This is a genomic window from Kitasatospora sp. NPDC008115 (assembly GCF_042957205.1).
Classification (GTDB): domain Bacteria; phylum Actinomycetota; class Actinomycetes; order Streptomycetales; family Streptomycetaceae; genus Kitasatospora.
This window is the reverse complement of the sequence record NZ_JBIBHU010000012.1, coordinates 38,560-95,479: the sequence shown is the minus strand read 5'-3', so window position 1 is coordinate 95,479 and position 56,920 is coordinate 38,560. Positions and strand designations below refer to the sequence as shown.

At 74.7% G+C, this 56,920-nt stretch carries 49 protein-coding genes; 20 read left to right on the top strand and 29 right to left on the bottom strand.

Annotated features, from left to right (window positions below; genetic code table 11):
* Positions 1-274 precede the first annotated feature (274 nt).
* Positions 275-1,738, top strand: coding sequence for an ABC1 kinase family protein (locus tag ACFZBX_RS17205; RefSeq protein ID WP_391534566.1), 1,464 nt, complete (start codon positions 275-277; stop codon positions 1,736-1,738).
* 115 nt (positions 1,739-1,853) lie between these two features.
* Here the strand turns inward: ACFZBX_RS17205 and ACFZBX_RS17200 are convergent, their stop codons facing one another.
* The 4 genes from ACFZBX_RS17200 to ACFZBX_RS17185 all read right to left on the bottom strand — a co-directional run bounded on the left by ACFZBX_RS17200 (position 1,854) and on the right by ACFZBX_RS17185 (position 5,789).
* Positions 1,854-2,252: a hypothetical protein gene (locus tag ACFZBX_RS17200; protein ID WP_391534565.1), complete on the bottom strand. Its 399-nt coding sequence runs from the start codon at positions 2,250-2,252 to the stop codon at positions 1,854-1,856.
* On the bottom strand, positions 2,249-2,614 hold the full coding sequence (locus ACFZBX_RS17195; protein WP_391534564.1) for a WhiB family transcriptional regulator: 366 nt from the start codon (positions 2,612-2,614) through the stop codon (positions 2,249-2,251). The genes ACFZBX_RS17200 and ACFZBX_RS17195 overlap by 4 nt, the downstream gene beginning before the upstream one ends.
* A gap of 169 nt (positions 2,615-2,783) precedes the next feature.
* A complete protein-coding gene (locus ACFZBX_RS17190) occupies positions 2,784-3,260 on the bottom strand; it encodes a hypothetical protein (protein ID WP_391534563.1) in 477 nt (158 codons plus the stop codon).
* A gap of 267 nt (positions 3,261-3,527) precedes the next feature.
* Positions 3,528-5,789, bottom strand: a complete 2,262-nt coding sequence (locus ACFZBX_RS17185) for an ATP-dependent DNA helicase UvrD2 (protein WP_391534562.1) — start codon at positions 5,787-5,789, stop codon at positions 3,528-3,530.
* A gap of 306 nt (positions 5,790-6,095) precedes the next feature.
* On the opposite strand from ACFZBX_RS17185, the gene ACFZBX_RS17180 reads away from it, so the two are divergent.
* Positions 6,096-6,353, top strand: coding sequence for a mycoredoxin (locus ACFZBX_RS17180; protein ID WP_380759055.1), 258 nt, complete (start codon positions 6,096-6,098; stop codon positions 6,351-6,353).
* Positions 6,354-6,404: 51 nt separating this feature from the next.
* On the opposite strand, the gene ACFZBX_RS17175 is transcribed toward ACFZBX_RS17180, so the two are convergent.
* The 6 genes from ACFZBX_RS17175 to ACFZBX_RS17150 all read right to left on the bottom strand — a co-directional run bounded on the left by ACFZBX_RS17175 (position 6,405) and on the right by ACFZBX_RS17150 (position 14,501).
* Positions 6,405-7,274, bottom strand: a complete 870-nt coding sequence (locus ACFZBX_RS17175; RefSeq protein WP_391534561.1) for a GntR family transcriptional regulator — start codon at positions 7,272-7,274, stop codon at positions 6,405-6,407.
* A gap of 218 nt (positions 7,275-7,492) precedes the next feature.
* Complete coding sequence (gene nudC / locus ACFZBX_RS17170) at positions 7,493-8,443, bottom strand: NAD(+) diphosphatase (protein WP_391534560.1); 951 nt, start codon at positions 8,441-8,443, stop codon at positions 7,493-7,495.
* Positions 8,444-8,567: 124 nt separating this feature from the next.
* Entirely contained in the window at positions 8,568-9,980 is a 1,413-nt protein-coding gene (locus ACFZBX_RS17165) for a dipeptidase (RefSeq protein ID WP_391534559.1), read from the bottom strand.
* Between the two features lie 136 nt (positions 9,981-10,116).
* A complete protein-coding gene (locus tag ACFZBX_RS17160) occupies positions 10,117-13,002 on the bottom strand; it encodes an FtsX-like permease family protein (protein ID WP_391534558.1) in 2,886 nt (961 codons plus the stop codon).
* The gene (locus ACFZBX_RS17155) at positions 12,999-13,772 is read right to left on the bottom strand and encodes an ABC transporter ATP-binding protein (protein WP_391534557.1); all 774 of its coding nucleotides are present in this window, start codon (positions 13,770-13,772) and stop codon (positions 12,999-13,001) included. Before ACFZBX_RS17155 ends, ACFZBX_RS17160 begins: the two co-directional genes overlap by 4 nt.
* Positions 13,773-13,865: 93 nt before the next feature.
* Entirely contained in the window at positions 13,866-14,501 is a 636-nt protein-coding gene (locus tag ACFZBX_RS17150; protein ID WP_391534556.1) for a PadR family transcriptional regulator, read from the bottom strand.
* Between the two features lie 133 nt (positions 14,502-14,634).
* Here ACFZBX_RS17150 and ACFZBX_RS17145 point away from each other — a divergent pair, with 133 nt between their 5' ends.
* Positions 14,635-15,606, top strand: coding sequence for an endonuclease/exonuclease/phosphatase family protein (locus tag ACFZBX_RS17145; protein ID WP_391534555.1), 972 nt, complete (start codon positions 14,635-14,637; stop codon positions 15,604-15,606).
* Positions 15,607-15,612: 6 nt separating this feature from the next.
* Here ACFZBX_RS17145 and ACFZBX_RS17140 read toward each other — a convergent pair whose 3' ends face one another.
* The 4 genes from ACFZBX_RS17140 to ACFZBX_RS17125 form a co-directional block, all read right to left on the bottom strand.
* Positions 15,613-16,878: a PP2C family protein-serine/threonine phosphatase gene (locus ACFZBX_RS17140; RefSeq protein WP_391534554.1), complete on the bottom strand. Its 1,266-nt coding sequence runs from the start codon at positions 16,876-16,878 to the stop codon at positions 15,613-15,615.
* A gap of 190 nt (positions 16,879-17,068) precedes the next feature.
* A complete protein-coding gene (locus tag ACFZBX_RS17135) occupies positions 17,069-20,338 on the bottom strand; it encodes an ATP-dependent DNA helicase (RefSeq protein ID WP_391534553.1) in 3,270 nt (1,089 codons plus the stop codon).
* Positions 20,339-20,474: 136 nt separating this feature from the next.
* Entirely contained in the window at positions 20,475-23,810 is a 3,336-nt protein-coding gene (locus ACFZBX_RS17130; RefSeq protein ID WP_391534552.1) for an ATP-dependent helicase, read from the bottom strand.
* 136 nt (positions 23,811-23,946) lie between these two features.
* Positions 23,947-24,357, bottom strand: coding sequence for an MGMT family protein (locus ACFZBX_RS17125; protein ID WP_391534551.1), 411 nt, complete (start codon positions 24,355-24,357; stop codon positions 23,947-23,949).
* Positions 24,358-24,491: 134 nt separating this feature from the next.
* Between ACFZBX_RS17125 and ACFZBX_RS17120 the strand changes: the two genes are divergently transcribed.
* The gene (locus ACFZBX_RS17120) at positions 24,492-27,248 is read left to right on the top strand and encodes a flippase-like domain-containing protein (protein ID WP_391534550.1); all 2,757 of its coding nucleotides are present in this window, start codon (positions 24,492-24,494) and stop codon (positions 27,246-27,248) included.
* Between the two features lie 63 nt (positions 27,249-27,311).
* Here the strand turns inward: ACFZBX_RS17120 and moeZ are convergent, their stop codons facing one another.
* The 3 genes from moeZ to ACFZBX_RS17105 all read right to left on the bottom strand — a co-directional run bounded on the left by moeZ (position 27,312) and on the right by ACFZBX_RS17105 (position 31,268).
* Entirely contained in the window at positions 27,312-28,490 is a 1,179-nt protein-coding gene (gene moeZ, locus ACFZBX_RS17115) for an adenylyltransferase/sulfurtransferase MoeZ (RefSeq protein ID WP_350546734.1), read from the bottom strand.
* A gap of 273 nt (positions 28,491-28,763) precedes the next feature.
* A complete protein-coding gene (locus ACFZBX_RS17110) occupies positions 28,764-29,765 on the bottom strand; it encodes an NAD-dependent epimerase/dehydratase family protein (protein WP_391534549.1) in 1,002 nt (333 codons plus the stop codon).
* A 573-nt stretch (positions 29,766-30,338) separates the two neighbouring features.
* On the bottom strand, positions 30,339-31,268 hold the full coding sequence (locus tag ACFZBX_RS17105; protein WP_391534548.1) for an alpha/beta fold hydrolase: 930 nt from the start codon (positions 31,266-31,268) through the stop codon (positions 30,339-30,341).
* 233 nt (positions 31,269-31,501) lie between these two features.
* Here ACFZBX_RS17105 and ACFZBX_RS17100 point away from each other — a divergent pair, with 233 nt between their 5' ends.
* The 3 genes from ACFZBX_RS17100 to ACFZBX_RS17090 all read left to right on the top strand — a co-directional run bounded on the left by ACFZBX_RS17100 (position 31,502) and on the right by ACFZBX_RS17090 (position 33,037).
* Positions 31,502-32,164 carry a TetR/AcrR family transcriptional regulator gene (locus ACFZBX_RS17100; RefSeq protein WP_391534547.1) on the top strand — a complete coding sequence of 221 codons (663 nt, stop codon included), beginning with the start codon at positions 31,502-31,504 and terminating at the stop codon, positions 32,162-32,164.
* Between the two features lie 131 nt (positions 32,165-32,295).
* Complete coding sequence (locus ACFZBX_RS17095) at positions 32,296-32,523, top strand: DUF3107 domain-containing protein (RefSeq protein ID WP_391534546.1); 228 nt, start codon at positions 32,296-32,298, stop codon at positions 32,521-32,523.
* Positions 32,524-32,704: 181 nt separating this feature from the next.
* Entirely contained in the window at positions 32,705-33,037 is a 333-nt protein-coding gene (locus tag ACFZBX_RS17090) for a hypothetical protein (RefSeq protein WP_391534545.1), read from the top strand.
* 70 nt (positions 33,038-33,107) lie between these two features.
* On the opposite strand, the gene ACFZBX_RS17085 is transcribed toward ACFZBX_RS17090, so the two are convergent.
* The gene (locus ACFZBX_RS17085; protein ID WP_380764477.1) at positions 33,108-33,839 is read right to left on the bottom strand and encodes a ferritin-like fold-containing protein; all 732 of its coding nucleotides are present in this window, start codon (positions 33,837-33,839) and stop codon (positions 33,108-33,110) included.
* A 658-nt stretch (positions 33,840-34,497) separates the two neighbouring features.
* Between ACFZBX_RS17085 and ACFZBX_RS17080 the strand changes: the two genes are divergently transcribed.
* From ACFZBX_RS17080 to ACFZBX_RS17060, 5 genes are all read left to right on the top strand, one after another.
* Positions 34,498-36,267: a DEAD/DEAH box helicase gene (locus tag ACFZBX_RS17080; protein ID WP_391534544.1), complete on the top strand. Its 1,770-nt coding sequence runs from the start codon at positions 34,498-34,500 to the stop codon at positions 36,265-36,267.
* 112 nt (positions 36,268-36,379) lie between these two features.
* Complete coding sequence (locus ACFZBX_RS17075) at positions 36,380-37,276, top strand: alpha/beta fold hydrolase (protein ID WP_391534543.1); 897 nt, start codon at positions 36,380-36,382, stop codon at positions 37,274-37,276.
* A 371-nt stretch (positions 37,277-37,647) separates the two neighbouring features.
* Positions 37,648-37,794, top strand: a complete 147-nt coding sequence (locus tag ACFZBX_RS17070) for a hypothetical protein (protein WP_350563393.1) — start codon at positions 37,648-37,650, stop codon at positions 37,792-37,794.
* 330 nt (positions 37,795-38,124) lie between these two features.
* On the top strand, positions 38,125-38,763 hold the full coding sequence (locus ACFZBX_RS17065) for a DUF6758 family protein (protein WP_391534542.1): 639 nt from the start codon (positions 38,125-38,127) through the stop codon (positions 38,761-38,763).
* 109 nt (positions 38,764-38,872) lie between these two features.
* Positions 38,873-39,733 carry a PHP domain-containing protein gene (locus ACFZBX_RS17060; RefSeq protein ID WP_391534541.1) on the top strand — a complete coding sequence of 287 codons (861 nt, stop codon included), beginning with the start codon at positions 38,873-38,875 and terminating at the stop codon, positions 39,731-39,733.
* A gap of 55 nt (positions 39,734-39,788) precedes the next feature.
* Here ACFZBX_RS17060 and ACFZBX_RS17055 read toward each other — a convergent pair whose 3' ends face one another.
* Positions 39,789-40,430 (bottom strand): suppressor of fused domain protein, encoded by a 642-nt coding sequence (locus ACFZBX_RS17055; RefSeq protein WP_391534540.1) that lies wholly within the window; start codon positions 40,428-40,430, stop codon positions 39,789-39,791.
* A 494-nt stretch (positions 40,431-40,924) separates the two neighbouring features.
* On the opposite strand from ACFZBX_RS17055, the gene corA reads away from it, so the two are divergent.
* Positions 40,925-42,049, top strand: a complete 1,125-nt coding sequence (corA, locus tag ACFZBX_RS17050) for a magnesium/cobalt transporter CorA (RefSeq protein WP_391534539.1) — start codon at positions 40,925-40,927, stop codon at positions 42,047-42,049.
* 7 nt (positions 42,050-42,056) lie between these two features.
* Here corA and ACFZBX_RS17045 read toward each other — a convergent pair whose 3' ends face one another.
* Entirely contained in the window at positions 42,057-42,992 is a 936-nt protein-coding gene (locus ACFZBX_RS17045) for a DMT family transporter (protein ID WP_391534538.1), read from the bottom strand.
* A 135-nt stretch (positions 42,993-43,127) separates the two neighbouring features.
* Between ACFZBX_RS17045 and ACFZBX_RS17040 the strand changes: the two genes are divergently transcribed.
* From ACFZBX_RS17040 to ACFZBX_RS17025, 4 genes are all read left to right on the top strand, one after another.
* Positions 43,128-43,688 carry a hypothetical protein gene (locus ACFZBX_RS17040; protein WP_391534537.1) on the top strand — a complete coding sequence of 187 codons (561 nt, stop codon included), beginning with the start codon at positions 43,128-43,130 and terminating at the stop codon, positions 43,686-43,688.
* Between the two features lie 157 nt (positions 43,689-43,845).
* Positions 43,846-45,132 (top strand): magnesium transporter MgtE N-terminal domain-containing protein, encoded by a 1,287-nt coding sequence (locus tag ACFZBX_RS17035; protein WP_391534536.1) that lies wholly within the window; start codon positions 43,846-43,848, stop codon positions 45,130-45,132.
* A gap of 49 nt (positions 45,133-45,181) precedes the next feature.
* Positions 45,182-45,760: a DUF1003 domain-containing protein gene (locus ACFZBX_RS17030; RefSeq protein ID WP_391534677.1), complete on the top strand. Its 579-nt coding sequence runs from the start codon at positions 45,182-45,184 to the stop codon at positions 45,758-45,760.
* A 56-nt stretch (positions 45,761-45,816) separates the two neighbouring features.
* Positions 45,817-46,977, top strand: coding sequence for an Mrp/NBP35 family ATP-binding protein (locus ACFZBX_RS17025; protein ID WP_391534535.1), 1,161 nt, complete (start codon positions 45,817-45,819; stop codon positions 46,975-46,977).
* A 73-nt stretch (positions 46,978-47,050) separates the two neighbouring features.
* Here the strand turns inward: ACFZBX_RS17025 and ACFZBX_RS17020 are convergent, their stop codons facing one another.
* The 4 genes from ACFZBX_RS17020 to sigE form a co-directional block, all read right to left on the bottom strand.
* Complete coding sequence (locus ACFZBX_RS17020; protein ID WP_391534534.1) at positions 47,051-47,725, bottom strand: hypothetical protein; 675 nt, start codon at positions 47,723-47,725, stop codon at positions 47,051-47,053.
* A 223-nt stretch (positions 47,726-47,948) separates the two neighbouring features.
* Positions 47,949-48,392 carry a sec-independent translocase gene (locus tag ACFZBX_RS17015; RefSeq protein ID WP_391534533.1) on the bottom strand — a complete coding sequence of 148 codons (444 nt, stop codon included), beginning with the start codon at positions 48,390-48,392 and terminating at the stop codon, positions 47,949-47,951.
* Between the two features lie 138 nt (positions 48,393-48,530).
* Positions 48,531-49,529 carry a zf-HC2 domain-containing protein gene (locus ACFZBX_RS17010; RefSeq protein ID WP_391534532.1) on the bottom strand — a complete coding sequence of 333 codons (999 nt, stop codon included), beginning with the start codon at positions 49,527-49,529 and terminating at the stop codon, positions 48,531-48,533.
* Positions 49,526-50,263 (bottom strand): RNA polymerase sigma factor SigE, encoded by a 738-nt coding sequence (gene sigE / locus ACFZBX_RS17005; protein ID WP_380763110.1) that lies wholly within the window; start codon positions 50,261-50,263, stop codon positions 49,526-49,528. The genes ACFZBX_RS17010 and sigE overlap by 4 nt, the downstream gene beginning before the upstream one ends.
* A 331-nt stretch (positions 50,264-50,594) precedes the next feature.
* On the opposite strand from sigE, the gene ACFZBX_RS17000 reads away from it, so the two are divergent.
* Positions 50,595-51,227: an O-methyltransferase gene (locus ACFZBX_RS17000; RefSeq protein WP_391534676.1), complete on the top strand. Its 633-nt coding sequence runs from the start codon at positions 50,595-50,597 to the stop codon at positions 51,225-51,227.
* 138 nt (positions 51,228-51,365) lie between these two features.
* On the opposite strand, the gene ACFZBX_RS16995 is transcribed toward ACFZBX_RS17000, so the two are convergent.
* Positions 51,366-51,533, bottom strand: a complete 168-nt coding sequence (locus tag ACFZBX_RS16995) for a DUF3117 domain-containing protein (RefSeq protein ID WP_014137929.1) — start codon at positions 51,531-51,533, stop codon at positions 51,366-51,368.
* A 308-nt stretch (positions 51,534-51,841) separates the two neighbouring features.
* Here ACFZBX_RS16995 and ACFZBX_RS16990 point away from each other — a divergent pair, with 308 nt between their 5' ends.
* Complete coding sequence (locus tag ACFZBX_RS16990; protein WP_391534531.1) at positions 51,842-52,642, top strand: enoyl-CoA hydratase-related protein; 801 nt, start codon at positions 51,842-51,844, stop codon at positions 52,640-52,642.
* A 15-nt stretch (positions 52,643-52,657) separates the two neighbouring features.
* On the opposite strand, the gene ACFZBX_RS16985 is transcribed toward ACFZBX_RS16990, so the two are convergent.
* Together ACFZBX_RS16985 and ACFZBX_RS16980 are read right to left on the bottom strand one after the other, a co-directional pair.
* Positions 52,658-53,245 carry a DNA-3-methyladenine glycosylase I gene (locus ACFZBX_RS16985; RefSeq protein ID WP_391534530.1) on the bottom strand — a complete coding sequence of 196 codons (588 nt, stop codon included), beginning with the start codon at positions 53,243-53,245 and terminating at the stop codon, positions 52,658-52,660.
* Positions 53,242-53,694: a DivIVA domain-containing protein gene (locus ACFZBX_RS16980; protein WP_391534529.1), complete on the bottom strand. Its 453-nt coding sequence runs from the start codon at positions 53,692-53,694 to the stop codon at positions 53,242-53,244. The genes ACFZBX_RS16985 and ACFZBX_RS16980 overlap by 4 nt, the downstream gene beginning before the upstream one ends.
* A gap of 156 nt (positions 53,695-53,850) precedes the next feature.
* Between ACFZBX_RS16980 and folP the strand changes: the two genes are divergently transcribed.
* Positions 53,851-54,663: a dihydropteroate synthase gene (gene folP / locus ACFZBX_RS16975; protein ID WP_391534675.1), complete on the top strand. Its 813-nt coding sequence runs from the start codon at positions 53,851-53,853 to the stop codon at positions 54,661-54,663.
* Positions 54,664-54,690: 27 nt separating this feature from the next.
* Here the strand turns inward: folP and ACFZBX_RS16970 are convergent, their stop codons facing one another.
* A complete protein-coding gene (locus ACFZBX_RS16970; RefSeq protein WP_391534528.1) occupies positions 54,691-55,500 on the bottom strand; it encodes a TIGR00730 family Rossman fold protein in 810 nt (269 codons plus the stop codon).
* A gap of 99 nt (positions 55,501-55,599) precedes the next feature.
* Positions 55,600-56,673: a succinyl-diaminopimelate desuccinylase gene (dapE, locus tag ACFZBX_RS16965; RefSeq protein ID WP_391534527.1), complete on the bottom strand. Its 1,074-nt coding sequence runs from the start codon at positions 56,671-56,673 to the stop codon at positions 55,600-55,602.
* Between the last annotated feature and the right edge of the window lie 247 nt (positions 56,674-56,920).

Below are 56,920 nucleotides of genomic sequence, written 5' to 3'. Positions count from 1 at the left end.
GATCGCCTGGGCCAGGGGCGATGTGTCCGGGCAGCGGCTGCGGTGCCTTGGGCTGCCTCGGCGCCTCGGCGATGCCGAGGCGCCGAGGATCGGAGGAGGAGGGGTGGGGTGGGGGCGGGGGGGGGAGGGGGCCCCCGAAGAAGGGTGAGGGGTGCTGCGGCGGGGCCGCGGGGCGGCGGATTACGGCCGGGGCCGCGGCGGCGAACGGGCACAATGGCGTATGACGGTCGGCCTCCGCCGCGGGGGCCTTGGGCGTGTCGACTTGGAGGCCCGGGTGAGCGATCTTCCGCGCAAGGCAATGACCCGCACGGCAAGACTCGCCGCCCTGCCGCTGGGGATAGCCGGCCGGGCCACCCTCGGTCTCGGGAAGCGGATCGGCGGCCGGTCGGCCGAGGTGGTGACCGCCGAACTGCAACAGGCCACCGCCGACCAGTTGTTCAAGGTCCTGGGCGAGCTCAAGGGCGGGGCGATGAAGTTCGGGCAGGTGCTGTCCGTCTTCGAGGCCGCCCTGCCCGAGGAGGTGGCCGGCCCCTACCGGGCGGCCCTGACCAAGCTCCAGGACGCCGCGCCGCCGATGCCGGCCGCGAAGGTGCACGCGGCGCTGGCGCAGCGCCTGGGCGAGGACTGGCGGAGCCTGTTCCTGGAGTTCGACGACCGGCCCGCGGCGGCCGCCTCGATCGGCCAGGTGCACCGGGCGGTGTGGCACGACGGCCGGGTGGTCGCGGTGAAGGTGCAGTACCCGGGGGCGGGGGACGCGCTGTTGGCGGACCTGTCGCAGCTGAGCCGGGTGGCCTGGCTGCTGGGTCCGCTGATTCCGGGCCTGGACATCAAGCCGCTGATCACGGAGCTGCGGGAGCGGGTCGCCGAGGAGCTGGACTACGAGCTGGAGGCGCAGGCGCAGCGCCGTCACGCGGAGGAGTTCGCAGGCGATCCGGAGATCGTGGTGCCGGGCGTGGTGGCGCAGGCGGACCAGGTGCTGGTGTCGGAGTGGATGGACGGCACGCCGCTGGCCGAGGTGATCGCCTCGGGTTCGCAGGAGGAGCGGGACCAGGCGGGCCGGTTGCTGGCGCGGTTCCTGTTCGCCGGTCCGTCGCGGACGGGGCTGTTGCACGCGGATCCGCATCCGGGCAACTTCCGGCTGTTGAAGGACGACGGCCCGGTGGGGGGCTGGCGGCTGGGGGTGCTGGACTTCGGGACGGTGGACCGGTTGCCGGGCGGCTTGCCGGCGCCGATCGGGGCGTCGTTGCGGATGGCGTTGGCCGGGGACGCAGCGGGTGTGCTGACGATGCTGCGCGAGGAGGGTTTCGTGAAGCCCTCGGTCGAGCTGGATCCGGACGCGGTGCTGGACTACCTGCTGCCGATCATCGAGCCGGCGGCAGTGGAGTCGTTCCACTTCACCCGGGCGTGGATGCGGGCGCAGGCGGCGCGGATCGCCGATCCGCGGTCGCCCGCGTACAACCTGGGCAAGCAGTTGAACCTGCCGCCGTCGTACCTGTTGATCCACCGGGTGACGCTGAGCACGATCGGCGTGCTGTGTCAGCTGGGTGCCAAGGCGCCGTTCCGGGCGGAGATGCTGGAGTGGCTGCCGGAGTTCGCCGAGCCGGGGGCGCCGGGGAAGCGGACGGCCGCGAGCCCGGCCAGGAAGAAGGCGCCGGCGAGGAGTCCCGCGGCGAAGAAGGCGGCGCCCAGGAAGGCGGCGGCCCCGGCCAGGCGCCGGAGCCCGTCGGCGGAGGACTGATCCACCGTCCGTCGCGACGGCCGCAGGCCGCCTCCCGGTGTCGGGGGGCGGCCTGCGGCACGACGGGGGTCCTGGCCCGGTGGGCCGGTGACACGCTAATGCGCCGGCGTCCCGGTCACATCAGGGCGACGGCGAGGGCCTTGCGGGCGCGGAGCGAGGCGCGCTCGGCCTTCTGCTTGAGCTTGTGGGCCCGGGCGAGCCGGCCGACGAGCCGTTGGTGCTCGGCCTCCTGGAGGCGCTCTTGCATATGCGCCCGGGCCAGGGATTCATGGATGAGTTGCATCTCAAGGGTCCTGTTCTGGATCTGGAGTTCGGTGGTCTGCTCGGCGCGGACGGTCGGATCGATGGCGGCGGCGGTCATGTGGTGGTCCTGCTCGTGGTGCGTCGTCGGGAAGGGGTGGATGCGGGCGGCGTCGGCCTTGGCGGCGGCGAGGCGTACGGAGCGGCGGAGGGCGTCGTCCAGCGGGGGCTGCTCTCCCCGGCGGACGGTTCCGGCTCCGGACGCGGGGTTCACGCCGCGACCTCGGTCTTGCGCGGGCGGCCACGCGGCCGCTTGCGGGCCACGACGACACCCTGGACGAAGAGCTCGCCACCCCAGACGCCCCAGGGCTCGCGGCGCTCGAGGGCACCGGTGAGACAGACGTCCTTGACCGGGCAGGTGCCGCAGAGGGACTTCGCGTACTCGACGTCGGCGGGCGTCTCGGCGAAGAAGACCTCGGGGTCGAAGGCACGGCACGGGATGGGGAGCCCGAGCTCCTCGGCCTGGTCGATCGAGGTGAACTGCATGGGGAGAACCTCCGGAGGGTCGGCCTGGTCGGCCTTGAGCTGGCTTGTCGGCGGTACGGACGGGGTGGGCGGCGTGATGACCGTGGACACTGTGGGCGTCTTCCTCGTCTTCTCAGTGGGTCCGGCTCAGCTGACTGGTGGGGCTGGGCCGGAGGCCCCGGGGGGCCTGGGTGGTCTTGCGTACCGGACAAAACAGAAGGGCCGCGGATCCCGGTGATGTGGGATTCCGCGGCCCTGGAGGCGCCGACCTGAGGCTGGCTCAGGTTCGTTCTCTCCAGGGTTCGGGGCCGCGGAAGGCCCACATCCGGATGGCCGTGGCGCCCGTAAAGGCGGCCATGGCCTGGTTGATCTGCTGCTCGTTCTGCTTCTGGGCGTTTCCGGCACCGATGACCTGCGCATAGCCGCCATGCATGGCGACGGCTACGGCCGTCTTCGGTGCCTGGGTCGGTCGCTCATCACGCAGGGAGCGCGAAGCGTCGGCCGACGCCCAGTCGCGGGACAGACCAGTCTTGACACTGGTGCCGTCGAGGCTGCCGCCCTGGATGCCGGTGCTGCCGGAGCCAGTGTGTCCGAGGCCACTGACAGCGGGGGCGAGGGAGGCGGGAACGACGGAGACACCGGTGGTGTCAAGACCCAGACCGGTTCCGCACAGCTCGACGGCGAGCCGCAGATCGGCGGCACGCAGCGAGGCGGCGTTGACGGCCTGGCCAGTCATTTTGGTGATCATGGTTTCCACTGCATTCGCCTCCTCTCGGCGTCTCGCGGAGCCTGGTCTCCCGGGCTCCGAACTGTTCGGATGTCTGTCTCGGTAAAGCTGTGGAGCTGTAAGGCTGTGGGTATAGGAACACACGGCGACAGGCGTCACCCTGGGCCGATCGCGTCCCCTTGACCGCTCCGGCAGGCTATTGCGCTCCCGGTACGGCGCGCAAACTATTTTTCCGGCGAGTTTCCCGACGGTCTCCGCGGCGCCTCCCGACGCCCGCTGCGATCGCCCCGGACCGGCTCAGGCCGGTTCGTCCGGCTGGTCGTCCGTGACGTCCACCGGATCCCTGACGGGCTCCTCCCCCGCACACAACGAGAGCACGGCGGCCCCGTATTTGTCCAGCTTCATCGCGCCGACCCCGGAGATGCCGGCGAGCTCCTGCCGGTTGGCGGGGACGTCCTCGGCGATGGCCATCAGGGTGGCGTCGGTGAAGACGACGTAGGCGGGGGCGCCCTGTTCGCGGGCCTGGGCGGCGCGCCATTCGCGCAGCCGCTCGTAGAGCGCCTCGTCCATCGTGGAGGGGCAGCCCTCGCAGCGGCGGAGCTTGCGCTCGACGGCCTCGGTGAGGGCCCGCCCGCAGACCCGGCAGGTGACCGGGCCGCGGACCCGGCGCCCGGCGGAGCGTTCGCCGCCCTCCCCGCCGCGCCCGCCGCGCCCGGCGGGGCGCGTGCCGGGGGCGCTGGAGCCGGGGCGCAGCCCGTCCATGAAGCGGCTGGGCTTGCGGGAGGCGCGGCCGCCCGGGGAGCGGGAGAGCGCCCAGGAGAGGGTGAGGTGCTTGCGGGCGCGGGTGACGCCGACGTAGAGGAGGCGGCGTTCCTCCTCGACCTGCTCGTCGGTCTTGGCGTAGATGATCGGCAGGGTGCCCTCGGTGAGGCCGACCAGGAAGACGGCGTCCCATTCGAGGCCCTTGGCGGCGTGCAGGGACGCGAGGGTGACGCCTTCGACGGCGGGGGCGTGCTGGGCGGCGGCGCGGGCGTCGAGTTCGGCGACGTAGGCGGCGAGGTCGGTGGTCAGGCCCTCGGCGGTGCGGCCGCGTTCGAACTCCTCGGCGAGCCGGACGAGGGCGGCGAGGGACTCCCAGCGGTCGCGGACGGCACCGGAGCCGGCGGGGGGTTCGGCGGTGAAGCCGCGGGTGGCGAGGACGGCGCGGACCTGGCCGGCGAGGTCGGGGGCGCCGTCGGTGACCGGGTCGGAGGCGGCGCGGGCGGCGCCGCGCAGCAGGACGCCGGCGTCGCGGACCTCGGGGCGTTCGAAGAACCGCTCGGCGCCCTTGAGCTGGTAGGGGACGCCGAGGTCGGCGAGGGCCTGCTCGTAGACCTCGGACTGGCCGTTGGTGCGGAACAGGACGGCGATCTCGCTGGCGCGCACGCCGGCGGCGAGGAGTTCCTTGATCCGGCGGGCGGTGGTCTCGGCCTCGGTGGGCTCGTCCTCGTACTCGGTGTAGACGGGCTCGGGGCCGGCCTCGCGCTGGGAGACGAGTTCGAGGCGGTGGCGGGCGGCCTCGCCGCGGGCCTGGGCGAGGAGTCCGTTGGCGAGGTGGACCACCTGCGGGGTGGAGCGGTAGTCGCGGACCAGCTTGACGACGGTGGCCTCGGGGTGGCGGGTGCGGAAGCCGAGCAGGTAGTCGGGGGTGGCGCCGGTGAAGGAGTAGATGGTCTGGCTGGCGTCGCCGACGACGCAGAGGCTGGCGCCGCCGCCGGGACCGGTCCACTGGTCGAGGAGGCGCTGCTGGAGCGGGGAGACGTCCTGGTACTCGTCGACGGTGAAGTGCCGGTACTGGGCGCGGACCTGGTCGGCGATGTCGGGGCGGTCCTCCAGGATGGCGGCGGTGAGCAGCAGGACGTCCTCGAAGTCGATGTTGCCGCGGCGGCTCTTGGTCTCCTCGTAGACGCGGTAGACCTGGGCGGTCTCGGCGGGGTCCCGGGGGGCTTCGCGGCCGGACTTGGCGACGGCGGCGGGGTAGTCGTCGGGCCCGGTCTGGGTGACCTTGGCCCATTCGATCTCGGCGGTGAGGTCGCGCAGTTCGGTGCGCTGGACGCGCAGGCCGCAGCGGCCGGCGGCTTCGGCGACCAGCTGGACCTTGCGTTCGAGCAGCTGGGGAACGGGTCCGCCGACGGCGCGCGGCCAGAAGTACTGGAGCTGGCGCAGCGCGGCGGCGTGGAAGGTGCGGGCCTGGACGCCGTCGGCGCCGAGCTGGCGCAGCCGGCCGCGCATCTCGCCGGCGGCGCGGGCGGTGAAGGTGACGGCGAGGACCTGCTGGGGCTGGTAGACGCCGCTGCGCACGCCGTAGGCGATGCGGTGGGTGATGGCGCGGGTCTTGCCGGTGCCGGCGCCGGCGAGGACGCAGACGGCACCGTGCAGGGCGGTGGCGACGGCCCGCTGTTCGGGGTCGAGTCCGGCGAGGACGGCGTCGGGTCCGCCGGCGGGGTCGCCGTGGCGGTGGGCGTCCTGGTGTCCGTCGAACGGGCTGCCGCTCAAGAGGTCTTCCTGCATGCGTTCCATCCTCTCAGTCCGCACGGACATCCCGGGCGGGGTTGTCCACAGGGGCGGTGTGATCGCCGGATGATCGCGACGCGGACGGCGGGTTGTGGCACTCAGGGGCGCGTGCGCTCGACTCCGCGCCGGTTCGGGTGCGCGCACGCCGGTGCGGGTGGGCGCACGCCAGTAACGGGTGGGCGCACACCAGTACGGTCCGGCCGGCCGGCGCGCGGAATGACCCGCGGGCGGTGGACGTTGTCCCCCCGGAGCCGCGCGACCCGCGCGGCGCCCCCTGGCAGGCCCCTCCCCTACTTCGAAGGAGTCCCCTCGATGTCCGGCAGCGTGACGATGTACAGCACGACCTGGTGCGGCTACTGCAACCGGCTCAAGAGCCAGCTGCAGCGCGAGGGCATCGGCTACACCGAGATCAACATCGAGGAGGACCCGGCGTCGGCGGCCTTCGTCGAGTCGGTGAACAACGGCAACCAGACCGTTCCGACCGTGCTGGTGCAGCCGGCCGGCGGCGGCGAGCAGGTCGTGATGACCAACCCGAGCCTGCTGCAGGTCAAGAAGGCCCTGGCGGCCTGACGCGCGGCCCGACGGCCGGCACCCGACGGCCGGCGCGCCCGCCCACCGCGGCTACGGCGCGCCGGCCCGGGCGGGGTCGACGGGCGCCGCGGGCGCGGGCAGCGAGGCCCGGGCGCCGAGGTCGCCGACCCCGTAGACCAGCCGGCTGCGGTCCGCGGAGTAGCGGGTCTCGATGACCCGCACGGGCCCGCGCCGGTCGTAGGTGACCCGGGTCTGGACCATCAGCGGCACCCCGGGCCCGCCCTGGAACCACTGGGCCTCCTCGGGCCCCGGCATCCGGGCGACCAGGTGGTCGACGGCCCCGATCTCGGTGCGCCCGAGGGCGGCGAGCACCGCCTCGTCCCCGCCGTCGATCTGGTCGGGCTCCATCAGCGGGGTGCCGGCGGCGAGACCGGCCCGGTAGTGGCTCTCCTCGATCGAGTACGGCTCGCGGTCGAGCATGCGCAGCTGGCGGCGGACCACGATGGCCTCGCCGGGGCGCAGCCCGAGCCGTTCGGCGATGTCGACGCGGGCCCGGACGATCATCATCTCGAAGTCGACGGTCAGTTCGCGCCCGCTCTCGGCGGCCTCGCCGCGGTAGACGGCGCTGGGCACGGCCAGGCAGTCGCGCGGTGCGGCGTCGCGCGGGAGGGCGTCCTGCGGTTCGAGGCGGGGGGCGGGCCCGTAGGCGCGGTGGTCGAGCACGGGGTGCTCGCGCAGATAGGTGCCCTTGCCCTGGAGGCGGACCAGCCGGCCTTCGTTGACGAGGACGTCGACGGCGAGGCGGACGGTGTTGCGGGCGACGCCGTACTGGCGTTCCAGTTCGCTCTCGACCGGCAGCGCGGCGGCGGTGGTGAACTCGCCCTCGGCGATCCGGCGGCGCAGGTCGGCGGCGAGGCGCTGGTATTTGGGGGATTGGGCGGTGCCCCGGGGGATTGTCACCCGAGTGAATGTAGCGATCCGGGTGAGGGGCTTTCAGGCGTTTGCGGCAAAGTCCGCCGGGATCGGTGACACCGCCGGCCCGGGCTCCGACGGCCGTACTGAACAGGGCCGCTCCGGTTACGAACATCCTGGGGAGACGGGTTCGAAAAGGAAATTGGGGGCGCGCGGATCAACTCCGCGCGCCCCCATCCCCGGAACGCTCCGGGGCCCGTCCGGAATTACCAGCGGGCCGCCGACGGCAGCGGTTCGCCGTACCAGAGTTCGACCAGGTGCCGGGCGATCGAGATCCCGGACGGCGGCAGGATCTCCCCCGCCGCCATGCCCGCCCGCAGCTCCTCCCGGGAGAACCAGCGCGCCTCCGCCAGCTCCTCGCCGTCCACGGTGATCGCGCTGCCCTCCGGGTCCGCCCGGCCCAGGAAGCCCAGCATCAGGCTGGACGGGAACGGCCACGGCTGGCTGGCCACGTAGGAGACCTCGGTGACCCCGACCCCGGCCTCCTCGCGCACCTCGCGCACCACCGCCTGCTCGATCGACTCCCCCGGCTCGACGAAGCCGGCCAGCGTCGACCAGCGGCCCTCCGGCCACAGCGCCTGGCGGCCGAGCAGGCAGCGGTCCTGCTCGTCGGTGATCAGCATGATCACCGCCGGGTCGGTGCGCGGGTAGTGCTCGGCCGCGCAGGAGGTGCAGCGCCGCACGTGCCCGGCGCCGGCCTTCTCGGTCGGGTGGCCGCAGCGCGAGCAGAAGCTGTGCAGCCGGTGCCAGTGCTCCAGCGCGACGGCGTGCACCAGCAGCCCGGCGTCCCGGTCGGAGAGCAGCGCGCCGACCTCGCGCAGCCCGGCCGGGCGGGCGTCGCCGTCCAACCGGCCCGGCAGGCTCTCGCCGGCCAGCGCGAAGTAGGAGACGCCGTCCTCGTCGGTGCCGAGGAAGTACCGGTCGCCGTTCTGCGGCGCCTCGAAGGAGGGCAGCAGGACCAGCTCGGTCCCCTGCCCGGTGTCCACCACGAACGCCTCGCCGCCGGCGATCGGCAGCACCTTGGTGGACGGGTGGCTCCACGCGGCCGCCAGCCAGGGCTCGTCGAACCGGTGCTGGGCCGCCCGGTCCACCCCGGCCCGGGCCAGCGCCAGGTGCAGCGGGCGTTCGGTCTCAGGCACGGTGCTCAACTGTTCCATCCCCACGTGATGAGTCTTCCGGACGGTTCGGGTCCCACGTTCGGGTTCGGGTCCCGCGTGCGGGTTCGCGCGGGCGGCCGGGCCGGGACGCACCCGGCCCGGTCCGCGCGCGCTCGCCCGCGGTTCACGCGCGCTCGCCGCCCGGCCGCCAGTTCTCGGCCAGGTCGGCCCACAGGTAGGCGGCGGTCTCGACGCCCTTGGCCAGCAGGTCCAGCTCGACCTTCTCGTCCACCGAGTGCCAGCCGTCCGAGGGCACCGAGATGCCGAGGAACAGCACCGGGGCGCCGAGCACGTCCTGGAGGTCGGCGGCCGGGCCGGAACCGCCCTCACGGGTGAAGAGGATCTTCTGCTCGAAGGCCCGGCCCATCGCCCGGACGGTGGACTGCAGCGCCGGGTGGTCGAGCGGGGTCAGGCAGGGCCGGGTCGCGCCCGGGAAGACCAGCTCGTAGCGGATGCCGTCGGGCACCCGGTCGGCCACCCAGGAGCGGACGGCCTCGCGGACCTTCTCGACCTCCTGGCCGGCGACCAGCCGGAAGGAGAGCTTCAGGTGGGCCGAGGCGGGCACGATCGTCTTGCCGCCGGGGCCGGTGTAGCCGCCCCAGATGCCGTTGACCTCGGCGGTCGGGCGGGCCCAGATCCGCTCCAGGGTGGAGTACCCGGCCTCGCCGCGGGTGCCGTACGACTTGGCGGTCCGCAGCCAGGCCGCCTCGTCGAAGGGCAGCTCGGCGAAGAGCGCGCGCTCGCGGTCGGTCAGCTCGACCACGCCGTCGTAGAAGCCGGGGACGGCGACCCGGTGGTCGGCGTCGTGCAGGCCGGCGGCCAGCTCGGCGGCGACGGTGGCCGGGTTGGGCACGGCGCCGCCGAAGGAGCCGGAGTGGATGTCGGTGTCCGGCCCGTACAGGTCGATCTGGGCGTCGGCCAGGCCCCGCATGCCGGTGCAGACGGTCGGCGTGGTCTCGGACCACATGCCGGTGTCCGAGATGATCACGACGTCGGCGGCCAGCCGGCCGGCCTCGCGGCGCACCAGGTCGGCGAAGTGCGGGGAGCCGGACTCCTCCTCGCCCTCGACCAGCAGCTTCAGGTTGACGGCCGGCGCGGTGCGGCCGGTGGCGGCCAGGTGGGCGCGCACGCCCAGGGTGTGGAAGAACACCTGGCCCTTGTCGTCGGCGGCGCCCCGGGCGTACAGCCGGTTGCCGACCACGGTCGGCTCGAAGGGCTCGGTCGCCCAGCCGTCCTCCCGGGCGGCGGGCTGCACGTCGTGGTGGCCGTAGACGAGCACGGTCGGCGCGTCCGGGTCCCCGGAGGGCCACTCCGCGAAGACCGCCGGCAGGCCGTCCGTCTCCCAGACCTCGGTGACCGGGAAGCCGGTGTCGCGCAGCTTGGCGGCCAGCCACTCGGCGGAACGGCGGACGTCGCCGGCCCGGCCCGGGTCGGCGGACACCGAGGGGATGCGGAGCCAGTCGGCGAGGTCCGCGAGGAAGTCGGACCGGTGCTGGTCGATGAAGGAGCGGACGACGCTGTCCGGAGTTCTCGTCATACGGACGACTTTAGTTCGCCCGGGTACCCGCGAGCGGCCCCGGTCCCGAAGCGTGGGCACCCCCGGGCCTGTTACGTCCGTCACCCCGGACGCGCGCGGGCGTCCGGGGTGACGGGGGCGAAGCGGTGCGACGGGCTCAGCCGCTCCGGCGCAGCAGCGAGATCCGCGAGCGGGTGAGCAGCGCCGCCAGCGCCACCGCGAGCAGCGGCAGCAGGATCACGGTGGCGCCGATGTTGAGCCAGGGGAACACCACGATGCCCTTGGCCGCCTCCTCCTGGAGGCTCATCCCGGCGTAGGTGTCCGCGGCGCCCTCGACCTTGCGCAGGGCGACCGCGGGCACGATGCCGGCGACGGCGCCGAGCAGGGCGCCCATGGCGGCGATCACGCCGCACTGGAAGCCGGACAGGGTGCGCCGGATCCGCGGCGCGGCGCCGACCGCCGCGAGGGTGGTGAGGTCGCGCTGGGAGTCGGCGGCGGCCAGGCCGGTGGCGATGCCGGCGGCGCCGAGCGCGATCAGGCCGGCGAACGCGGTGAGGCCGAGGGTGATGAGGTCGCCCGGGGACTGGTAGCCGCGTTCGATCTCGAACTGGACGCCGTCGGAGAGCTTGGCGAGCGAGGCGCGGGCCTTCTGCTCCGCGGTTTCGCCGGTCGGGGCGTCGGGCCGCCACACCGAGCCCGCGTCGCGGGTGGTGAGCCCGAGGCGCAGCGCGGTGTCGGGGCTGAGCACGGTCAGGTCGGTGGAGCCCTGCGGGGTGGCGGCGAGGTGGGCGTCGACGGTGACGGGGTGGACGGCCGGCTGGGCCTCGGGGTCGTTCTCGTTCGCCGCCTCGGTGAGTTCCAGGATGGCCTTGCCGTCCTTGATGTAGCGCTCGTCGAAGACCACGGCCTTTCCGGCGGCGAGGGCCTGGACGGCGGCCTGGTCGGTGACGTCGTAGAGGTTGCGCAGCAGGGCGCCGTCGCCGGCCTGGACCGTGCCGAAGGGGCTGCCGTGGGAGATGCGGGCCTCCCGGCAGCGCGGGTCCTCGCTGGTCAGCCGCCGGTGTTCCTCCGGGGTGACCTGCAGCTTGGTGCGGCCCCAGGCGGGGCAGCGGCGTTCCTCGGGCAGGACGAGCGTGACGTAGCCGCAGGTGCCGCTGCGGGTGACCATGCAGTCGCCCAGGTAGTTGACGCGCTGGACGTCGGCGCGGGTGCCGAGCGCGGGGACGGTGTTCTGCACGGCGCCGCGCATCTGGGGCAGCAGCGAGCCGTCGGAGCCGGCGCCCCAGCCGCTGGAGAGGATGACGGCGTTGGCGGGGCCGGAGGCGACGTACTCGCGGCGCTGCTGTTCGTCGGCGCTGGCGACGTAGACACCGACGGCGACGGAACCGGCGACGGCGGCCATGACGGCGGCGACGGCGGGGGCGGTGCGGCCGCGGTGGCGCACCGAGTCGCGCAGGGCGAGGCGGGGGCCGAGCGGCAGCCAGCGGCCGATCCGGCCGAAGAGGCCGACCAGGTAGGGGGCGAGGGCGACCATGCCGAGTTCGGCGATGGCCGAGCCGCCGAGGACGGCGAGGGAGCGGCCGCCGAAGCCGCCGGTGGCGCCGAGCAGGGCGAGGGCGGAGCCGCCGCCGAGCATGAGCAGGCCGGACAGGGCGAGCGCGCGGCTGGGCGGCTTGAGGGTGTCGCGGCCGGTGAGGGCGGCGACGACGTCCTGCCGGGAGGCCTGGACGGCGGGCACGACGGCGGCCAGCAGGCCGGTGACCAGGCCGATCAGGACGATGCCGAGCAGGTCGAGCGGCTGGAGGTCGAAGTGGCCGAAACGCTCACCGGCGAACTCCTCGGCCCAGGTGCGCAGCAGGGCGACCAGCCCGATGCCGAGGCCGAGGCCGACGACGGCGCCGGTGAGGCCGAGGACCACACCGCCGCCGAGGACGACGGCGCGCACCTGGGCGCGGTCTCCGCCGCCGGCGGCCAGCAGGCCGAGCTGGCGGCGGGAGCGGCGGGCGCCGACGGCGAAGGCGGGGCCGGCGAGCAGGACGATCTCCAGCAGGGCCATGCCGACGACGGTGCCGAGGATGACGACGGAGGTCCGGTCGAGGAACGGGGTGGGGCCGCTGCCGCCGCCCTGGCTCTCCTGGTAGGCGTAGTACGGCACCTCGGAGCGGGGCGGCGGGTCGAGGATCACCGTCCGGGAGGCGACGAGGAAGCCGTGCTTGTTGAGCTCCATGACCTTGGCCCAGTCCAGGGCGCCCCCGGCGGGGAGCTGGACGAGCCAGCGGTTGACGTCGTCGCTGACGGAGGTGCGCCCGCGCGAGCCGGCGTCGGCGCCGGGCAGCTTGGCGAGCGGGTCGAGCAGGGCGCCGGGGCGGGCGAACAGGTCGGAGCCGCGCAGGTCGCCGGGGTGTTCGGCGACGCCGGTGATGGTGTACGGGGTGGCTTCGAGGCCCCGGGGCGAGGTGCGGTCGCCGATCTTCAGCCGGGAGGTGTCGAGGAACTCCTGGGAGACGGCGATCTCGTGGTCGGCGCTGGGGGCGCGGCCCTTGACCATGTCGAAGCGGCCGCGCCAGACGGGGTTGGCGAGGTCGAGTTCGGTGACCCGGACGTTGGCGAGGCCCTCGGCGGTGCTGGTGGTGATGTAGGGGCCCGAGCGCAGCGGCACGAGGGTGGCGCCGGGCAGCAGCTGCCGGGCGAGGTCGGCGGGCGCGGTGTCGAGGCCGCGCTGCTGCTCGGGGGTGAGGACGGGCTTGCCGTTCTCCGTCTTCGCCTCGTCGACGGTGGTGATCGTGCGGTCGACCTCGGGGTCGGGGGTCTGCATGACGATCGCGCCGCGTTCGAGGATCTCCAGGGAGGCGTCGGCCTGGCCCATGGTGCGGACGATCTTCTCGACGGGGTCGAGTTCGGCGCTGCGGAAGACGACGTCGGCGCCGGCGACGCCGAGGACGGGCAGCGCGACCATGGCGACGACGAGGGCGCTGCGGCCCTTGGCGCGCAGGGCGTCGCGGCGGGCGATGCGCAGGGCGACCCGCCAGGAAGCGAGGCTCACTGCGCCACCGGGCCCTTCGCGTTGGCGGCGGCGGCGACGAGCAGGCTGCCGGCGTCCTGGCTGGCGCTCTCGTCGACCATCCGGCCGTCGCGCAGGAAGACGACGCGGTCGGCCCAGGCGGCGTGCCGGGCTTCGTGGGTGACCATCATGGCGGCGGCGCCGGCGTCGCAGCGGGCGCGCAGCACGGCGAGGACGGACTCACCGGTGGTGGAGTCGAGGGCGCCGGTGGGTTCGTCGGCGAGGACGAGGCGGCGGTCGCCGATCAGGGCTCGGGCGATGGCCACGCGCTGCTGCTGGCCGCCGGACATGTCGTCGGGGAAGCGGTCGGCGAGTTCGGGGATGCCGAGTTCCTCCAGGGCGGCGAGGGCCTCGCGGCGGGCGGCGCGGGTGGACAGGCCGTCGAGTTCGCGCGGCAGGGAGATGTTCTCGGCGGCGGTGAGGGCCGGGATCAGGTTGTAGTCCTGGAAGACGTAGCCGACGGAGCGGCGGCGGACCTCGGCGAGCTTCTTGCGGCTGAGTCCGCCGAGGGCGACGCCCTCGACCAGGACCTGCCCGGCGCTGGGCGTGTCGAGGCCGCCGGCGAGGGTGAGCAGGGTGGACTTTCCGGAGCCGGAGGGGCCCATGACGGCGACGAACTCGCCGGGGTGGACCTTGAGGTCGATGCCGCGCAGCGCCTTGACCTCGGCGGCGCCCTGTCCGTGGACGCGGGTGACGTTGTCCAGGTGCAGGACGGCGCCGGCGCCGTTTCCGCTCGGACCGGTGTGGGACACGATTCCCCCTGCTGTGGTGGGGCCCGTCGCGCGGTGTCGGGGGCGCGGGCCGTGGTTCTGAGGTTCGGGCGGGGGCCGGGCCCCCGGGGTGGTTCAGGCCTTGGTGCGGCGGCGCCCGAAGCGGGTGGGCGCCGGGGCGTTCCCGCTGTCGCGGGCCTCGGCGGCGCGGGCCTGTTCGACCTCGGCGTGCTGGGCGAGCCGGATCTCGCAGTGGTCGAGCCAGCGGACCTCGGCCTCGGTCTGGAAGATCAGCTGCTCGAGGACGAGCAGCCAGGCGAGGTCGGAGCCGGGTTCGCCGGCGCCGTCGGGGCGGCTCTCGCCGGCCAGGGCGCGGGCCTTGAGGCGGGTGTAGTCCTGGAGCGCCTTGATGCTGTGCCGGCGCTGGCCCTGGACGACGGCGGGCACGTCGACGCCGGGGACGGTGACGGCCATCGCGAGTTTGATGGCCAGTTCGTCGCGGGGCGGGTTGGTGCGCGGCACCGGGGTGTCGAACCAGGAGCGCAGTTCGGCGCGGCCGGCGTCGGTGGCGGCGTAGAACTGGTGGCCCTCCTCGTCCTCCCCGGCGGGGACGACCAGGCCGTCGCGTTCCAGGCGGGAGAGGGTGGTGTAGACCTGCCCGACGTTGAGCGGCCAGGTGGCGCCGGTGCGCGCCTCGAACTCGGTTCTCAGCTGGTAGCCGTAGCGCGGCCCCTGGTCGAGCAGGGCGAGCAGGCCGTGGCGGATGGACATACCGAGTATGTATACCCGGTATGCTCGACGGGTCAAGCCGAGGGGGCCGGCACCGGGGCCGGAGCGGCGGCCCGGCCCCGGGACGTCCGGCCGGGGGCCGGGCCGTCACCGGCGGCGGGTAACGTCGGGGGGCGTGAGCCAGTTGCGCATCGCCACCTTCAATCTGCTGCACGGTCAGCCGCTCGCGCCCGACGGCGCCCCGCGGCCCTACCCGGCCGACCCCGGCGGGCCGCTCGCGCAGGCGGTGGCCGAGCTGGACGCCGACGTCCTGGCGCTCCAGGAGGTGGACCGCCGCCAGGCCCGCTCCGGCGGCACCGACCAGGCCGCCGTCGCCGCCGCCGCGATGGGCGCCAAGGACTGGCGGTTCGCCGCCGCCCTGCACGGCCGGCCCGCACCGGTGGCCGGCTGGCTGCCGGAGGCCTCGGCGCCCGCCGGAATCCGGGTCTACGGACCGGCCGAGGTCGACGACGCCGCGCCGCCCGCGTACGGCACGGCGCTGCTGACCCGGCTGCCGGTGCGGCACTGGCGGGCCCGCCGGTTCGCGCCGGCCCCGTTCGGACTGCCGCTGCGGGTGGCCGGGCGGCGCGGGCTGACGCCGGTGCCGGACGAGCCGCGGGCAGCGCTGGCGGCCGTACTGGAGGGCGCGCGCGGCCCGTTCACGGTGGTGGCCGCGCACCTGTCGTTCGTGCCGGGCTGGAACATGGCGCAGCTGGCGGCGATCCGCCGGTGGATCGCCGACCTGCCGCAGCCGTACCTGGTGCTGGGGGACTTCAATCTGGTGGGCGCGGTGCCGCGCACGGTGCTGGGCGGGGCGAGCGCGCTGGAGCGGTCGGCGCCGAGGGTGCGGGTGCGGGAGCTGCGGACGGCCCGGCGGGCCCGGCCGGCGCTGGTGGAGCCGCGCCGGCGGCGGGTGCGGGAGCCGCGGGCGCGGTTGCAGGGCTGGTCGGACCTGGCCCGCACGCCGACCTATCCGTCGCACCGGCCTGCCGTGCAGTTCGACCATGTGCTGGCGGTGGGGGTGCCGCGCTCGGCGGTGGGGCCGGCGTCCGCACCGCGCTCGGCGGTGTCGGACCACCGGCCGCTGGTGGTGCGGGTGTCGCTGTAGGAGCGGTCACTGCCGGGACAGGTGCCCGTTCTGCTGGGGCACCAGGGGAACGGGCGGGACGGGCGCGGTGAGCGGGCGGGCGGGGTCGTCGGGGGCGTGCGCGGTGGCGGCGGCCTCCGGGCGGCCGGCGGCGGGCGGCGGCTCGTACTGCAGGAGCAGCATGGCGGCGTCGTCGCCGAGTTGCCGTCCGACGTGGCGCACCACGTCCTCGTGCAGCCGGCGCAGCACCTCGACGGGGCCGCCGCCGTCGGCGCAGCGCGGGAGGCGTTCGGCGAGCGGGTAGAAGGCGCCGGCCCGGTCGCGGGCCTCGATGACGCCGTCGGTGAAGAGCAGGACGCGGTCACCGGGGGCGAGCGGGACGCGGTGGACCGGGGGGCGGACGTCGGCGGGGTCGAGGACGCCGAGCGGGGGCACCGTCTCGGCGAGTTCCAGCGGGCGGGCGGCCTCGGTGCCGCGCAGCAGCAGCGGGGCGGGGTGGCCGCAGTTGACGATCTCGGCGGTGCCGTCGGGGCCGACGCCGATCAGCACGAGGGTGACGAACTCCTCCTCGACGCCGGGGTGGTCGTTCTCGTGCAGGGCGCGGTCGAGGCTGTCGGCGAGCCAGCCGGCGACCTTGTCGAGGGCGGCCTCCTGGTGGGCGGCCTCCCTAAAGGCGCCGAGCACGGCGGCGGCGGTCTCCACGGCGCCCAGGCCCTTGCCGCGGACGTCGCCGACGACGGCGCGCACGCCGTGCCGGGTGTTGACGACTTCGTAGAGGTCGCCGCCGATCCGGGCGTGGGCGGCGGCGGCGGCGTAGTGGACGGCGGCCCGGACGGTGCCGACCCGGTCGGGGACGGGGCGCAGCAGGACCCGCCGGGCGATCGAGGCGACGAGTTGGGCGTCGGCGAGCAGCCGCTCCTGGCGCAGCCTCAGGGTGGCGCTGACCCAGCCGATCGCGGCGACGAGGACGATGGCGAAGACGGTGGCGCTGTGCACGGACTCGCCGAGCACGTCGTTGTGGAAGGCCATCAGGAACGCGGCGGCCTCGGTGCAGGCGCCGATGGCGAGTGGGTACCAGGTGCGGCGGCTGACCACGGCGGCCAGCGCCGGAACGGCGGTGAGCGCCGGTTCGACGGTCACTGCGGCGTCGGTGAAGTAGTCGAGGACGACGACCAGCGCCATGCCGATGAACGGCAGCGACAGTGCCGTCCTCGGCCAGGTGCCGGTCGCGCCGGGTGCGGCCCCCGGGGTCGGCCCGGCGAACCGTTCTCTGATCCATCCGGTCGCGCTCAACTTCGGTTCTCCAGCAGAAGACGCCGATGCCCGTGGGCACCTGCGGTGATGACTGAGGGTTAGGGAATGCGGGCCTCGCTGGCGGCCGGAGCTCGGGGGTTGACCGGTTACCGACCCCACAATATGCGCGAAACGTGCACTACGCACAGGTTTCGCCCGATGCCGTGATGACTTGAATGCTCTCCGTGACTCATTCTTCACTGTTCCCGATCAGGAGCCGTTCCAACTCTTTTCGGCCGGGAAGTCCTGCGGGTTGTTCGATCCGGCCGCTGCGGACGTACAGGAACGAGGCCGTGACCTGCTCCAGGGGGACGCCCGCCTGCTGAGCCCACGCCAGCCGGTAGACGGCGAGTTGGAGCGGATCGGCGCTCTCCTCGCGGTGCGTCTTCCAGTCCACCACTTCGTAGCGTGACGCGCCGCCGATTTCTGACCCGTCGTCACCGTCACGATAGACCGCGTCGATCCGGCCGCGCACCACCCGGCCCGCCAGCACCAGCTGGAACGGCGCCTCGACGCGCAGCGGCTCGCGGTGCGCGTACGGGGTGCGCAGGAAGGCCTCCTTGAGGCGTTCGAGGTCCTGCTCGTCCTCGATGCCGTCCTCGTCGGCGCCGGGCAGCGCGCCGGGGCCGATCAGCATCAGCGGCTCGATCCGGGACTGCACCCAGGCGTGGAAGCGGGTGCCGCGCCGGGCGGCGGGCTGCGGCGGGCGGGGCATCGGGCGGGCGAGGTCGTGCGCGAAGCCGTCCGGGTCGGCGGCCAGGCGCAGGAGCTGGGTGGCGGAGAGCGAGGCGGGCAGCGGCACCTGCCGCACCCGGCTGCGGGAGCGTTCCAACTCGCCGATCAGCGCGGTCAGGTCGCGGTCCCAGGACTCCACCAGCCGGCGGTCCTCGGGGGCCATCGGCTCGGGTTCGGGGGCGGGCGCCCCGGCCAGCCGGCGGTGCACGACCTCGGCGACCCGGCGGCGGGCGTGCTGGGCGTGCGGGTCGAGCGGCAGCGGCCAGGGGCGTTCGACGGGCGCCGCGAGCGCCGGGTTCTCCTCGCCCTCGGCGGGCGGATCGGCCCAGACGGCGGTCTCGCCGTTGCCGGGGCTCTCGACGTGCTCGCGCAGCTGCTCCAGGAAGGCGGACGGGCCGCGCGGGGACTTCTGGCTGGGCCCCCACCAGTGGCCGGAGGCGAGCAGCAGGGCGCGCGGGCGGGTGAAGGCGACGTAACCCAGGCGCAGCTCCTCGACGGCCGAGTGCTCGGCGAGGGCGGCCTTGAACTCCTTCATCGCCTTGGCGGTCCAGCCGCCGCGCACGTCGGGCAGGGTGGCGGCGTCGCCGCGCAGGGCGTGCGGCAGGACGCGCTTGGTGCTGGTCCAGCGCTCGCGCGGGGAGGAGGACGGGAAGGCGCCCTTGACCAGGCCGGGGACGGCGACGACGTCCCACTCCAGGCCCTTGGACTTGTGCGCGGTGAGGACCTTGACGGTGTCCTCGCCGCCGGGCAGGCCGGCGTCCAGGCCGCGGTCGTGCTCCTGGGCGGCGCGCAGGAAGCCGAGGAAGGCGGCGAGGCCGGGGTCGCCGTCGAGGTCGGCGAAGGAGGCGGCGACGTCGAGGAAGGCGTGCAGGGTCTCCCGGCGGCGGGCGGCCAGCGCCTGCGGGGAGGCGGCCAGCTCGACCTCCAGACCGGTGACCGCGAGGACCCGGTGCAGCACGTCCATCAGCGGCTCGGCGAGCGAGCGGCGCAGCTCGCGCAGTTCGCGGGCGAGCCGCGCGAAGCGGATCCGGGCCTCGGCGGAGAACGGCAGCTCGTCGGCCTCCTGCGCGTCCAGGAAGGTCTCCAGGGCGTCGGCGAGCGAGACCACCTCGGTGGGGTCGGTCTCGGCGACGGCGGCGGCCAGCGCCCGGGCGCCCTCGGGGCGCTCGGTGCGGACGAGTTCGGCGGCGCGCCGGCCGAGCAGGGCGAGGTCGCGCGGGCCGATCCGCCAGCGCGGGCCGATCAGCAGCCGGACGAGTGCGGCGTTGGCGGTCGGGTCCTGGAGCACCTCGCAGACCGCCACCAGGTCGGCGACCTCGGGCAGGTGGAGCAGTCCGCCGAGGCCGACCACCTCGACCGGCACGTCCCGGGAGACCAGGGCGGCGTGCACGTCGGGGAAGGCCGCGCCGCCCCGGCACAGCACGGCGATCCGGCCGGGGGCGGTGCCGGTGCGCACCAGGTGGGCGATCTCGTCGGCGAGCCAGTCGACCTCCTCGGCGTGGGTGGGCAGCAGCGCGGCCCGCACCAGGCCGTCGGTCTCGGCGCCGGGGGCGGGGCGCAGCGCCTCGACGCCCTCGTGCATGGCGCGCAGCGGCGCGGCGAGGCCGTTGGCGAAGGCGAGCAGCCGCCCGCCGCTGCGGCGGTTCTCGCTGAGCGCGTAGCGGTCGGCGGGGGTGCCGTCGGCGTTGGGGAAGTGGCGGGGGAAGTCGTCGAGGTTGGCGACGGAGGCACCGCGCCAGCCGTAGATGGCCTGGCAGGGGTCGCCGACGGCGGTGACGGGGTGGCCGGGGGCGGACTGCCCGGGGGCTGCCGGGCCGTCGGGGCTGCCGGGGGCGTCGGGGCTGCCGGGGCCGTGCTGCGGGCCGGCGCCGAACAGCCCGGCGAGCATCAGGCGCTGGGCGACCGAGGTGTCCTGGTACTCGTCGAGCAGCACCACCCGGTACTGGTCGCGCAGCAGGGCGCCGACCTCGGGGCGCTGCTGGGCGAGGCGGGCGGCGGCGGCGATCTGGTCGCCGAAGTCCATCAGGCCGGCGGCGCCCTTGCGGCGCCGGTAGTCCTCGACCAGGCGCAGCAGTTCCAGGCGGGCGCGGGCGGTGGCGGGCACCGCCCGCAGGTCCTCGTTGCTCAGCCGCACCCCGGCGAGGGTGTCGAGCAGGTCCTCGTCGAAGGCGCGCAGGGCGGCGGGCTCGACGAGGTGTTCGGCGAGTTCGCCGTCGAGCGCGGTGAGGTCGGCGACCAGGTTGGCGAAGGTGCCGGTGAGGGCGGGGAACGGGCCGCGCGCGGTGCGCAGCACCTTGGCGGCGAGCTGGAAGCGGGTGGCGTCGGCGAGCAGCCGGGTGTCGGGCTCGATGCCGATGCGCAGGCCGTGCTCCTTGAGGAGGCGGCCGGCGAAGGCGTGGTAGGTGGAGATCTCGGGTTCGCCGAGCACCTCCTCGTCGTCGGGGTCGGCGACGCCGGCCCGGTGCAGGGCGGCGCGGACGCGTTCGGCGAGTTCGCCGGCGGCCTTGTTGGTGAAGGTCAGGCCGAGGACCTGTTCGGGGCGGACGGCCCCGGAGCCGACCAGCCAGACGACCCGGGCGGCCATCACGGTGGTCTTGCCGGAGCCGGCGCCGGCGACGATGACGGCCGGTCGCAGCGGGGCGCCGATGGCCGCCATCTGCTCCCGGTTGAAGGGGATGCCCAGCAGCTCCTTGAGCTGGTCTGGATGGCTGAGCACGGCGGTCACCACGCAACGGTAGCCGGGGGCACCGACAGCCGGGGCGCCGCTGTGGCGACGGCCACGTGCCGCGTCCGCCACATCCGGCGTCCACCGGCCGTTCGCCGGGCCCTGGTCGCCGAGCCGGGCTGCTCGGCGAACCCGGCTACTCGACGAGCTGGGTGCCGTCGCGCTGGGCGGAGCAGCTGCGGCGGAAGGCGCAGCGGTCGCAGCCGCCGCCGGTCTGCGGGACGAACCGCTCGGCGAGGACCCGCCCGGCGGCGTCGGCGAGCAGGTTCTCGATCCACGGCTCGCCCTCGGGCGGGTCCTGCCGCTGCACCTTGGGCGCGTCGGCCGCGCTCTTGTCGGGCTTGCGCAGCTGGACGAGTTCGGCGCCGCCGGACTCGGGGGCGGCGGCGTCGAAGCCGGGCAGCCCGTTGAGGGCGCCGGCGCGGACGGCGAGCTGGTAGACGGCGAGCTGCTTGTGCTCGGGCAGCGACTTGTCGGTGGGCGTCTGCTTGCCGGTCTTGAAGTCGACGACGTAGGCGCGCCCGGCCTCGTCCTTCTCGACCCGGTCCATCGAGCCGCGGATGCGCACCTGGACGCCCCCGGCGTCGAGGGTGACGTCGAAGTCGTGCTCGGTCGCGACGACGTCGCGGCCGCGGGCCATCACGTGCCAGGTGAGGAAGCGCTCCAGGGCGGCGCGGGCCTCGGTCTTCTCCTGCTGGGACCTCCACGGCGCGTCGAAGGCCAGCGCGTCCCAGACGGTGTCCAGCCGTTCCATCAGGACGGCGAGGTCGGCGGGGGTGCGGCCGGAGCCGACCTCGTCGGCGAGGGCGTGCACGACGTTGCCGAAGCCCTGCGCGGCGGAGGAGGCGCCGCGGGCCTTGACCTCCTTGTCGAGGAACCACTGCAGCGAGCAGTTCTCCAGCTGCTCCAGGCCGCTGCCGGACAGCCGCACCGGCAGGTCGGCGGAGCGCAGCGGGTCGGGGGCGGCGGTCGGGTCCTCCAGGCCCCACCAGCTCTCCGGGCGGGCCGCGGGCACCAGCGGGCGGTTCTCGTCGTCGGTGGCGAGGGCGAGGGTGGCGAGCCGTTCGGCGGCGGCGCGGCGCAGTTCGGGCGAGCGGGTGGCGTCGACGGTGACCGCGCGCAGTTCGGCGACCAGCGCGGGCACGGCGAGCGGGCGGCGCGGGCGGTGGGTGACGTCCTCGACGACGACCTGCGGGGTGCGCCGCAGGACCCGGCCGGTCCTGGGGTCGACGTCCTCGCGGTAGAGCTCGCGCAGGAAGCGGGAGGGCTGGTCGCCGTCGTCGGCGGGGGCCTTGACGGCGGTGACGACGAGCCGGTCCTTGGCGCGGGTGGCGGCCACGTAGAAGAGGCGGCGCTCCTCGGCGAGCAGCGCGGTGGGGGTGAGCGGCTCGGCGAGGCCGTCGCGGCCGATCCGGTCGGCCTCCAGCAGGGAGCCTCGGCGGCGCAGGTCGGGCCAGAGGCCGTCCTGGACGCCGGCGACGACGACCAGGCGCCACTCCAGGCCCTTGGAGCGGTGGGCGGTCATCAGCCGGACGGCCTCGGGGCGCACGGTGCGCACGGTGAGGGTGTCGGCGGCGATGTCCTGGGCCTCCAGCTCGGCCAGCAGGTCGAGGGCGCCGCGGTGGCCGGTGACCTGCTCCTCGGCGCGGGCGGCGGTCTCGAACAGGGCGCAGACCGCGTCGAGGTCGCGGTCGGCGTTGCGGCCGGCGGCGCCGCCGCGCAGGGCGGCCCGCTCCAGCCGCTCGCGCCAGCGCCGGGAGCCGTCCCACAGCTGCCACAGGGCGTCCTCGGCGGTGCAGCCGCCGGCGAGGGCCTCGCGGACCTTGCGCAGCAGGGTGCCGAGGTCGTGGGCGCGGCGGGCGTACGGGGCGTCGAGGACGGCGAGGCGCTCGGGTTCGGTGAGGGCCTCGCGCAGCAGGTCGCCGGCCGGGCGGGGCACGGCGGCGGGCGCGCCGTCGCCGTGCGCGGCCTCGGCGCGCAGGGCGGCGCGTTCCTCCTCGCGCAGGGTGCGGCCGAGGCGGCGCAGGTCGGCGCCGTCGAGGCCGCCGAGCGGTCCGGTGAGCAGGGCGTGGGCGAGGTCGGTGGTGAGCGGGTCGGGCCCGCCGTCGCCGGTCTCGGCCGTCTGCCGGTCGCGGACGGCCTGCTCGGCGCAGACCCGCAGGGCGAGCAGCAACTGCGCGACGGACGGCTCCTCGCGCAGCGGCAGGTCGTCGCCGTCGATCTCCAGCGGGACGCCGGCCGCGCCGAGCGCCCGCCGCACGCCGGGGATGGACCGGGCGCCGGCCCGGACCAGGACGGCCATCTCGCCCCACGGCACGCCGTCCTCCAGATGGGCGCGGCGCAGCAGGTCGGCGATCGAGTCCAGCTCGGCGCCGGGCGTCGGGTAGGTGTAGACCTCGACCCGGCCGCCCTCCCTGGCGGGCAGCGGGGAGCGGTGCTGGGCGAGCTTGTCGGCGGGCAGCCGGCCCATCGGCATCCGGCGGGTGAGTTCGCCGGCGGCGGCGAGCAGCACGGCGCCGGAGCGGCGCGAGACCCGCAGCACCTTGACGTCGGCGGGGCGCCCGTCGGCGTGCCGGAAGGTCTGCGGGAACTCCAGGATGCCGTTGATGTCGGCGCCGCGGAACGCGTAGATGGACTGGTCGGGGTCGCCGACGGCGATCAGTTCGCGCCCGCCGCCGGCGAGCCGGCGCAGCAGCCGGACCTGGGCGGGGTCGGTGTCCTGGTACTCGTCGACGAAGACGGCGTCGTAGCGCTCGCGCAGGCTCCGCTCGACCTCGGGGCGGTCGGCGAGCAGCACGGCGCGGTGCACCAGCTCGGCGTAGTCGAGGACGCCGCGCAGGTCCAGGACGTCCAGGTAGTCGGCGAGGAAGTGGGCGGCGGCGGCCCAGTCGGGGCGCTGGACGCCCTCGGCGAAGCGGGCCAGTTCGGCCTCGCCGAGGCCGAGCTCGCGGCTGCGGGCGAGCACGGCGCGGACCTCGTCGGCGAAGCCGCGGGTGGTGAGGCAGGCGCGCAGGTCCAGCGGCCAGGCGATCCGGGAGCGGCCGCGCCGGGCGTCCTCGGCGCCGCCGGCGAGCAGTTCGCGGACCATGACGTCCTGCTCGGGGCCGGAGAGCAGGCGCAGCGGCTCGGCGTAGTCGGCCGGGTCCTGGTGGGCGCGCAGCAGGGCGTAGCAGAAGGAGTGGAAGGTGGTGGCCTGGGGGGCGGCGGCGCGCGCGCCGGCGGCGGTGGCGGAGAGCCGCCCGGCCATCCGGTCGCGCAGCTCCATGGCGGCCTTGCGGCTGAAGGTGAGGACGAGGATCCGCTCGGGGTCGGCGCCGGCCTCGATCCGCCGGGCGACGGCCTCGACGAGGGTGGTGGTCTTGCCGGTGCCCGGCCCGGCGAGCACCAGCAGCGGGCCGCCCGCGTGCTCGACCACGGCGCGCTGGTACGCGTCGAGTCCGGGCGGGGCGGGCGGCACGAGGGGGCTGCGCACCAAACGGTAGGGGGAGCTCACGGACGTCCTGGGGGTCGTGCTCGGGCAACTGCGGGCGGGCCCGCCGAGGGGCCCGCCGTATCGAGCCTACGATCCTGCCCCGTCATTCCCGTCCGCGCACGGGGTTCCGCCGATCTCAGTCCTCGACGTCCTCGAAGTCCTCGACGTCCTCGGCGTCCTCGGCGTCCCGGGTGTCCACGGCTGGCCGGCCGTCCCAGCGGGCGCGCCGCAGGTCGACCCGGGGCGGGTCGGCGAGCTCGCGCAGCGGGGTGCCCTCCTCGCCGTAGCGGGCGAGGGCGCGGTGCTCGTGGCCGGGCAGCAGCCGGCCGTCGGCGCGGATCACCCGCCACCAGGGCACGGCGCCGCCGTACAGGGCCATCACCCGGCCGACCTGCCGGGGGCCGCCCTGGCCGAGGTACTCGGCGACGTCTCCGTAGGTCATCACCCGGCCGGGTGGAATCCGCTCGGTCAGGTCGAGCACCAGTTCGGCGAAGGGCGGCAGCTCGCCGGGGGCGGTGTCGTCGGGTGCGTCCGTCACCTGCGGCATCCTTCCGTATCCGGCCGGTCCGCGGGCCCGGGGCGGCCGATCCGCCGCGCCCGATCCGGCCCCTGTCCAGCGCGGGGCGCCGAGGCATGCCACCATCTTCGGGGCGGTGAGTGGTGATACGAGGACAAGACCAGATGACCGGGACGGCTGACGTGGGTGTGGACGAGGGCTCCGACGAGTCCTCGGACGGCATGCCCGCGGGCGGCGTCGGCGACACCGCCGCCGAGGCCCCACCGGAAGTCTCCCTGATCAAGGACCGGACGATCAAGAGCCCCCAGCCGGCCGGCCCCGCGCACGGGGCCCCCGCCGTCGTACCGACCCAGCCGTCCGCCCCCGAGGCCGCCGCAACCGCGTCGGACCCGCCCGGGGAACCCGGGGACCCCGGGCGGCGCTCCGGGCCCGACCCGCTGGACGACGCCCCGCACCTGGACGTCGACGAGCCGCTGCTCGCCGCCCGCGCGCACCGCCCCTCCGACCTCATCCGCTTCCTGGCCGGCGTCCTCGGCATCATCGCGGTCTTCGTGCTCGCCGGGGTGGCGACCTCCACCACCACCGGCATCGAGATCGACATCGCCGAGAACGCGCCCCGCTTCTCCCCGGTGCTCTCCACCATCACCGGCCTGGTCTCCAACGTCGCGGTGCTGGCCGTCCCGCTCGCCTTCGCGGTCGAACGGCTGATCAAGCGCGACGGCCTGCGGGTCGCCGACGGCGTGCTCGCCTCGGTGCTGGCCTACGGCGTCTCGCTGGGCATCGACTGGTGGGTCGCCGAGGGCGCCTCCGACCACATCCGGGACGCCCTGACCCGCTTCCCGCTGGACTCCGTCGGCACCCTCACCGACCCGGTGCACGGCTACCTCGCCCCGGTGATCGCCTACATGACGGCGGTCGGCATGTCGAGCAGACCCCGGTGGCGGGTCGCCCTGTGGGTGGTGGTCGTCTTCAGCGGCATCACCGAACTGCTCGGCGGCTACACCACCCCGCTGTCGCTCCTGCTCACCGTGCTGATCGGCTGGTCCGTCGCCTACGGCACCCTCTACGCGATCGGCTCGCCGAACATCCGGCCCACCGGCCAGCACCTGATGATCGGCCTGCGCAAGGTCGGCTTCACCCCGGCCAGCGCCCACCGCGCCCCCGACGCCCCCGGCGGCACCCGCCGCTACCTGGTCGCCCAGCAGAGCGGCCCGCCGCTGGACGTCCACATCGTCGACCGCGAGCAGCAGGCCTCCGGCTTCTTCTACCGGGCCTGGCGCCGGCTGCGGCTGCGCTCGGTCGCGGTGCGGCGCAGCCCGCAGTCGCTGCGCCAGGCGCTGGAGCAGGAGGCGCTGATCGCCTACGCGGCCGCCGCCTCCGGCGCCCGCGCCCCGCAGCTGGTCGCCACCTCCGAGCTGGGCCCGGACGCCGCGATCCTGGTCTACGAGAACGTCGAGGGCCGCATCCTGGACGACCTCGCCGACGACGAGGTCACCGACCAGGTGATGGCCTCGCTCTGGGAGTCGGTCGCCGCCCTGCACGAGCGCCGGATCGCCCACCGCCGGCTCACCGGCGAGTCGCTGCTGGTGGTCGACGGGAAGACGGCCTGCCTGGTCAACCTCTCCGGCGGCGACATCGCCGCCACCGACCTGACCCTGCGCATCGACGTCGCCCAGCTGCTCACCACCTTCGCGCTGCGGATCGGCCCCGAGCGCACCGTCGCCACCGCCAACGCGGTGCTCGGCGCCGAGCGGGTCGCCCAGTCGCTGCCGCTGCTGCAGCCGGTCGGCATGAGCCGCTCGACCCGCGTCGACCTGAAGCGGCTCACCAAGGACCGCAAGGCCGCCGCCCAGGCCAGGGCGCTGGAGCAGGTCGCCGCCGGGGAGCGCACCCAGCAGCAGGCCGAGGAGGATATCGCGGCCGCCGGCGAGGACCTGCTGAGCCGGATCCGCGCCCAGATCCTGCAGATCGCCCCCGAGGCGCCGATGGAGCCGGCCAAGCTGGAGCGGCTCAAGCCGAAGAGCCTGATCATGGTGGTCGCGCTCACCTTCGCCGCCTACCTGACGCTGACCACCGTCAAGCCGGCCCAGCTCAAGCTCTCCCAGATGAACTGGGCCTGGGCGGCGGTGGCGCTCGCCGCGGCCGCGTTCTCCTACGTCGCCGCGTCGATGAGCCTGACCGGCTTCGTCCCGGAGAAGCTGCCGTTCCGCCGCACCGTGGCCGCCCAGGTCGCCGGGTCGTTCGTGAAGCTGGTCGCCCCGGCCGCGATCGGCGGCATCGCGCTGAACACCCGCTACCTGCAGAAGGCGGGCATCCGCTCCGGCCAGGCGGTCGCCTCGGTCGGCGCCTCCCAGCTGGCCGGCCTGACCGGGCACCTGCTGCTGCTGTTCAGCTTCGGCCTCATCACCGGCAGCCAGACCAACGGCGACCTCTCCGCCTCCCGCGCGGTGATCATCGGCGTGCTGAGCGCCGCCGTGCTGGCCCTGGTGGTCGCGGCGGTCGCCCCGCTGCGGCGGTTCGTGCTGAACCGGCTGCGCTCGCTGTTCTTCGGCGTGGTGCCCCGGATGCTCGACCTGATGCAGACGCCCAGCAAGCTGATCACCGGCTTCGGCGGCATCCTGCTGCTGACGCTCTCCTTCACCGCCTGCCTGGACGCCTCGGTGCAGGCCTTCGGCGGCTCGATCTCCTTCTCGGCGGTCGCCGTGGTCTTCCTGACCGCCAACGCGGCCGGCTCCGCCATCCCCACCCCCGGCGGCATCGGCCCGGTCGAGGTCGCGCTGATCGGCGCGCTCACCGTCGCCGACGTGCCGCCCGCCGTCGCCACCCCGGCGGTCTTCCTCTACCGGGCGCTCACCTTCTGGCTGCCGGTGCTGCCCGGCTGGATCTCCTACAACGTGCTCCAGCGCAAGGGCGCGCTCTAGGGCGTGGCACGCGAAAGGGCCCGCCGGAGCGGGCCCTTTCACACGTTCACCGGACGCTGCGGATCAGTAGACCGGCTTGTGCGGCTCGATCTGGTTGACCCAGCCGAGCACGCCCCCGCCCAGGTGGACGGCGTTGGCGAAGCCGGCCGACTTCACCACGGCCAGCACCTCGGCCGAGCGGACGCCCGACTTGCAGTGCAGCACGATCTTCCGGTCCTGCGGCAGCTGCTCCAGGGCGTTGCCCATCAGGAACTCGTTCTTCGGGATCAGCACCGCGCCGGGGATGTTGACGATCTCGTACTCGCCGGGCTCGCGGACGTCGATGAGGAAGATGTCCTCCTCCTCGTCCTGCCACTGCTTGAGCTGCTTGGAGGTGATCGTCGAACCGGCGGCCGCGGCCTGCGCCTCCTCCGACACGACGCCGCAGAAGGCCTCGTAGTCGATGAGCTCGGTGACGGTCGGGTTCTCGCCGCAGACCGCGCAGTTCGGGTCCTTGCGGACCTTCACCTGGCGGTAGTTCATCTCCAGGGCATCGTAGATCATCAGCCGGCCGACCAGCGGGTCGCCGACCCCGGCCAGCAGCTTGATCGCCTCGGTGACCTGGATCGAGCCGATCGACGCGCACAGCACGCCCAGCACGCCGCCCTCGGCGCAGGACGGGACCATGCCCGGCGGCGGCGCCTCCGGGTAGAGGCAGCGGTAGCAAGGGCCGTGCTCGGCCCAGAAGACGCTCGCCTGGCCGTCGAAGCGGTAGATCGAACCCCACACGTACGGCTTGCCGAGCAGCACCGCGGCGTCGTTCACCAGGTAGCGGGTGGCGAAGTTGTCGGTGCCGTCCACGATCAGGTCGTAGCCGGAGAAGATCTCCATCACGTTGGAGTTGTCGAGGCGCTCCTCGTGCAGGATCACGTCGACGTAGGGGTTGATCTCCTTGACCGAGTCGCGCGCCGACTCACCCTTGGAGCGGCCGATGTCCGACTGGCCGTGGATGATCTGGCGCTGCAGGTTCGACTCGTCGACCACGTCGAACTCGACGATGCCGAGCGTGCCCACACCGGCCGCCGCCAGGTACATCAGCGCGGGCGAGCCCAGGCCGCCGGCGCCGACACACAGCACCTTGGCGTTCTTCAGCCGCTTCTGCCCGGCCATGCCCACGTCGGGGATGATCAGGTGGCGGGAGTACCTGCGGACCTCGTCAACGGTGAGCTCGTCGGCCGGCTCGACCAGGGGTGGCAGCGACACGGGGACTCCGATGGTCGTCAGTTCAGGTGGCCAGGGCCAACCTCTAGGGGCATTGTTGCTCCGCCACCGAGGTGGCTCTGTTACGCCAACAGTGTCATGCCGCTCCGGTATTCCGAGACAGCTCGTCCGATGGGCGAGACGGGCCGCGCCGGATGGTGGGACCACGGAACAGGCCCAGGTCAGGCCCCGGCCGGACCGCGATCAGGCCCCGGACGGCCCTGCTGCGGGGCCGTCCGGGGCCTGCGGTGGACCGCGCGGAGTGCGGGGCCGGGGTCAGACCCGGCAGGCCGTCTCCAGCCAGACGTCGCCCAGCGACTCCTCCAGCGGCACCTGCGTCCGCCAGCCGAGACGGTCCCGGGCGGTGCGCACGTCCGCCTGCCGCCACGGCACCGGCTCGCCCGACGCCACCCGGCCCTCGCCCGGCCGGGGCTCCGCCGGACGGTGGCCCGGCAGGTGGTGCGCGGGCACGTGCCCCGGCACGTGCTCGACCGTCCCGCCGGCCTGCGCGGGCAGCACCACCTGCCGGTTCTCCTCCACGATGGCCCCCTCGAAGCCCGACGCCCGGACCAGCAGCTGGGCCGCCTCGCGCGCCCGGACGGCGTGCCCGCTGCCGATGTTGATCACCCCCGTCGCGGCCGACACAGCCGCCGCCTGGACCGCCCGCGCGACGTCCCGCACATCGACGAAATCCCGGTATCCGGACAGGTCCGGCATCCGCACCTGGGACTCCTCGCGCTCCAGCGCCCGCCGCAGGCCCTCCGCCAGCCGCCCGAACAGCGAGGCCGTCGGCGCCCCCGGCCCCACCACGTCGAACACCCGCAGCACCGTGGCGTCCAGCCCCGAGGCCAGCACCAGCTCCGTACCCGCCAGCTTCGACACCCCGTACGGGCCCACCGGACGCGGCTCGGAGCTCTCCGACACCGGGACCCCGCCCGGCACCGGCCCGTACTCGGCCGCCGAGCCGACGTGCACCAGCCGGGCCGGCTCCCGGCTGCGCCGGATGCCCTCGCAGACCGTCGCCACGGCCAGCGTGTTGGCCCGGATCAGCGTGCGCGAACTGCCGTAGGTGGCGCCCGCGCAGTTGATCACCACCTGCGGCGCGACCGCGTCCAGGAACCGGGCCAGCGCGCCCGGACTGCCGGTGGTCAGGTCGAAACGGATGTCGGCGGAGTCACGCCGGCCGAGCACCGTCACCTGCAACTCCGGATCCACGAGCAGGCGGTCGGTGACCCGACGGCCGATGAAGCCGTCGGCGCCCAGCAGCAGCACCCTCATTCGGGGGCGTCCTTCCACGAAGCCAGACCGGGGCACGGCCTGGCGGGTCCGAGTGAACAACGGGAAATCGAGCGGAATCGAACGGTCGGGCGCGCACCGGTGTGCGCCCGAGGGGTCACCGGTGCCCCTCGGGGCGGCTCGGCACCGGCCACGCGTACACCGGCGGCGCCGGTGCCGCCCGCGAGCGGCTCGGGCTGCGGTGCGGCGGCACCCGCCGCCGCGGGGGCGGCCCGGGCGGGGGTGGGCGGTCCGCCGGGGGGCGCCGTGGCCGGGCCGGCGTCCGGCGGCGGCCGTCGGCGTCCCTCGCGCGGCCGCCCTCCGGCCCCTCCGGCGGACGCGACTCCCCCACACCTGTTCGGTCCGACAGCAGAAAGGTAGGTCCGGCCCGGGGGAATCCATCGGTCACTTGCCTGGCTGCCACCTGATCGAGTGAACCGGAGTGACCTCTTCCCGATCATGGCGTTAACGGCGGCCGATCACGGGGTGTCCGTCGTGCCCGGCCGTCGTGCCCTGCCGTCGCGCCCTGCCGTCGCGCCCTGCCGTCGCGCCCGCCCGTCGCGCCCGGCCCCGGGGTCAGGTCCGCTGGAGCAGTTCGCGCACCGCGCGGGCGACGGCGTCGGGGTGCTCCATCATGGCGACGTGCCCGGACTCGGGGAGCACCAGCAGCCGGGAGTCCGCGAAGGCCGCGAAGGCCCGCCGGGCGGAGCGGTAGGCGACGAGCTTGTCGCGCAGCCCGTACACCAGCAGGACGGGGGCCGTCACCCGGGTGGCCTGCCGCCAGAGCGCCTGGTCGCCGCGCTCGGTGTAGGCGGAGACGATCCCGCGCGCCGAGCCGGCCAGCGCCCGCATCGCGTAGGGCAGTTCGGTGCGCCGCCGGTACTGGGCGACGGCCTCGGCGCGGGTGGCCTCGGAGAGGCTGCCGGGGTCGCCGTAGACGAGCCGGAGCAGGTCCTCGGTGACCTGCTCGGGGCCGCGCCGACCGGCGGGCAGCCGGCGCAGCAGCGCGGGCAGGCCGGGGACGGCGAGCAGTCCGGTGGACCAGGCGGTGCGCTGCGGGGGCAGTTCGGGCAGGGCCGGCGAGACCAGGGTCAGGCTGCGGACGAGGTCGGGGCGCAGCGCGGCGAGCCGTACGGCGACGGCGCCGCCGAGGGAGTTGCCGAAGAGGTGGACGGGGCCGCGGCCGGTGGCCTCCAGGTAGCCGATGACGGCGCGCACGTGCCCGGACAGGCCGAGGTTGCCGTCGGCGGGCGGGGCGGAGGCGCCGAAGCCGGGCAGGTCGAGGGCCTCGCCGTCGAGCTGTCCGGAGAGCCTGGCCATCAGCTCGGTCCAGTTGGCGGCGGAACCGCCGAGCCCGTGCACGAACAGCGCGGGGGCCCGTCCGCCGCCGGGCGCGGGGTCCCCGGCGGGCCGGTGCACGGCCAGGGCCGCGCCGGGCACCTCGACGGTGCGCAGCGGGGCCAGGGCGGCCGGTTCCGGAAGTATCTGCTGCTCAGCGCTGTCCATGGGGGACGATGGTAGTGAGCCGGTGCCGCCGCGGCCCGCGGGCCGCCGGGCGCTGCGGGGTTCCCCATTGCCCCGTGCTCGGCACTGCCGACGGCCGTGGTGGGCGCCGTATTGTGGGCTCCTGACAAGGGGGACCGCCGCTTTTATCGTGCCTGGCAAGCGCGGACGCGGTTACCCGAAAGTAGAATCGGTCGTCTTGCCGACCCCGTACGACCCGTGAAGTGAGGAGCGCCGTGACGGCCATCCAGGAGGCGCAGGAGCGCCCGCGCGGTGCCCGCCTGCCGCGAAGCGCCCGCCGTGAACAACTGCTCGGTGCCGCCCAGGAGGTGTTCGTCGCGCAGGGTTACCACGCGGCCGCCATGGACGACATCGCCGACCGCGCCGGGGTGAGCAAGCCGGTGCTGTACCAGCACTTCCCCGGGAAGCTGGAGCTCTACCTGGCGCTGCTGGACAAGCACTGCGACGCCCTGGTCGACTCGACCCGCGAGGCGCTGGAGACGACCACCGACAACAAGCTGCGGGTGGCCGCGACGATGGAGGCGTACTTCAACTACGTCTCCAGCGAGTCCGGCGCGTTCCGGCTGGTCTTCGAGTCGGACCTGACCAACGAGCCGGCCGTGCGGGAGCGGGTCGAGCGGGCCGCCGAGGCCAGTGCGACGCTGGTCAGCAAGGTGATCCAGGAGGACACCGACCTGCCGGAGGCGGAGTCCAAGCTGCTGGCCGCGGGTGTCTGCGGGCTGGCCCAGATCACCGCCAGGTACTGGCTGTCGCAGGGTCTGGAGATCCCGCGCGACGAGGCGGTCCGGCTGGTCGCCAGCCTGGCCTGGCGCGGGCTGAAGGGCTTCCCGATGCACCCGAACACCGATGCGCCGGAGGGCCCGGCCGCCGGCCGGTGATCCACCGGCTTTCGCCGGGGTGCCGATCCGGTGCTCTATGGTGAAGCCGTACGGCGCGGTCGCCGGGCCCGCTTGTCCCAGGCGGTACGGCGCCGCGCGTGGATGGCTGCAACCCCGGAGGGACGGAAGCCGTGGAGGTCAAGATCGGCGTGCAGAACGCGCCGCGCGAGATCGTGATCGAGAGCTCGCAGACTGCCGATGAGGTCCAGAACGCGGTCGCCAAGGCGCTGGAGGGCACCGAGAAGCTGTTCTCGCTGACCGACGAGCACGGCCGTCGCGTCATCGTCCCGGCCGAGCGCCTGGCGTACGTGGAGATCGGCGAGTCGGCCGCGCGCAAGGTCGGCTTCGGCACGCTCTGAGCCACGGGCCTCGCCCGGTGCCCCGTTCCCTCGGCCGAGGGGGCGGGGCACCGTCGTTCCCGGGCGTTCCCGGCCCCGGCCTCCCGGCGCGGACGGGGCCGGGTGTACGGGTGGGGCGGCCGGGGTACGGCGACAGTGCGACCGGCCGCCCGCCGGGCGCCCGTACCCCGGGGAGGCATCCTTGTTGGTCGAGACGTTCGCCTTCGCCCTCGCGGGCGTGGCCGTGGGCGCCGCCGTACTGCTGTCCTGGCCCGCGTACTTCCCGGCCGGGCGGCCGCTGACGCTGGGTACGGCGGTGGGGTCGGCGCTGCTCTCCGGGACGGTCGCGCACTTCGCGCTGGACGGCCGGTACCCGGCGGCGAGCATCGCGGTCTCGGCGGTCGCCTCGGCCATGCTCACCTCGGTGCTGGCCCGGCCCGACCTGGCCGCCGGGCGGGCCCCGGCGCACCGCCACCGCCCGCACCGGGCGGGGGCGCACCGCGCGGGCACGCACCGGCGCCACCGGCACGCCTGAGCGGCCGTCCGCGCCTGGTGTCCGCCCCGGGCGCCCCGCTCGCGCCCGGCGCCCGGGGCGGACGCCAGGCTCAGGAGGCCAGGCCGAGCGCCGCCATCCGCCGGGTGTGCGCCTCGGTGATCCGGTTGAACATCTTGCCGACCTCGACCAGGTCGAAGCCCTGCACCCGCACGCCGCCGACCAGCAGGTTGGAGAGCGCGTCCCGCTCGGCGACCACCCGCTGCGCCTGGCTGAGCGCCTCGCCCATCAGCCGCCGGCCCCACAGCGCGAGCCGGCCGCCGGCCCGCGGGTCGGCCTCGATGGCCTGGCGGACCTTGTCGACGGCGAACTGGGCGTGCCCGGTGTCCGACATGACGCCGAGGACCAGGTCACGGGTGTCGTCGTCGAGCCGGACGGCCACCTCGCGGTAGAAGTCGGTGGCGATGGCGTCGCCGACGTAGGCCTTGACCAGGCCCTCCAGCCAGTCCGAGGGCGCGGTCATCCGGTGGAATAGCTCCAGCGGCTCGACGAACGGCCGCATCGCCTCCTGCGGGTCGGCGCCGATCTCGGCGAGCCGGTCGTGCAGCCGCTGGTAGTGCTGGAACTCGGCGGAGGCCATCCGGGCCAGCGCCGCCTTGTCGGCCAGGTCGGGCGCGAGCTTGGCGTCCTCGGCGAGCCGCTCGAAGGCGCTCAGCTCGCCGTACGCGAGGGCGCCGAGCAGGTCCAGTACGGCGGCCCGGTACCCCGGGTCGGCCGAGCAGGACGCCCAGTCGCCGATCGAGCCGGCCGCCACGTCGTCCTGCGTCTCACCACGGTTCTCCATGACCCGCCACCTTAGTGCCGGTCCGTCCCCGGGCACCTCTTCCACCGCTCCGACCTGCGATGTCGTCCGCGTCACGTGTTCGAGTCGTCGGGTGACTGTATGGTGGTACGGAGGCCCGTCGTGCTCGCACGGTGTCACCGCCGTCTCGGTGCCGCCGGGCAAGCCCGCTCCGCAGCGACTCCGTCCCCCGGGGACGCGCCGCGCGGAAGCCGGGTTCTCAACGTACGCGGATGCCCGGTCGGAGAGCCGATCGGCTCCGACCAGGGCTTGGACTTCAAGCCTTGGCACCGCATCAGTGGCCGAGCGAGGGCCGCCGAGACCGCGCCATCCGGCGCAGGTCCCGCGCAGGTCCCTCACGGGAATCCTCCCCGACGCCGCCGGCGACGCGCCCCCTTGACCGGGCCGCGCGCACCGGCCGGCCGCAGGGACCGGCGCGGTTGTGCGTCCGCGCAGCTGTATTCGGGGCCGTCCAGGCCCGTACGCAGCCGCGCGGCTGCCCGCCCGCCGCTCGCTCTCGGCCCCTCCACACGGAAGAGGCAGCACCCTGTCCACCACCGCTGAACCCACGAAGACGACCTTCCGGGAACTGGGAATCCTCCCGGAGACCGCCGAGGCCCTTGAGTCCGTCGGCATCGTCCACCCCTTCCCGATCCAGGAGATGACCCTGCCGGTCGCGCTGACCGGCCACGACGTCATCGGCCAGGCCAAGACCGGCACCGGCAAGACCCTCGGCTTCGGCCTCCCGCTGATCGAGCGGGTCGTCGTGCGGGCCGACGTCGACGCCGGGCGCGCGCAGGAGGAGCAGCTCTCCGACTGCCCGCAGGCGCTCATCGTCGTGCCGACCCGCGAGCTGTGCACCCAGGTCACCAACGACCTGCAGACCGCCGGCAAGGTCCGTGACGTGCGCGTGCTCGCCGTCTACGGCGGCCGCGCCTACGAGCCGCAGGTGGAGGCGCTGAAGAAGGGCGTCGACATCGTCGTCGGCACCCCCGGCCGACTGCTCGACCTGGCCGGCCAGAAGAAGCTGAACCTGTCCCAGGTCCGCTCGCTGGTCCTGGACGAGGCCGACGAGATGCTCGACCTCGGCTTCCTGCCGGACGTCGAGAAGATCATCACCATGCTGCCCGCCAAGCGGCAGACCCTGCTGTTCTCGGCGACCATGCCGGGCCAGGTCATCAGCCTCGCCCGCCGGTACATGAGCCAGCCGACGCACATCCGCGCCGCCGCGCCGGACGACACCGGCACCACCGTCGCCAACATCGAGCAGCACATCTTCCGCGCCCACTCGCTGGACAAGGTGGAGATGGTCTCGCGCATCCTCCAGGCCGAGGGCCGCGGGCTGGCGATGATCTTCTGCCGGACCAAGCGGACCGCCGCCGACGTCGCCGACCAGCTGACCCAGCGCGGCTTCGCGGCCGGCGCGGTGCACGGCGACCTCGGGCAGGGCGCCCGCGAGCAGGCGCTGCGCGCGTTCCGCAACGGCAAGGTCGACGTGCTGGTCTGCACCGACGTCGCGGCCCGCGGCATCGACGTCGAGGGCGTCACGCACGTGATCAACTACCAGTGCCCGGAGGACGAGAAGACCTACCTGCACCGGATCGGCCGCACCGGCCGGGCCGGCGCCTCGGGCACCGCCGTCACCCTGGTCGACTGGGACGACATCCCGCGCTGGCAGCTGATCAACAAGGCGCTGGACCTGCCGTTCAACGAGCCGGAGGAGACCTACTCCACCTCGCCGCACCTGTACGAGCTGCTGAAGATCGCGCCGGGGACCAAGGGCATCCTGCCGCGCTCGGAGCGGACCCGGGCCGGGCTCGGCGCGGAGGAGGTCGAGGACCTCGGCGAGACCGGCGGACGCGGTTCGCGTTCCGCCGCCCGCGGGCGCGGCGGGCGGAGCGGCTCCGGCCGGTCCGCGGCGGCCGTCGAGCCGGCCGCGGCCGAGGAGAAGCCGGCCCGCAAGACCCGTGAGCGCCGGCGCACCCGCCGGGGCTCCGCGGTCGACGAGGTCGCGGCCGTGGTCGACGGGGCGCCCGACGCCCCGGTCACGCCGGGCGCGCCGGAGGCCCCGGCCGCCGTCGAGGGCGCCGAGGGCGAGTCCGCGGCGCCGCGCCGCCGCCGTCGCCGCTCGCGCGGTTCGGCGTCGGGCGAGGGCGCGGCCGCCGAGGCCGTCACCACCGCCGTCGCGCAGGCCGCCGTCGTCCAGGCCCCGGCCGTCGAGGCCCCGGCCGCCGCCGAGGCCCCCACCGCCGAGAAGCCCAAGCGCACCCGCACCCGCGCGCCGCGGGCGAAGGCCGAGGCTGCGGCCGGGACCACCACCGAGGCCACGACCGCCGCCGACGCCCCGGCCGAGGCCGCCGAGAAGCCCAAGCGCACCCGTACCCGGACCCGCCGCCCGGCGGCCGCCCCCGAGGCGACCCCGGAGAGCTGACCCGCGTTCCCGTGAGGGGCGGCCCGGACTTCCCGGGCCGCCCCTCCGGCGTTCCCGGGCCGATAGGCTCGGGGTTACCCGCCAGTTCGCCCCGGTCGCCGGAGGTCCGTCCATGAGCATGCCGCCGTTCCTCACCCTCCCGTCCGGTGCGCGTGCGCTGCGGGTGGCGACGGCGCGCGGGGACTTCGCGGCGCTGCGGGCCGAGCCGGCCGGGCCGGTGCGCGGCTCGGCGCTCCTGATACCCGGCTTCACCGGCAGCAAGGAGGACTTCGTCGCGCTGCTGGAGCCGCTCGCCGCGGCCGGCTACCGCGTGACCACCGTCGACCAGCGCGGCCAGTACGAGACGGGCGGACCCGACGACCCGGCCGCCTACGCGGTGGCCGAGCTGGGCGCGGACGTGCGGGCGCTGAGCGCCGCGCTGCTGGCCGAGGACGGCGCCGGGCCGCTGCACCTGCTGGGCCACTCCTTCGGGGGCCAGGTGGCCCGCGAGGCCGTCCTGGCCGAGGCGGCGGCGGGCGCGGACGGCGCGGCGCTGCCGTGGGCGTCGCTGACGCTGATGTCCACCGGCCCCGGGGCGATCGACCCGGCCGAGGCGGAGCGGACCCGGCTGCTGACCGGCGTCCTGGCCTCGATGGGCCTGGAGGAGATCTGGCAGGTGATGCAGCGGATGGAGGAGGACGGCGGGGAGCGCGCCCGCCGCCCGTCCCCCGAGGTGGCCGCCTTCCTGCACCGCCGCTGGCTGGCGAACGTGCCGCAGGCGCTGATCACCACCGGCGGCCACCTGGTCGCCGCGCCGGACCGGGTGGACGAGCTGGCCGCCGTGATCGCCGCCGGCCTGCCCGCCCTGGTGCTCTCCGGCGAGCGGGACTACGCGTGGCCGGTGCCGGAGCAGACCGCGATGGCCCGGCGGCTGGGCGCCCGCCGGACGGTGGTGGCGGACGCCGGGCACTCCCCCAACGCCGAGCGCCCGGCCGCCACCGCCGAGGCCCTGCTGGCCCTCTGGGGCTGACGCCCGGGCCCTTTCGGGCCGGCACCGGGGCCCTGGCTCGACGACTCCGAGAGACTCCTGGTACAAGGGGGGCGACAAAATTCGTTAGTTGCGGTAATATTTGATTCGGTCCTGGAAACATCGTCGACAGTGCCGTCGGCGTCCCGCCGACGCGATCCATCCGAAACCAGGACTTCACGGACGGGCAACGACCCGGTAGCAGCGCCACCGCAGCGTGGTTCACGAGGGACCACGCGCCTCTGGCGAGCAGGGGGGAGCCCTCTTTGCCGCGACAGCGGTCGGTCGACGACTCGACCCGACAGACCCCGGAAGGGCTGATTCCGACTCAGCCACGACCGCCCCGCCCGACGGGGCCAGGAAAGGACAGGCCCATGCGCTTCGAGATCCTCCGACTGGACGACGCCCACGGCACTGCCACCGACCGCCTCATCGCCGACGCCGAGACCGTCCGCGAGCTCGTCCAGGCCGCCGCCCGCACCGGCGAACGCCTGCTCATCCGTCCGTGCCCGACCGTCTGACCGGGCGCGGCCCCCGGGAGCCCGAGCACTCCCCCGCCGCCGACGAGCCCGGACCGTCCGACCCGGACGTCCCGATACCCGACTGACGCCCCGTCATCGCAGCAGCGACAACGGGGCGTCAGCGCGTCCGGGCCCGCACGCCGTCCGCACCCCGGCGCGCGCCGCCGACGTTTGCCGCCACCCCCCGCTGGACATTTCCCAACAGGAGCCGCCCGCACCGCGCCCACCCCGCGCCGCGCGGGCACCCGCCACCGACAGGTGCCGCCGAGCCGCCCCCGTACGGGTGATCGTCCTTGACGCGGCGGTCCGGAGGGAGGAGCGTTGACGGCTATGAGGGGCGAGCCAAGCTGCCCGAGGTGCGCCGGTCGGGTCCGCGCCCCCGGTCTGTTCTCAGACACCTGGCAGTGCGACCGGCACGGCGCCGTGCACCCGATGCAGCCGGTGCTGCCCCCGAGCGTGGAGGCGCTCGGCGTCGCCGTCGCCCGCTCGCAGGTCCCCGTCTGGCTGCCCTGGCCGCTGCCGGTCGGCTGGCTGTACACCGGGATCGCGCACGTCGGCGACGACGTCTCGGGCGCCCGGGCCACCGCCGTCGCCTGCTCCGGGCCGGCCCCGCTGGGCGGCTTCGGCGAACTGGTGCTGGTGGCCGAGGAACTGGGCGTCGGCCTCGGCGCCCGGTACGCGGGGCTGTCCGGCCCGGACCCGGGCGACTCCGTCGGCCTCTACAAGCCCGCCGACGCCAAGCTGATGGCGGCCGGCCGGCCGACGCCCATGTTCCACGTGCCCGACGCCCCGGCGGACCGGGCGGTGTTCGTCGGCGAGGCGCGCGGCCTCTGGCTCTGGGCGGTGGCCTGGCCGGAGCAGTCGGCCCTGGTGATGTACGACGAGCTGGTGCTGACCGACCTGCGGGAGGCCGGCGCCGAACTGGACCTGCTGCCCTGCGGGGCCCTCACCCCCCGGCTGCTCGGCTGACCTGCGTCGGGGGCCCGTCACGGCGGCCGCACTATCCTGGGCGTCACCCCGCCGGCAGGCCGTGCCGGCGCCAGCGCCGCCCGGCGCCGACCACCGAGGAGCACCACCCGTGCGCATCGACCTCCACGCCCACAGCAACGCCTCCGACGGCACGGACAGCCCGGCCGAACTGGTCGCGGCGGCCGTCGGGGCCGGGCTGGACGTGGTGGCGCTGACCGACCACGACACGGTGGCTGGCCACGCCGAGGCGGCCGACGCGGTGCACGCGCTGCCGCCCGGCACCCGGCTGACGCTCGTCCCCGGCGCGGAACTGTCCTGCGTGGTCGACGACATCTCGATGCACATGCTCGCCTACCTGTTCGACCCGGCCGAACCCGACTTCGCGGCGGAACGCGAACTGGTGCGCACCGACCGGTTCCGGCGCGGACGGGCGATCGTCGAGCGCTGCCGCGAACTGGGCGCGGACATCAGCTGGGAGCAGGTGCGGCGGATCGCGGGGGAAGGCTCGGTGGGCCGCCCGCACATCGCCAGCGCGCTGGTGGAGGCGGGTGTGGTGGCCTCGGTGTCGGACGCGTTCACGGCGGACTGGCTGGCCAACGGCGGGCGGGCGGACGTCCGCAAGCACGAGACCGACCCGGTGACGGCGGTCCGGCTGGTCCGGGCGGCCGGCGGGGTGCCGGTCTTCGCCCACCCCGGCGCGGTCAAGCGCGGGCGGACCGTCTCCGACCAGGTCATCGCCGACCTCGCGGCGGCCGGACTGGCCGCGCTGGAGGTCGACCACATCGACCACGACGACGCCACCCGGGAGCATCTGCGGGGCCTGGCCGCCGAGTTGGGGCTGCTGACCACCGGCTCCAGCGACTACCACGGCGCCCGCAAGACCGTGCGCCTCGGCGAGTTCACCACCGACCCGGCCGTCTACGAGGCGCTCGTGGACCAGGCGACCGGCGCCAAGCCGATCGGCGGCTGAGCGCGCCCCGGCACCCGCAGCACCCGCCGCACCGGCCCGCCGCCTTGACGCCGGGTCAGTCCAGCGGGACGCCCCGGCGCTCCGGGTCGCGCAGGTCGGTGCCGTGCCGGAGCCAGCGCTCCTGGAGGGCCGCCGCGCCGTGCACCCGCTTCCAGCCCGCCTCGTTGGGCGTCATCGGCAGCAGCGGCAGGAAGCGGACCGGGTCGGCCGGCGCGTCCAGCTCCAGGTCCTCCACCAGCCCGCCGGGTTCGGCCGCCAGCACCGAGGTGAACGGCGCGCCGTCCCAGAGCGGTGCCCCCAGGTCCAGCGAGCCGCCGGGCGCCACCACCAGGCCCTCCACCTGCGGCGTCGCGGCGAAGGTGGCCAGCGGGCGGAGCACGCCGTCGCGCCCGCCGCGGATCGTCAGGACCAACTCCGCGCGCGGGCCCCGGACCTGGTCGACGACCGCCGCCGCCGGGTCGGCCATCGGCGCGGCGGCCATCCCGAGGGTGGCGTAGCGGACCAGGCCCTCGGCGTCCGGGCCGAAGCGCAGCACCTCGATGCGGTCGGCGCCGAGGAAGGTGACGGCGGCGCGGCCGCCCGGCTCGCCGAAGGCGGTGAGCAGCCGGGCCTCGACGGCGGCCAGCACCGCCGTGCGGGAGGGGCCGTGCGGGCTGCCGCCGGAGGGGTCGCCGAAGAGCGGGAAGTCGTGGGCCATGCCGGTGAGCGTAACCCGCGGACCGCGGGCCGTTGGCACGGCCTTTACGTGAACACGGGCGCGGCGAAGGCGGTTCGGATGTTAGTGTGAGCGACTGGCTACCGGGGATCCTCATCCTCCGGGGCAGCGGCGCGAAGGAGGTGGTTGCGGTGGATACCAGCCGACCATGCAGTACCGGCAGCTCTACCCGGCCCGATCGCCTTCCCCGTACCCCTCGACGCACGGGCTGAAACAGCGGGCCTGAGAGACCTCGGCAATCGCCGGGCCTCCTCCCCAGCACCGCGGACCCAGCCTTCCCGTGCGGACGCACGATGGAACTCCGGTCCGGCCGGGAGAGCACCCCACCGACGTCCGGCCGTTCCGTTTCCCGTGCCCCGGCAAGGCACCCGGGGGCGGCCGCAGGCGCCGGAGTCCATCGGTGTTCCTCCGCCGTCGCACCGCGGCCGTCCGTCGTCGCGCCGTCGTGCGTCGGCTCCTGCCCAAGGGAGCCTGCCATGTCGATGATCAACAGCCTGCGCGCCGCCGTCCGCACCAGCCGCCGCCGTTCCGCGGCGGCCCTGTTCGACACGATCCACCCGGGCGCGACGCCGTCGGCGGTGGTGGACTGCGCGGTCTACCAGCACGGGAAGCGGCAGGGCGAGACGTGCAGCCCGCGCGACGCGGCCCGGCTGGTCAAGGCGTCGAAGCAACTGCCGGACGGTGACGGATCGTTCAGCTGGATCGGGCTGCACGAGCCGACCGAGGCGGAGTTCGAGGGCATCGCGCAGCGGTTCGGGCTGCACCCGCTGGCGGTCGAGGACGCGGTGCACGCCCACCAGCGGCCGAAGGTCGAGCGGTACGACGACGTGCTGTTCGCCGTCTTCAGGACGATCCGCTACCTCGACCACGACCAGCTCACCCCGACCAGCGAGGTGGTCGAGACCGGCGAGCTGATGGTCTTCGCCGGGCGGGACTTCGTGATCACCGTGCGGCACGGCGGGCACAGTTCGCTGAAGGAGCTGCGGCACCGGCTGGAGGCCGACGCGGACGGCTCCGGGCTGCTCGCCAAGGGCCCGTCGGCGGTGCTGCACGCGATCGCCGACCACGTGGTGGACAACTACCTGCTGGTCGCGGACCAGTTGCAGACCGACGTGGACGAGATCGAGTTCGAGGTGTTCTCCAACCGGGGCGGCCGGGGCGCGGACGTCGGGCGGGTGTACCAGCTCAAGCGCGAGGTGCTGGAGTTCAAGCGCGCGGTGGCGCCGCTGCTGCGGCCGATGCAGCAGCTGTCGGAGCCGTTGCAGCGGCTGGTCGACCCGGAGATCCAGAAGTACTTCCGGGACGTCGCCGACCACCTGGCCCGGGTCACCGAGCAGGTGCACGGCTTCGACGAGCTGCTGAACTCGCTGCTCCAGGCCAACCTGGCGCAGGTGTCGGTCGCCCAGAACGAGGACATGCGCAAGATCACCGCCTGGGCGGCGATCTTCGCCGTGCCGACCATGATCACCGGCGTGTACGGGATGAACTTCGACTACATGCCGGAGCTGCACCACAAGTACGGCTACCCGATGGTGCTGGGCAGCGTGGTGCTGATCTGTATCGGCATGTACCGGGGCTTCCGCCGCAACGGCTGGCTGTAGCGCCCGGCTACCGCCGGTCGGCGCGGGCGACCAGCACCAGGCCGGCCAGGATCAGCAGCACCGCCGGGTAGGCGGCGGCCGGGGGCCACTGGCCGAGCCAGAGCGCGGCGATCAGCGCGGCGCCCGGGGTCTCCAGCAGGATCGCGGTCGAGGTGACCGAGGGACCGAGAGTGCGCACCACCCGGTTGCTGAGCGAGTGGCCGAGCAGCTGGGCGGTGACCATCAGCAACACGATCTGCCACCAGACCCCGGCGGACCAGCCGGACAGCGGCGTCCCGGCGGCCAGGCAGACCACCAGCAGCACGGCCGCCGTGGTGGCGTAGCAGACCAGGGTGTACGCGGTGGTGCTGACGGTGCGCCGGACCTCGGCACCGAGCAGCAGGTACCCGGCGGCGGCGAGCCCGGCCGCGAGCGCGAGGGCGTCGCCGGCCAGGGCGCGCGCCGAGAGCGAGAGGTCGACGCCGGTGAGCACCAGCACGCCGGCGAAGGCCACCCCGGTGCCGAGCCAGACCATCCGGGGCGCCCGCACCCCGAGCAGCCGCATCAGCACGATGGTCCACAGCGGGGTGGTGGTGACCAGGGCGGTCGCGGAGGCCACCGAGGTCATCCGCAGGCTGGGCATCCAGAGCGCGAAGTGGACGGCGAGCAGGACGCCGGCCGCCATGGCGAGCAGCAGCGCGCGGCGGGGGACGGCGCGCAGCTCGGCGCGGTGGCGCAGCAGCGCCCAGGGGCCGAGCACGCCCACCGACATGAGGTTGCGCCAGAAGGCGATGGCCAGGGCGGGTGCGGCGGTGGCGCTGATCAGCGGGGCGGAGAGCGAGATGCCGGCGACGGAGACGGCGAGCAGCAGCAGGTCCGTCCTGGGGAGCGGGCGCGCGGGTGCGGCGGGTGCGGGGGCGGGGACCGCGGCGGGGTCGGCGGTCTCGGGCCGGGCGGCGGGCACGGCGCTCCTCGGGTCGGCGGGGCGTTGCAGGTCGGGGCGGGGCGGCTCCTACGGTAAGGCCCGTGTGCCGCCCATGGAACTGTCGCCCGAACCGTGGACCCTCGCCCGCACGGCGCAGGCCGTACGCTGTGCGCCATGGACCGTACGCCTGCCGCAGCCGCGACCGCCGACGACTTCCTCGACCGGGCCCTGCTGGAGGAGGCCGCGAAGAAGTCCGGCCTGCTCTGGGTCCGCGCGGACGGCCAGGAGCACGCGCGGGCACTCTGGCACGCCTGGCACGACGGCGCGGTGGTGGTGGTCGGCGACGGCGCCGAGCAGCCGCTGCACGGGCTGGCCGGCGGCACGGGCGCGACGGTGACCGTCCGCAGCAAGGACAAGGGCGGCCGGCTGACCGGCTGGCCGGCCCGGGTGGTCGAGCTGCCCCCGGGCGGCGAGGCCTGGCTGGGCGCCGTCGAGGAACTGAAGGGCAAGCGGCTGAACGCGCCGGACACCGACACCATCACCGACCGCTGGGCCCGCGAATGCCGGGTGCTGCGGCTGGAGCCGACCGGCCCGGCGGGCGCCGAACTCGCCGAGCGGCCCGGCGTGATGCCGGAGGACTCGCACGTCGCGGTCCCGCTGCCCACCCCGGCCACCACCCGCCGCCCGATCCCGGCCGGCCTGCCGAAGCTGCTGCTCAAGCGCCGCAAGGGCTGACGCCCCGCCACGCCCGCGACCCCACCGCACTCCCCCCGGTCGCCCGATTCGCCCGGCTTTCACCGAGCCCGGGCGGAGATGCCCGAGTAGCCTTGGCCGCGGGGCGTGCCCGCGGCGCCCGACCAGGCGTCGAGCGAGGCGAGGAGTCCAGAAGTCCATGGCAGGGCCAGGCAACCGGGTCTTCATCTCGCACCTGTCCGGCATCGCCGTCTTCGACCCGAACGGCGACCAGGTCGGCCGGGTCCGGGACGTCGTGGTCACCCTGCGGGTCGGCGGCCGCCCGCCCCGGGTGCTCGGCCTGGTGGCGGAGGTGGTCGGCCGGCGCCGGATCTTCCTGCCGATGACCAGGGTCACCAGCCTGGAGTCGGGCCAGGTGATCACCACCGGCGTGATCAACATGCGCCGCTTCGAACAGCGCCCCGCCGAGACGCTCGTCCTCGCCGAACTGCTGGACCGCACCGTCACCTGGACCAAGACCGGCCAGGACGTCACCGTCCTGGACGTCGCGATGACCCAGACCCGGCTGCGCGAATGGGAGGTCGGCAAGGTCTTCGTGCAGGTCGGTCGGGTCGGCCGGCTGCGCAAGGCACGCGGCGAGACGCTCACCCTGGACTGGCAGGACGTCACCGGCTTCACCCTGCCCGAGGAGAACCAGGGCGCCGCCAACCTGCTCGCCACCTTCGACCAGCTGCGCGCCGCCGACCTCGCCAACGTCATGCACCACCTGTCCGCCAAGCGCCGCGCCGAGGTCGCCGCCGCGCTCGACGACGAACGGCTCGCCGACGTCCTGGAGGAGCTGCCCGAGGACGACCAGGTCGAGATCATCGGCAAGCTGAAGGACGAGCGGGCCGCCGACATCCTGGAGGCGATGGACCCGGACGATGCCGCCGACCTGCTCTCCGAGCTGCCCGGCGACGAGGCCGAGCGGCTGCTCCAGCTGATGGAGCCCGACGAGGCCGAGCCGGTGCGCCGGCTGCTGACCTACGAGGAGAACACCGCCGGCGGCCTGATGACCACCGAGCCGATCGTGCTGGAGCCGGACGCCACGGTGGCCGAGGCGCTGGCCCGGGTCCGGGTCTCCGACCACAAGCCGGCCCTCGCCGCGCAGGTCTTCGTCTGCCGCCCGCCGAACGAGACCCCGACCGGCAAGTACCTGGGCATCGTGCACTTCCAGCGGCTGCTGCGCGAGCCCCCGTACACCCTGGTCGGCTCGCTGGTCGACGACGACCTCGACCCGCTGCCGCCGGACACCCCGCTGTCGCTGATCACCAGCTACCTGGCGACGTACAACATGGTCGCCGCGCCGGTCGTCGACGACGCGGACCACCTGGTCGGCGCGGTCACCGTGGACGACGTGCTCGACCACCTGCTGCCGGAGGACTGGCGGGAGGCCGCGCTGCACGGCGGACCCGCCGACGAGAGGGAGGTGCCCGGTGGACGCTGACCGCAAGGGCCGACGGGACGAGTCCCCGCGCCAGCGGCTCCAGGGCGAGCTGCGGGAGCTGCGCCAGCTGCGCGAACTGCGCGCCCGCGAGGGCGGCGCCCGGGACCGCCGCACCGAGCCCGCCGCCACCGGCCAGTCCCCCCGCAGCCGGCTCGACCAGCCGCGCACCGCCCGCCCCGGGCTGATCACCCTGCCGTCCTACGACCCGGAGGCCTTCGGCAAGCTCTCCGAGCGGATCGCCCGCTTCCTGGGCACCGGCCGGTTCATCGTCTGGATGACGGTGGTGATCATCCTCTGGGTCGCCTGGAACACCCTGCTGCCGGACGCCGCCCGGTTCGACGACTACCCCTTCATCTTCCTGACCCTGATGCTCTCCCTCCAGGCCTCCTACGCGGCGCCGCTGATCCTGCTGGCGCAGAACCGGCAGGACAACCGGGACCGGGTCAACATGGAGCAGGACCGCGCCCGCAGCGACCGCAACATCGCCGACACCGAGTACCTGACCCGCGAGGTCGCGGCGCTGCGCCAGGGCCTCGGCGAGGTCGCCACCCGTGACTTCGTCCGCTCCGAACTCCAGGCGCTGCTCAAGGAGATCGACGAGCGCCGGGAGACCCCCGGAGTGCTGTGACCCGCAGCACGCTACCGACCGGTTATGCACCCCGCGCGGCGCCGTACCATCAAGGCATGGCCAACGAGACAGAGGTCGCGGCCGGCGCCACGGAGGAGTCCGTGCGCCAGGCGCTGGCGACCGTCAACGACCCGGAGATCAACCGCCCGATCACCGAGATCGGCATGGTGAAATCGGTCGAGATCGGCGAGGGCGGCGCCGTGCGGGTCGCGGTCTACCTGACCGTCTCGGGCTGCCCGATGCGCGACACCATCGTCACCCGGGTCCGCGAGGCCGTCGGCCGCGTCCCCGGCGTGACCGGCGTCGAGGTCGAGCTCGACGTGATGAGCGACGAGCAGCGCAAGGAGCTCTCCCAGCTGCTGCGCGGCGGCGCCCCCGAGCGGGAGATCCCGTTCGCCAAGCCCGGCACGCTGACCCGCGTCTACGCGGTCGCCTCCGGCAAGGGCGGCGTCGGCAAGTCCTCGGTGACCGTCAACCTGGCCGCCGCGCTGGCCGCCGACGGCCTGAAGGTCGCCGTGGTGGACGCCGACATCTACGGCCACAGCGTGCCGCGCATGCTGGGCGTCGAGGGCCGGCCCACCCAGGTCCAGGACATGATCATGCCGCCGCAGGCGAACGGCGTGAAGGTCATCTCGATCGGCATGTTCACCCCGGGCAACGAACCGGTGGTCTGGCGCGGCCCGATGCTGCACCGCGCGCTGCAGCAGTTCCTGGCCGACGTCTACTGGGGCGACCTGGACGTCCTGCTGCTGGACCTGCCGCCCGGCACCGGCGACATCGCCATCTCGGTGGCCCAGCTGGTCCCCAACGCGGAGATCCTCATCGTCACCACCCCGCAGATGGCCGCCGCCGAGGTCGCCGAGCGGGCCGGCACCATCGCGGTGCAGACCCACCAGAAGATCGTCGGCGTGATCGAGAACATGTCCGGCATGCCGTGCCCGCACTGCGACGAGATGATCGACGTCTTCGGCACCGGCGGCGGCCAGACCGTCGCGGACGCGCTCACCCGCACCATCGGCGCCACCGTCCCGGTGCTCGGCTCGATCCCGATCGACGTCCGCCTGCGCGAGGGCGGCGACGACGGCCGTCCGGTCGTCCTGGCCGCCCCCGACTCCCCCGCCGGCGCCGCCCTGCGCGCCGTCGCGGGCAAGCTCGGCGGCCGCCAGCGCGGCCTCTCCGGCCTCTCCCTCGGCCTCACCCCGAAGAACAAATTCTGACGCGGCACCGGCCGCGAACGCCGCGGGGGCCCACCGGATCGTCCGGTGGGCCCCCGCGGGCGTCCGGGGCCGGCTACGGGCGGGTGTAGGCGACCAGGTCGGGGACGGCGGCGAAGCCGGCGCCGTAGGCGCTGACGCCGCGGCCGTAGGCGCCCAGCAGGACGCCGGGGGCCTCGCCGGCGAGCACCCAGCCGTACTCGGACTCGCGGTAGCGGAACGGCTGCGGCAGGCCGTTCACCGGGAGGCTGAGGGTGGACCAGCCAGGGCCCTCCAGGTCGTCGGCGAGGTCCCAGGCGAGCGTGGACTGCTGGTCCAGCCAGTCCTGGCGCCGGGCGCGGTCCAGCTGGCCCGGCCAGGTGGCGGCGAGCAGGCCGGAACTCGCCAGCCAGGCCGCGGAGGAGGCGGACGTCGCCTCCAGGGTGCCGGTGTTGTCGGCGCTGCGGCGGCTCTCCCGCCGGGCGACGGTCACCACGACGGCGAACCTCCGCACGTCGCGCGGCTCGTACTGGCGGGCCGGCTCCTCGCCGTGGCCGAGGCTGCCGTAGTCGACGGTTCCGTGGGCGCCGGCCCGCGGGCCGCCGAAGCCGCTCGGCAGCAGGAAGCGGCGGCCGCTCCAGCCCTCGTCCATGCCGTACCAGGGGAAGTCCGCGGACAGGTACGGCACCAGCGGGTCCGCCGGGCCGGCCTGTCCGCCGACCACGGGTCCGCCGGCCGTGGCCGTCCCGACCGCCTGACTCGTCGCGTCCATCCCCGGGGCCTCCTCAAACGACGTTTCTCCTGCCGTGGCGCGCTCCCATCGTGGCGTACCGCGGCGCCCCCGCCGACCGCCTTCGGCCCTGACGGGACCGGAAAGTGACGGACGGCACAGCGGGAACAATCAGCACAATAGCGGCGCACACGCCGACGCCCCGCTCAACCTCGGGGTTGGCGGGGCGCCGATGTCAGCGATCACGTCGCAAACGCGCCGCGCATCACGTCGCGTCGGGGTCGAACGGCGGGCGCTCGCCGGGGGCGAGCGGGGCTCCGGCGGCGGCGGGGGCCGGGGCGGCGGACTTGTCGAAGGAGACGCTGCCCGCGCGGCCCGTGCCGTTCACCGGGGCGGCCGGCTTGTCGTCCAGCACCGAGCGGATGTCGAGGGTGTCCCGCATCTCCTTGAGGCCCAGCGGGTCCTCGTCGCCGCCCATCAGCTGCTTGCGCACGAAGGTCTTCGGGTTGAGGTCCTCGAACTCGAAGTCCTTGAACTCCGGACCCAGCTCACTGCGGATGTCCTCCTTCGCGGTGTCCGCGAAGGACCGGATCTTCCGGATGAAGCCCATGGTGTCCTGGATCAGCTTCGGCAGCTTGTCCGGGCCGAAGACCACGATGGCCATGATGACCAGGGTCAGGATCTCCAGTGTGCCCACGTCGCTGAACACCAAAGCTCCCTAAGCTCGCGATCGGATCGGACAGACGCTCCTCACAGCGTAATGGCCATCGACGGGTCCATGACCCCCGGTGTGATGAAGCCGTGGTGAAGACCCGCCGATGATCAGGGCTGCGAGGGACCCGTGGTGCTACCTGTTCTCGTGGTGCAGGCCGGCCACGCCGGAGCTCGGCGAGCGGTCCGGCAGCTCGTGCGGCGTCGCGCCCCGGGTGACCGCCACCGGGCGCAGCGGCACGTCCGCCGCCGGCACCTGGGCGTTCATCGGGACCATCCCGCCCCGGCCGCCGGCCGGGCTGACCGTGGTGCCGTGCTGGTCGTCGCCGGAGCCGGCGACGGTGCCGACGCCGCCGAGCGTCACCGCGGCGACCGAGAAGGCGCCGGCCGCGGCGAAGACGAAGCGCCGCCCGCGGGCCGGGGCCTGCCGGGCCACCGGGGCGGCCGCGGCCGCCGCCAGCGGCTGGACCGGGGCGTCGGGGCGGGGCGAGCGGCGTCCGATCAGCGGGCGCAGCACCGAGCCGCGGCCGAACGCGCGGGGGTCGACGCCGGGCACCGGCGCGTCGGCGCCGAGCGCGCCCGCGCCGAAGGAGGCCCCGGCGCCGCGGCCGAACGAGCCGCCGTCCAGCCGACTGCCGCCGAGCGTGCCGGGGGAGGCGACGCCGCCGCCGGGCAGGTCGTCGTCGTCCCGGCGCGGACGCTCGGCGTGCGGCTGCCGCTCGTCCTCCGGGAGCGCGCCGACGGCCAGCAGCCGGGCCATCAGCGCGGAGGACGGGCCGGGCGTGCCGGTACGGGTGAGCAGGTGCTTGACGGCGCGGCCCTCGTCGGCCTCGGCGAGGCACTGCGGACAGGTCGCCAGGTGGGCCTGGACCCGCTCGCGCGAGTCATGGCCGAGTTCGCCGTCGACGAAGGCGGAGAGCCGCTCCCCCAGGTGGTGCTCCTCGGCGGCGGGCTCGACGGCCCGCAGGGCGACGGCGCGCAGCGCCGGCTCGCCCGGGGGCGCGGGATGCGGCGCGGGGTCGGCCGCGGGCCCGTCCTGGCCCCGGCGGCCCAGTGCGGGCCAGCCCGCGCGGCGGGCGACGGTACGGCCGGGCGTCTCCGGATGGCCCGGCCCTGATCGGCCGGTTCCGCTCACGATCGCCTCCGTCCGCGCCCGCCCGGCGCGACCGCGGCACCGGCGGCGGCGCCGACCGGCACCGGCTGCTCCTCGCCGCCGCCACGCCGCTCACGGCCGGGGGCCGAGCCGGGGGCACGGTGCTTGAGCGCGGCGCGCAGGTGCGAGCGGCCGCGGTGGATGCGGCTGCGGACGGTGCCGAGCTTGACGCCGAGCGTGGCCGCGATCTCCTCGTAGGAGAGGCCCTCGATGTCGCAGAGGACGACGGCGGCGCGGAACTCGGGCGCCAGGGTGTCCAGCGCGTGCTGGACGTCGGCGTCGAAGTGGGTGTCGCTGAAGTGCTGGGCCGGGCTGGGCTCGCGGGAGGCCAGCCGCTCGGCCGCGTCCTCGCCGAGCGCGTCGAAGCGGATGCGCTGGCGGCGGCGGACCATGTCCAGGAACAGGTTGGTGGTGATCCGGTGCAGCCAGCCCTCGAACGTGCCGGGGGTGTAGGTGGACAGCGAGCGGAACACCCGGACGAAGACCTCCTGGGTGAGGTCCTCGGCGTCGTGCTGGTTGCCCGTCAGCCGGTAGGCGAGGCGGTAGACGCGGGCGCTGTGGGCCTCGACGATCTCCTCCCACGTGGGAGGGGTCCAGGTCTGCGCGTCGGGGCCCTCGGCGAAGGTCGCGAGGGCGGGGGCCTCGGCGGTACCGGCGGCCGGCGTCTCGGACGCGGGGGCCGGCTGGTCCAGGGTGGAGTGCGCAGGCTGGTTCATCACGGGCTTCGGCGTACGGGCCGACGCGGTGCCGCGGGAGTGCCGCCGCACGGGGACGTCGCCCTCGGCCACACCTCCTCGGTCGGCTCTTCTGCCCAGCAGGGCCACCACCATATCCACCTCGCCCGTCAAGCCCGGATAAGAACCGCCCGGGACCGGCCGGCCCGGATGACGGGCCCGGAGGGTGTCCGGGACGTCCCGTTCCCCCGGTCCCTGCCGAACCAACGGCCCGCCGCCGTACGCGGTTCCCGTCCGGCCAGTAATCTGTGGCAGGAAATATCGACATCCGCTCGGCGCCGGGCCGTCACCCGGGGCTCCGAAAGAGGCAGCCATCAGCGAGTTCGGGCCCGCGCGCGCGGCCCTCGCCGACACCTACGTCGGCGAGGACGCGGTGCTGACCTACGCCCGGGCGCAGTCCGCGCGGACCGGGATCCGGGCGATCGGGCCGAGCGGAGGTGCCTGTCTGCGGCTGCTGGCCGCCGCGCTGGACGCCAAGGCGGTGGCCGAGATCGGCACCGGGACGGGCGTCTCCGGGGTGTACCTGCTGCGCGGGATGCGGCCGGACGGCGTGCTCACCACCGTCGACTCCGAGCCGGTGCGCCAGCAGTTGGCGAAGGAGGCCTACCAGGCGGCCGGGTTCGCGGCCAACCGGTCGCGGTTCATACCGGGCCGGGCGCTGGACGTGCTGCCGCGGCTCGCCGACGGCCAGTACGACCTGGTGTTCTGTGACGGTGACCCGGCGGAGTCGCGGGAGTACCTGGCGGAGTCGCTGCGGCTGCTGCGGCCGGGCGGGATGGTCTGCTTCGAGGGCGTCTTCCAGGAGGGCCGGCTGGCCGAGCCGGAACACCAGGACCCGCAGACGCAGTCGGTGCGGGACCTGGTCCAGGCGGTCCGGGAGAGCGAGGCGCTGCTGCCCGCGCTGCTGCCGGTCTCGGACGGGCTGCTCTGCGCCGTGAAGCGCTAGGGTCCGCCTTCAAAGACGGACCCTAGGCCCGCGCCTTCGGGCCAGGCGCGGGCGGAAAAGTACGGGGCCCGGGCCGACACGATGGTCGTACCCGGGCCCGGCAGCACATCTCCAGGAGATGGCGAGCACCCGCTGCGGTCAGCCGCAGGCCTTCTTCAGGGCCTCGCCGAGGGCGTCGGCCTCGTCAGGCGTGAGCTCCACCACGAGGCGTCCGCCGCCTTCGAGCGGAACGCGCATGATGATGCCCCGCCCCTCTTTGGTGACTTCGAGCGGGCCGTCACCCGTCCGCGGCTTCATGGCCGCCATGCTCGTTCCCCTTCCTGCAACCGCTCAGCTACGCACCGGCAGTCCGTCCACCGCCGGTATCGAACGCATTGATCGGAAGCCATTATCCCGCATGCCAAGGCCTGATGACCAACATCACTCTCGGTGCAACCTCGTGCGGAATACCGCAATCCCTCACATATTCCGGCATAAGCCCCGGCGCGGCGGCGGTCCGTACGCCGCCGAAAGGTGCGATACCTCACACTCCCCAGGCGGCCGAAGGCTCCGGCATCCTGACTGCGACGAGCAGTGACGGTCGACGCCGACCACGAGCAAGGGAGCCCTCGCCCATGTCCGATTCCGTGCTGTACGAGCTGGACGGCGGCCTGGCCGTCATCACCGTCAACCGCCCCGAGGCGATGAACGCGCTGGACGTGGCGACCAAGGTGGCGCTGCGCGACACCGTGACCGCCGCCGCCGAGGACCCGGCGGTGCGGGCGGTGCTGCTGACCGGCGCGGGCGACCGGGCGTTCTGCGTCGGGCAGGACCTCAAGGAGCACCTGGGCCTGCTGAAGCGGGCCGAGGAGACCGGCGAGGGCGCGCTGAAGACCGTCGCCGAGCACTACAACCCGCTGCTGCGGGCGCTGGCCGGGATGCGCAAGCCGACGGTGGCCGCGGTCGGCGGGGTGGCGGCGGGCGCGGGCGCCTCGCTGGCCTTCGCCTGCGACTTCCGGATCCTCGCGGACACCGCCGGCTTCAACACGGCGTTCGCCGGGATCGCGCTGACCGCCGACTCCGGCGCCTCCTGGACGCTGCCCCGGCTGGTCGGGCACGCCAGGGCGACCGAGCTGCTGATGCTGCCGCGCACCGTGAAGGCGGCCGAGGCGAGGGAGCTGGGCCTGGCCACCAAGGTCGTGCCGGCCGCCGAACTGGCCGCCACCGCCCGGGCGTTCGCCACGGAGCTGGCCGAGGGCCCGACGGTGGCCTACGGCGCGATCAAGGAGTCGCTGGCGTACGGCGCGTCGCACTCGCTGGGCGAGTTGCTCGACAAGGAGGACGAGCTGCAGACGCTGGCCGGCGAGAGCGAGGACCACCGGATCGCGGTCCGGGCCTTCATCGCCAAGGAGAAGCCGCGGTACCTGGGCCGGTAGCCGGGCCCGTCGGCCTCACCGGCCGCGCCTCACGTGGCAGTCGGCGAGGTGGTCGTCGACCAGTCCGCAGGCCTGCATCAGCGCGTACGCGGTGGTCGGGCCGACGAAGCGGAAGCCGGCCTTCTTCAGGGCCTTCGCCAGCGCCGTCGACTCGGGCGTGACGGCCGGCACCTCGCCGAGCGTGCGGGGGGCCGGCCGGTCCGGGTCGCCGGCGAACTGCCAGATCAGCGCGTCCAGTCCGCCGTCGAGGTCGCGGGCGACCCTGGCGTTGGCGATCGCCGCCTCGATCTTGGCCCGGTTGCGGATGATGCCGGTGTCGGCGAGCAGCCGCTCGACGTCGGCCTCGCCGAACCCGGCCACCTCGGCGATCTCGAAGCCGGCGAAGGCCGCCCGGAAGCCCTCGCGGCGGCGCAGGATGGTGATCCAGGACAGGCCGGACTGGAAGGCCTCCAGGCAGACCCGTTCGAACAGCGCGTCGTCGCCGCGCACCGGGCGTCCCCACTCGGTGTCGTGGTAGGCGCGGTAGTCGTCGGCCGAGTCGCCCCAGCCGCAGCGGAGCAGCCCGTCCGCGCCGAGGACGGCGCCGCCGGACTCGGTGCTCACCGCGGGCCCTCGGGCTTCGCGTCCTCGGGCCCCGGCGCCTGGGCGGTCTGCGCCGACGGTGCCTTGGCGAGGGCGACGGCGGGCTCGACGACCCGGGCGAACTCCTCCAGCCCGGGCAGCGGTTCGGCGCCGGGCTCCGGACGGTCGTCGGCCTCGACGGCGCCGCGCACCGCGGCCAGCGCCTCCAGCTCGGCGATCCGGGCGTCGCGGTGGGCGAGTTCGGCGCCCAGCCGGTCGAGGACGTCGTCCACCTCGTCCATCCGGTAGCCGCGCACGGCCATCGGCAGGCGCAGCGCCTCGACGTCGCCCTGGCCCAGCGCGCGGTCCTGCGGCAGCCGGGCGGAGATACGGTCCTGCACGGCCTCCGGCAGCGAGCCGCCGCCGCCCAGTGCCACCAGCGCGGCGCCGCCGACCACCACGGCCATCGCCACCACGATCACCCAGAACACGAGCGGTCCTCCCGATTTTCCGGCCGGCCCCGACTGGAGTGGGATCATGGTCCCGATGGGCCGGGGGCCATCATCGCACTCGAAGCAGCTGTGGAGGAGACATCGGTGGCACTGCGCCTGGGACCACGGGAGTTCGGGGACGACGAGCTGGTGATCATGGCGATCGTCAATCGCACGCCGGACTCGTTCTTCGACAAGGGTGCGACGTTCGCCGACGAGGCCGCGTTCGCCGCCGCCGACCGTGCGGTGGCCGAGGGCGCCGCGATCCTGGACATCGGCGGGGTGAAGGCCGGGCCGGGTGACGAGGTGACCGTCGAGGAGGAGCTGCGGCGCACCGTGCCGTTCGTCGCGGAGCTGCGCAAGCGCCACCCGCAGGCCGTGATCAGCGTCGACACCTGGCGGCACGAGGTCGGCGAGGCGGTCTGCGAGGTGGGCGCTGACCTGCTGAACGACGCCTGGGGCGGGGTGGACCCGCGGCTGGCCGAGGTGGCCGCGCGCTACGACGCCGGGCTGGTCTGCACCCACGCGGGCGGCGCCGAGCCGCGCACCCGCCCGCACCGGGTCGGCTACGAGGACGTGATGGCGGACATCCTGCGGGTGACCGTCGGCCTGGCCGAGCGGGCCGTGGAGCTGGGCGTGCGGCGGGACGCGGTGATCATCGACCCGGGGCACGACTTCGGGAAGAACACCCGGCACTCGCTGGAGGCGACCCGCCGGCTGCCGGAGATGACCGCGACCGGGTTCCCGGTACTGGTGTCGCTGTCCAACAAGGACTTCGTCGGCGAGACGCTCGACAGGCCGGTGAACGAGCGGCTGCTCGGCACCCTGGCGACCACGGCGGTCTCCGCCTGGCTGGGCGCCCAGGTGTACCGGGTGCACCAGGTGGCGGAGACCCGGCAGGTGCTCGACATGGTCGCCTCGATCCGCGGCACCCGCCCCCCGGCGGTCGCCCGCCGGGGCCTGGCCTGAGGGGCCCTTCTACGGCGCTCGCTCGCGCTAGATCTCGTTCACCGGACGGCGGGCGTCGGCGAGGATCTTCATGACCTCGTCGATCTCGTCGGTGACGTGGAACAGCTCCAGGTCGTGCGGGGCCGCCTTGCCCTGCGCGACCAGGGTGTTCCGCAGCCAGTCGACCAGCCCGCCCCAGTAGGCGCTGCCGAAGAGGATCACCGGGAAGCGGGTGACCTTCTTCGTCTGCACCAGGGTGAGCGCCTCGAACAGCTCGTCCAGCGTGCCGAGCCCGCCGGGCAGGACGACGAAGCCCTGCGCGTACTTCACGAACATCGTCTTGCGGACGAAGAAGTAGCGGAAGTTCAGCCCGAGGTCGACGAACTCGTTGAGCCCCTGCTCGAAGGGCAGTTCGATGCCGAGCCCGACGCTGAGCCCGCCGGCGTCCGAGGCGCCGCGGTTGGCCGCCTCCATCGCACCCGGGCCGCCGCCGGTGATCACCGCGTAGCCGGCCTCGGCCAGCGCCCGGCCGATCGCCACGCCCGCCGCGTACTCGGGCGAGTCGACCGGGGTCCGGGCGGAGCCGAAGACGCTGACCGCGGGCGGGAGTTCGGCCAGCGCGCCGAAGCCCTCGACGAACTCGGAGGTGATCCGCAGCACCCGCCACGGGTCGGTGTGCAGCCAGTCGGTCGGACCGGTGGTGTCCAGCAGGCGCTGGTCCGTGGTGCTCTCGCCGACCTGGTCCCGGCGCACCAGCACCGGGCCCTTCTGCTTCTCGGGCCACGCCTTCTTCGGGCGCGGCTCGCCCACCTGCTCGGGGCCGTGCCCGTAGCGCTTTTCGTCTCCAGTGCCTGTCATGACGAAACCCTACGCCCGCCCCTCCCCTTTTTCAGGCAACGCCGGAAGGTCGGTTGGGCGACCGGAAGATGGCCTCCGGCCGATGGCCGGACGGCCGGCTCAGGCCGTCAGCCAGGCGCGCAGCCGCTCCTCGGTCACGGCGATGGCGCTCAGCGAGCAGTGCTCGTCCCGCTTGTGCGCCATGTTCGGGTCGCCGGGGCCGTAGTTGACCGCCGGGACGCCGAGCGCGCTGAACCGGGCCACGTCCGTCCAGCCGAACTTGGCGCGGGCGGTGCCGCCGGTCGCGGCGAGGAACGCCTGCGCGGCCGGCTGGTTCAGGCCGGGCAGCGCGCCCGGGGCGAAGTCGGTGACGGTGACCTCGAAGCCGTCGAAGACCTCCCGCACGTGCTTCTCGGCGCCGGCCTCGTCGCGGTCCGGGGCGAAGCGGAAGTTGACCGTCACCACGCACTCGTCGGGGATGACGTTGCCGGCCACGCCGCCGTCGATGCGCACCGCGTTGAGGCCCTCGTGGTACTCGAGACCGTCGATCTCGACCAGGCGCGGGCGGTACTCGGAGAGCCGGCGCAGCACCTCGCCAGCCTTGTGGATGGCGTTGTCGCCGAGCCAGCTGCGGGCCGCGTGGGCGCGGACGCCGCCGAGCCGGACCTGCGCGCGCAGGGTCCCCTGGCAGCCGCCCTCGACGACCGCGCCGCTGGGCTCCATGAGCACCGCGAAGTCGGCGGCCAGCCAGTCGGGGTGGGCCTTGGCGAGGTGGCCGAGGCCGTTGCGGCTCGCCTCCACCTCCTCGCAGTCGTAGAAGACGAAGGTGAGGTCCCGGTTGGGCTCGGGCAGGGTGGCGGCGAGCCGCAGCTGGACGGCGACGCCGGCCTTCATGTCCGAGGTGCCGCAGCCGTAGAGCAGGTCGCCCTCCACCCAGGAGGGCACGTTGTCGGCGATCGGCACGGTGTCGATGTGGCCGGCGAGCAGGACGCGCTCGGAGCGGCCGAGGCCGGTGCGGGCGACCACGTTGTTGCCGTACCGGTCGACGGTGAGGTGCGGGTAGACCCGCAGGGCCGCCTCCACGGCGTCGGCGAGCGCCTGCTCGTCGCCGCTGACGGAGGGGAAGTCGACCAGCTGGGCGGTCAGCGCGCCGCCGTCGAGGGTGAGGTCCAGGGGCGTCTTCGGGCTGCTCATGGTTGCCCAGCCTAGTCCTGTCGTCGAGCCCCGCCCCGAGCCGAAGGACGCGCCGGTACCGAAAGGGAGAAGGGCCAAGCCGCCGACGAAGGAGGTGGCGCCGTGCCCGCCGACCGTCGGCACCGGGCCGCAGCGTCCGGAGGCGAGCGGGCGAGCCCCGCCCCGAGCCGAAGGACGCGCCGGTACCGAAAGGGAGAAGGGCCAAGCCGCCGACGAAGGAGGTGGCGCCGTGCCCGCCGACCGTCGG

Bases quoted from the DNA above. Each gene is read 5' to 3' on its own strand.
- ACFZBX_RS16990 (WP_391534531.1), top strand. From the start codon at position 51,842: ATGTCCGATTCCGTGCTGTACGAGCTGGACGGCGGCCTGGCCGTCATC.
- ACFZBX_RS17120 (WP_391534550.1), top strand. From the start codon at position 24,492: ATGACCGGGACGGCTGACGTGGGTGTGGACGAGGGCTCCGACGAGTCC.
- corA (WP_391534539.1), top strand. From the start codon at position 40,925: ATGTCGATGATCAACAGCCTGCGCGCCGCCGTCCGCACCAGCCGCCGC.
- dapE (WP_391534527.1), bottom strand. From the start codon at position 56,673: ATGAGCAGCCCGAAGACGCCCCTGGACCTCACCCTCGACGGCGGCGCG.
- ACFZBX_RS17080 (WP_391534544.1), top strand. From the start codon at position 34,498: ATGACCCTGCCGGTCGCGCTGACCGGCCACGACGTCATCGGCCAGGCC.
- ACFZBX_RS17070 (WP_350563393.1), top strand. From the start codon at position 37,648: ATGCGCTTCGAGATCCTCCGACTGGACGACGCCCACGGCACTGCCACC.
- folP (WP_391534675.1), top strand. From the start codon at position 53,851: ATGGCGATCGTCAATCGCACGCCGGACTCGTTCTTCGACAAGGGTGCG.
- ACFZBX_RS17035 (WP_391534536.1), top strand. From the start codon at position 43,846: ATGGCAGGGCCAGGCAACCGGGTCTTCATCTCGCACCTGTCCGGCATC.
- ACFZBX_RS17075 (WP_391534543.1), top strand. From the start codon at position 36,380: ATGAGCATGCCGCCGTTCCTCACCCTCCCGTCCGGTGCGCGTGCGCTG.
- ACFZBX_RS16995 (WP_014137929.1), bottom strand. From the start codon at position 51,533: ATGGCGGCCATGAAGCCGCGGACGGGTGACGGCCCGCTCGAAGTCACC.
- nudC (WP_391534560.1), bottom strand. From the start codon at position 8,443: ATGGAACAGTTGAGCACCGTGCCTGAGACCGAACGCCCGCTGCACCTG.
- ACFZBX_RS17165 (WP_391534559.1), bottom strand. From the start codon at position 9,980: ATGACGAGAACTCCGGACAGCGTCGTCCGCTCCTTCATCGACCAGCAC.
- sigE (WP_380763110.1), bottom strand. From the start codon at position 50,263: ATGAACCAGCCTGCGCACTCCACCCTGGACCAGCCGGCCCCCGCGTCC.
- ACFZBX_RS17150 (WP_391534556.1), bottom strand. From the start codon at position 14,501: ATGTCCATCCGCCACGGCCTGCTCGCCCTGCTCGACCAGGGGCCGCGC.
- ACFZBX_RS17105 (WP_391534548.1), bottom strand. From the start codon at position 31,268: ATGGACAGCGCTGAGCAGCAGATACTTCCGGAACCGGCCGCCCTGGCC.
- ACFZBX_RS17055 (WP_391534540.1), bottom strand. From the start codon at position 40,430: ATGGCCCACGACTTCCCGCTCTTCGGCGACCCCTCCGGCGGCAGCCCG.
- ACFZBX_RS17065 (WP_391534542.1), top strand. From the start codon at position 38,125: ATGAGGGGCGAGCCAAGCTGCCCGAGGTGCGCCGGTCGGGTCCGCGCC.
- ACFZBX_RS17020 (WP_391534534.1), bottom strand. From the start codon at position 47,725: ATGGACGCGACGAGTCAGGCGGTCGGGACGGCCACGGCCGGCGGACCC.
- ACFZBX_RS17180 (WP_380759055.1), top strand. From the start codon at position 6,096: ATGTCCGGCAGCGTGACGATGTACAGCACGACCTGGTGCGGCTACTGC.
- ACFZBX_RS17185 (WP_391534562.1), bottom strand. From the start codon at position 5,789: ATGGAACGCATGCAGGAAGACCTCTTGAGCGGCAGCCCGTTCGACGGA.
- ACFZBX_RS17110 (WP_391534549.1), bottom strand. From the start codon at position 29,765: ATGAGGGTGCTGCTGCTGGGCGCCGACGGCTTCATCGGCCGTCGGGTC.
- ACFZBX_RS17085 (WP_380764477.1), bottom strand. From the start codon at position 33,839: ATGGAGAACCGTGGTGAGACGCAGGACGACGTGGCGGCCGGCTCGATC.
- ACFZBX_RS17040 (WP_391534537.1), top strand. From the start codon at position 43,128: ATGGACCGTACGCCTGCCGCAGCCGCGACCGCCGACGACTTCCTCGAC.
- ACFZBX_RS17025 (WP_391534535.1), top strand. From the start codon at position 45,817: ATGGCCAACGAGACAGAGGTCGCGGCCGGCGCCACGGAGGAGTCCGTG.
- ACFZBX_RS17125 (WP_391534551.1), bottom strand. From the start codon at position 24,357: ATGCCGCAGGTGACGGACGCACCCGACGACACCGCCCCCGGCGAGCTG.
- ACFZBX_RS16970 (WP_391534528.1), bottom strand. From the start codon at position 55,500: ATGACAGGCACTGGAGACGAAAAGCGCTACGGGCACGGCCCCGAGCAG.